Genomic DNA, 56543 nt, shown 5'->3' with positions numbered 1-56543 from the left:
CGCACGTGGTCACGTCCTACATCAATCTCGACGTGCGGCTGGTGGCGGTGGCCGTGTACTGCATCGGCATGGCGCTGTTCACCGTCATCATGGGGAATGGCTTCGCGGCGTTCCCGGTGATCGCGGGTGGCGTCGGCATCCCGGTGCTGGTCGGCGTGTACCACGCCAATCCGGCGGTGATGGCGGCGATCGGCATGTTCAGCGCCTACTGCGGCACCTTGATGACGCCGATGGCGGCCAACTTCAACATCGTACCCGCCGCGCTGCTGGAACTGCCCGACAAGAACGCCGTCGTGAAGATTCAACTGGGCACCGCGTTGCCGCTATTGCTTGCTAATATTGCACTTCTTTATTTTCTAATGAACATGTGACCTGCATGTGAGTTGGAGTAGAGTAGCGCACAAACAAGCGCAGCAATCGGAGCACATGTAGATGAAAAAGATAATATTGTTGACCGGGTTCGAGCCGTTTAACAAGGAGACCATCAATCCCTCGTGGGAAGCGGTACGCGCTCTCGCGGAATGGCATGAAGGCGACTTCGTGGTCCACGCGCGCCAGCTGCCCTGCGTGTTCGGGCAGGCCAGCAAGGTGCTGCACCAGGCGGTGGAAGAGCTACAGCCCAGCATCGTGATCGCGGTCGGGCAGGCCGGTGGCCGGGTCGATCTGTCGGTGGAACGCATCGCCATCAACATCGACGACGCGCCCATCGCCGACAACCAGAAACGCCAGCTGGTCGACCAGCCCATCGTCACCAACGGCCCTGCGGCCTACTTCTCCACGCTGCCGATCAAGGCGATCGTGCATGCGCTGCGCGAGGCGGGGCTGCCGTCGTCGGTATCGCAGTCGGCGGGCACGTATGTGTGCAACCACGTGTTCTATAGCCTGATGCACCAGGCGCACGAATGGGGCACGACGATGCGCGCAGGCTTTATCCACATTCCGTATCTGCCGCAGCAGGCGGCGGCGCATCCGGGCGCGGCCAGCATGAAGCTGGAGGACATGATCGAAGGGCTGCGCATCGCCATCCGCACCACGCTGGCCCACGACGTGGACACGCGCGAGGCGGGCGGTGTGACGCACTAAGCCCCTGGCTTGACGGGGTTGAGGATGTTGAGGAAGGCCCGCACTACCGGCGCGTCGTCCAGCGTGGTGTAGGTGATGTACAAATTCGCCGACGGCGGATTGGTGCGGATCGGCAGGAACACCACGCCCGGCCAGCCGATGCGGCTGGTGGTCTCGGGCAGCAGCGCCACGCCCAGGCCCGCACCCACCATCGCCAGCAGCGTCTGCGGCTCGGAGGCCTCCTGGAATATCGTCGGCTGGAAGCCGGCCTTCACACAGCATTGAATCAGGTAGCGCGGGAAGGATGACTTGTCCAGCGCCAGTGTCAGCATCGGCTCCTCGGCGATGTCGGTCAGCTCGATCGCTTCCTGCTTGGCCAGCGGGTGATGCTCGTTGATGGCCACGCACACGTCCTCGCGGAAGCACAGCTCCTGGCGCAGGTTGTCGTTCCGCAGATCGTCCTCGTCCAGCTTTGGCTCGCGCCAGAAGCCCACGTCGATTTGCTTGGCGCGCAGCGCGTCGTATTGCAGCGTCGGTCCCAGTTCGTGCAGGGTCCAGCTCACGCGCGGGAACTTGGTCTGGAACTCTTCCAGCAAACTCGGTATCGGTCCCCACATCGCCGAGCCGACGATGCCCACCCGCAGCCGTCCCACCTCGCCGCGGTCGATCTGGCGGATGGTGTCGATGGTCATGCGCATCTTGCCCAACAGGTCGGACGCTTCGCTCATCAGCGCCTTGCCCGCCACCGTCAGCTCGAAGGTGCGGGTGGTGCGGGCGAACAGCTTCACGCCCAGTTCATTTTCCAGCTTCATGATCTGCTGGCTCAAAGGCGGCTGCGATATGTGCAGCCGCTCGGCGGCGCGGCTGAAACTCTTTTCTTCTGCGACGGCGAGGAAGTACCTCAGTTGTTTCAGATCGATGGACATGGCGTTCTTTGGGCGATGTGGGACGATGTCAGTGCGCGTGCATGGCCACGGCCAGCGCCGCGCCGCAGCGGGCGTTGTTCTTCACCAGCGCGATGTTGGTGGCCAGGCTGCGGCCCTCGGTCAGCTGCTTGATGCGGCTGAGCAGGAAGGGCGTGACGTTCTTGCCGGTGACGCCTTGCGCATCGGCTTCCTGCAAGGCCTGCGTGGTGATAGCGTCGATCTCCGCCTTCGGCATCGCCTCGCCGGCCGGCACCGGATTGCTGACCACCACGCCGCCCTTGAGACCCAGCTGCCACTTGGTGTGGATGAAGGCTGCCTGCTCGGCCGCCGTGTCGAGCTGGAAGTCGGCGTTGAAGCCGCTCTCGCGCGTGAAGAAAGCGGGGAAGCCGCGCTGGCCCACGCTGACCACCGGCACGCCGTGCGTCTCCAGGTATTCCAGCGTCAGGCCGATGTCGAGGATGGACTTGACGCCGGCGCACACCACCGCCACCGAGGTGCGCGCCAGTTCCTGCAGGTCGGCCGAGATGTCGAAGCTGGTCTCGGCGCCGCGGTGCACGCCGCCGATGCCGCCAGTGACGAACACGGAGATGCCCGCCAGCTCGGCGCAGATCATGGTCGCGGCCACGGTGGTCGCGCCCAGCTTCGATTGCGCCAGGACGTAGGGCAGGTCGCGGCGGCTGACCTTCATGGCGTCGGGCGAGGTGCCCAGCAGTTCCAGCTGCTCTTCCGACAGGCCGATGCAGATCTTGCCGCCGATGATGGCGATGGTGGCCGGCACGGCGCCGCCGTCGCGGATGATCTGTTCCACTTCACGCGCCATCTGCACGTTCTGCGGATACGGCATGCCGTGCGAGATGATGGTCGATTCCAGCGCGACGATCGGTTTGCCGGCGGCGCGGGCGGCCGCCACTTCGGGCGAAAACAGCAGGTATTGGTGCATGGTGTGATTCCTTAAGCCTTGTTGGGGAAGAGCGGCGGGTTGTATTCCGCCGACAGGTCGAAGTCGTGGATCTCGTCGAGGACATCGGCGGCCAGCATCGGCGACACCGTCTCCTGCGATTCGAGCGTCATCGCGGCGACCTTCAGGCCGCGGCGGCAAGCCAGCGTCAGGTCCTGGCTGCCCTGGTACAGCGACCAGCAGACGGCGGCCGAGAAGGCATCGCCGGCGCCGGTCACGTCGACCACGTCCACCTGGTGCGCGGCCAGCCAAACCAGTTCGCCGTCGCGGGTGTGGAACACGCCCTGGCTGCCGCAGGTGACGATGACGTCCTGCGCGCCCTGGGCCTGCACCTCGCGGCAGGCGGCGCGCACGTCGGCTTCGGTCGGCAGCGCGCGGCCGGCGCGGGTTTCCAGCTCGCCGCGATTGAGGATCAGGAGGCGCAGGCCGCGCAGGTCGGCCGGCAGGCGCGCCATCTTCGGCTGCGACACCGCCACGATCACCAGCGGCACGTTGTCGGCGCGGGCGCTGGCCAGCAGCAGGCCGATGCTGTCGGCCGGCAGGTTCAGGTCGACCACCGTCATCGCGGCGGCGGAGCGCTGCGGCTGGCGGCTGGCCAGGTATTCCGGCGAGATGCGGTCGTACAGCGCCATGTCGGCCAGCGCCACCACCAGTTCGCCGGCGTCGTCGAGGATGGCGGTGTAGGTGCCGGTCTGCGTGTCCGGCAGCTTGAGCGTGCCGCGCGTGTCGATGCCGGCGGCTTCGGCGTGGTCCTGCAGGCTGCGGCCGGCGACGTCGTCGCCCAGGGCGGTCAGCAGGGCGGTCGGCAGGTTGAGGCGCGACAGGTTCTCTGCGATGTTGCGGGCCACGCCGCCGAACACTTCCTCGGCGGTGGCGGGATTGGAGGTGCCCAGCTGCATGGTGGCGATGGTGCGCAGCTTGCGGTCCAGGTTGGCGGCGCCGATGCACATCACCGGACGCTTGTCCGGCAGCACGTAGGCGCGGCCCAGCAGGCGCCGTTCGCGGATCAGGCCGGCGATGTGGCCGGCCACGGCGGAGCGCGACAGGCGCAGTTCCACCGCCAGATCCTGCTGGGAGATGAAGGGATTGGCGCGGATCAGCGCATAGAGCTGGTCCTTTTTGGAGGAATCGGTCACGGGCTACTCGCTAAAACATTTGTTCATCATGTTAAACATTTGTTCAAATCAAGTCAATCGCGCACTACGGCTAAGTTTGCCTTGTTTTATAATACCCCCGATTTATATCGCTTTAGTATAAATGCTGAAGAAAAATGGTATTTGCCATACATATGGACGATGATGCATAGTGTCAGCTTCCCCAGCCACAACAGAAAAACAGAGGATAACCATGTCTAATAATTCCCCATTCCAGGCAGCCGACATCATTCGCGCCCGTGTCCCTGCGGGCTTCAAGCCACGCATCGCAATGATTCTGGGTTCCGGCCTGGGCGTGCTGGCGGAACAAATGACCGACGCGGTCACCATCAGTTTCAACGAACTGCCAGGCTTCCCGATCAGCACCGTGCACGGCCACGCCGGCGAACTGGTGATCGGCACCCTGTCGGGCGTGTCGGTGGTGTGCATGAAGGGCCGCGGCCACGTCTACGAAGGCTACGGCCTGGGCGTGATGACCAGCGCCGTGCGCACCATGAAGCTGCTGGGCTGCGAGATGCTGTTCGTGACCAACGCCGCAGGCTCGCTGCGCACCGAAGTCGACGCCGGCTCGCTGGTGGCGCTGACCGACCATATCAACTACCTGCCGGGCACCCCGATGATGGGTCCTAACGACGAACGTTTCGGCCCGCGCTTCTTCAGCATGGCCAACGCCTACGACGCCGACCTGCGCGCGCTGCTGCACACCTCGGCCAAAGAGAAGAACGTCACCCTGCACGACGGCGTGTACATCGCCTACGCCGGCCCGAACTTCGAGACCCCTGCCGAAATCCGCGCCTTCAAGACGCTGGGTGCGGACATGGTCGGCATGTCGGTGGTGCCGGAAGTGGTGTCGGCCCGTCACTGCGGCCTGAAAGTGGTCGGCGTGTCGGCCATCACCAACCTGGCGGAAGGCTTGTCGCCGTTCCCGCTGTCGCACGAGCAGACGCTGAAATACGCGGCCGTCGCGGCAACCTCGCTGATTGAAGTGATCCTGGGCTTCCTGGCCAACGTGGCCAAAACGCCGCAGGCGTAAGATTCCCGAGGGGCGGCCGAATGTCCGCCCCTTCTGCTTTATAGGAGTTCGAAATTATGAAACGCGCATTTATCCTCTTGCTCGATTCGTTTGGTTTGGGCGCCACGCCCGATGCCGCGAAGTACAACGACGTCGGCGCCAACACCTTCGGCCACATCGCCGAGTGGGCCGCCAAAAGCGGCAAGCCGATGTCGCTGCCGACCATGGAAAAACTGGGCCTGGCCGCCGCCGCGCATACCGCCAGCGGCCAATGGGCCGCCGGCTTCGAGCAGCGCGAAGGCTTCACCGCCGCCTACGGCGCCGCGCGCGAACGTTCGACCGGCAAGGACACGCAGTCCGGCCACTGGGAAATCGCCGGCGTGCCGGTGGAATTCGACTGGGGCTACTTCCCAAAAACCGTACCGTCGTTCCCGGCGGAGCTGACCGCCAAGCTGCAGGAACTGGCTGGCGTACCTGGCTTCCTGGGCGACTGCCACGCGTCGGGTACGGAGATCATCAACAAGCACGGCGACGAGCATGTCGCCAGCGGCAAGCCTATCATCTACACCTCCGCCGACTCGGTGCTGCAGATCGCCGCGCACGAGGAATCGTTCGGCCTGGAGCGCCTGTATGAAATCTGCGAGATCGCCTTCAAGCTGGTCGAGCCATACAACATCGGCCGCGTGATCGCGCGTCCGTTCGTGGGCGCCAACGGCAACTACACCCGCACCACCAACCGCCACGACTACGCGGTCGCACCGCCGGCGCCAACGCTGCTGGACCACGTGAAGAACGACGGCGGCGAAGTCATCGCCCTCGGCAAGATCAGCGACATCTTCGCGACCCAGGGCGTTTCGCGCGTGGTCAAGGGCAAGGACAACATGGCGCTGTTCGACGCGCTGCTCAAGGTGGAAGAGGAAGCCGGCGACAAGTCGCTGACGTTCGTGAACTTCGTCGACTTCGACCAGGCCTTCGGCCACCGCCGCGACGTGACCGGCTACTCGAACGCGCTGCACGAGATGGATGCGCGCCTGCCCGAGTTCATCGCCAAGCTGAAAGAGGGCGACCTGGTGGTGATCACCGCCGACCATGGCTGCGATCCGACCTGGCCTGGCTCCGACCACACCCGCGAGCATATCCCGATGATCTTCTTCGGCCCGGGCGTGAAGGCGCAGCAGCTGCCGATCTCCGAAACCTTCTCCGACATCGGCCAGACGCTGGCCCATCACCTCGGCGTTAAACCACTTTCCCACGGAAGCAACCTGTTATGAGCATCGTCACGGATTTCAAGCGCAACGAAGCGGTCCCGCTGGACCTGGGCTGGATTAACCACATCCACATCAACAAGAGCGCGGCCGACCGCCGCGCCGCCAGCCTGGCGAACCGCCGCACGGTGAAGAAGGAATACCAGGCCGCATGGCTGGTCAAGGCCATCGGCCTGATCGACCTGACCACGCTGTCCGGCGACGACACGCCGGGCCGCGTCGAGCGCCTGTGCATGAAGGCCATGCGTCCGCTGCGTTCGGACCTGGTCGAGGCCATGGGCCTGCAGGACTACAAGCTGACCACCGGCGCCGTCTGCGTGTACCACGAGATGATCAAGCCGGCGGTGCAGGTGCTGCAAGGCCGCCTGCCTATCGCTGCGGTATCGACCGGCTTCCCGGCTGGCTTGACCAGCATGGAAACCAAGGTGCGCGAGATCGAATTGTCGGTGGCCGCCGGCGCGACCGAGATCGACATCGTCATCACCCGCCAGCACGTCTTGACGGGCAACTGGCAAGCGCTGTACGACGAGATGCTGGCCTACCGCAAGGCCTGCGGCGAAGCGCACGTCAAGGCGATCCTGGCGACCGGTGAACTGGTCACGCTGGAAAACGTGGCCAAGGCTTCGTGGGTCTGCATGATGGCCGGCGCGGACTTCATCAAGACCTCGACCGGCAAGGAACCGGTCAACGCGACGATCCCGGTATCGCTGACGATGGTGCGCGCGATCCGCGACTACCACGAGCAGACCGGCTTCAAGATCGGCTACAAGCCTGCGGGCGGCGTGGGCACGGCCAAGGCCGCGCTGCAGTACCTGACGCTGATGAAGGAAGAACTGGGCAACGAGTGGCTGGAGCCGCACCTGTTCCGTATCGGCGCATCGAGCCTGCTGACCGACATCGAGCGTCAGCTTGAGCACTATGTGACCGGCAACTACTCCGCCGCACATCGCCACGCGCAACCATAAAGAACACGGACACGTCATGCCATCAATTAAAGAGATCCTGAATACCATGGAATACGGCCCAGCACCGGAAAGCACGAAAGAAGCGCAAGCGTGGCTGGAGCAGCATGGCCGCACCTTCGGCCTGTTCATCGACAACCAGTGGAGCGAGCCGGGCGAACTGTTCGCCTCGACCAATCCAGCCGATGCGGCGAAACTGGCCGACCTGACGCAAGCCACCGGCAGCGACGTCGATCGCGCCGTGGCGGCCGCGCGCGCGGCGCAGCCGGGCTGGCAGGCGCTGGGCGGCCATGGCCGCGCAAAGGTCATGTACTCGCTGGCGCGCCTGATGCAGAAGCACGCTCGCCTGTTCGCCGTTCTGGAGACGCTGGACAACGGCAAGACCATCCGCGAAACCCGCGACGTCGACCTGCCGCTGGTGGCGCGTCACTTCTACTACCACGCCGGCTGGGCGCAACTGCAAGCCGAGGAATTCGCGGACTACCGCGCCGTCGGCGTGGTTGGCCAGATCGTGCCGTGGAATTTCCCGCTGCTGATGCTGTCGTGGAAAATCGCACCGGCCATGGCCGCTGGTAACACAATCGTCTTCAAGCCGGCCGAATTCACGTCGCTGACCGCGATGCTGTTCGCCGAGATCTGCGTGCAGGCCGGCGTGCCTGCCGGCGTGGTGAACATCGTCACCGGCGATGGCCGCGTGGGCGAAGCCATCGTCAACCACCCAGGCATCGACAAGCTGGCCTTCACCGGTTCGACCGAAGTGGGCCGCCTGATCCGCATCGCCACCGCAGGCAGCGGCAAGAAGCTGTCGCTGGAACTGGGCGGCAAGTCGCCGTTCATCGTCTTCGACGACGCCGACCTGGATGCCGCCGTTGAAGGCCTGGTCGATTCGATCTGGTTCAACCAGGGGCAGGTATGCTGCGCGGGTTCGCGCCTGCTGGTGCAGGAATCGGTGCAGGACAAATTCCTGGCCAAGCTGCGCGCCCGCATGGACAAGCTGACCCTCGGTTCGCCGCTGGACAAGTCGATGGACATCGGCGCCCTGGTCGATCCGGTGCAGCGCCAGCGCATCGCCGGCCTGGTGGAATCGGCCCGTGCCGAAGGCTGTGAGGTTTACCAGCCTGCGTGCGAAATCCCGGCCAACGGCTCGTGGTTCCCGCCGACGCTGATCACCGGCGCCTCGACATCCGCCGCCGTGGCGCAAGCCGAGATCTTCGGACCGGTGCTGGTGGCGATGAGCTTCCGCACTCCGCCGGAAGCCGTGCAACTGGCGAACAACACCGTCTACGGCCTGGCCGCCTGCGTCTGGAGCGAGAACATCTCGCTGGCGCTGGACGTCGCGCCGCAGATCAAGGCCGGCGTGGTGTGGATTAACACCGCCAACCAGTTCGACGCCGCTTGCGGCTTCGGCGGCTACCGCGAATCCGGCTTTGGCCGTGAAGGCGGCCGCGAAGGCATGTACGAATACCTGACCGCGAAATCGGAAGATGCGCGTCCAGCGGCGCCTGTCGTTGAAGCCAAGGCCAAGGCGAAAGCCTCAGCACCGGCAGCCGCCGGCGCCTTCGCCATCGACCGTACCGCCAAGCTGTACATCGGCGGCAAGCAGGCCCGCCCTGACGGCGCCTACAGCCGCGCGATCCACGGCGCAGATGGTTCTTTCATCGCCGAAGTCGGCGAAGGCAACCGCAAGGACATCCGGAACGCGGTGGAAGCGGCGCACAAGGCCGGCGGCTGGGCGAAAGCCACGTCGCACAACCGCGCGCAGGTGCTGTACTACATCGCCGAAAACCTGGCCGCACGTGGCGAGGAATTCTCCGCCCGCATCGCCGCGATGACCGGTTCGAAGAACGCGGAAAAAGAAGTGCAGGCTTCGATCGAGCGTCTGTTCTACTATGCGGCATGGGCCGACAAGTATGACGGCCTGGCGCACCAGCCACCTATGCACGGCATCACCGTGGCGCTGAATGAGCCGGTCGGCGTGATCGGCATCGTCTGCCCGAACGAAGCGCCGCTGCTGGGCTTCATCTCGCTGGTGGCGCCGGCTATCGCGCTGGGCAACCGCGTGGTGGTGGTGCCGTCGGAAGCGCATCCGCTATCGGCCACCGACCTGTATCAGGTGCTCGACACGTCGGACCTGCCGGATGGCGTGGTCAACATCGTCACCGGTTCGGCGGATGAACTGGCGCGCACGCTGGCGACGCACTCGGACATCGACGCGGTATGGCGCCATGACGGTTCGGCTGAAGGTTGTGCTGAAGTGGAGCGCCTGTCGGCCGCATCGCTGAAGCGCACCTGGGTCGGCGGCGCGAAAGGGCGCGACTGGTATAGCACCGCGCAATCCGGTGGCCGCGCGGTTCTGGCGCATGCATCGCAAGTCAAGAACGTCTGGATTCCATACGGCGTTTAAATAAACATCCGGTGCTACGGGCGGGTCTGCGGGCCCGCCCTTGTGCTTTCAACACCCAATAATGTAAAGCGGAGAATTCCATGTTCTTACCTCAAGAGATCATTCGCAAGAAGCGCGACGGCGGCGTCCTGACTGCTGAAGAGATCCAGTTCTTCGTTGGCGGCATCACCTCGAACCGCGTCACCGAAGGCCAGATCGCGGCCCTGGCGATGGCGGTCTACTTCAACGACATGACCATGGACGAACGCGTCGCCTTCACGCTGGCGATGCGCGATTCCGGCGAAGTGCTGGACTGGCGCTCGCTGGACCTGCCTGGCCCGGTGGTCGACAAGCACTCGACCGGCGGCGTCGGCGACGTGGTCTCGCTGCTGCTCGGCCCCATGGTCGCGGCATGCGGCGGCTTCGTGCCGATGATCTCCGGCCGTGGCCTGGGCCACACCGGCGGCACGCTGGACAAGTTCGACTCCATCCCCGGCTACACCACCGTGCCGACCAATGAACTGTTCCGCAAAGTGGTCAAGGAAGTCGGCGTCGCCATCATCGGCCAGACCTCTTCGCTGGCACCTTCGGACAAGATCTTCTACGGCGTGCGCGACGTCACCGCCACCGTGGAATCGGTCGCCATGATCACCGGCTCCATCCTGTCGAAGAAGCTGTCGGCTGGCCTGGACGCGCTGGCGATGGACGTTAAAGTGGGCAGCGGCGCCTTCATGCCGACCTATGGCAAATCGGTTGAACTGGCGGACAGCATCGTCAAGGTCGGCAACGGCGCTGGCATGATGACGTCGGCCATCCTGACCGACATGAACGAATCGCTGGCGCCATACGCCGGTAACGCGCTGGAAGTACGCGGCGCGATGGATTACCTGACCGGCAAATCGCGTCCGGCGCGCCTGCACGAAGTGACGATGGCGCTGTGCGCCGAGATGCTGGTGCTGGGCAAACTGGCCGCCACCGAAGAAGAAGCGCGCGCCAAGCTGCAGGCATCGCTGGACAGCGGCGAAGCCGCCGAGCGCTTCTCGCGCATGGTGGTGGCGCTGGGCGGCCCTGCCGACTTGATGGCAAATCCGGACAAGTACCTGGAACGTTCGCCCATCATCGTGCCGGCGCCTGCGCTGGCCTCCGGCTACGCCGCCACCGCCAACTGCCGCGAAATCGGCCTTGCCGTGGTGAGCCTGGGTGGTGGCCGCCGCCGCGCCGCCGATCCGATCGACTTCGCTGTTGGCCTGACCGAGCTGGTTGGCCTGGGCGACAAGATCGAAGCCGGCCAGCCGCTGGCGATGGTGCATGCACGCACGCAGGAAGCAGCCGAGCAGGCGATCCGCGAAATCCAGGCGGCCTACCAGATCGCCGATGCCGCACCGGCCGCGAATCCCGTTATCTACCGCACCATCCGTCCTTGATCCGGGAGCACGCAATGAACAAACAAGAACTGATCGCCGAAGCCGCCGCCGCGCGCCTGAAGGCATACACGCCGTACTCCAACTTCAAGGTCGGGGCGGCGCTGCTGACCAACGACGGCAAGGTTTTCCACGGCTGTAACGTGGAAAACGCTTCCTATGGCCTGTGCAACTGCGCCGAGCGCACCGCCTTCTTCAGCGCTTTCGCGCACGGCTATAAGCAGGGCGATTTCGACCAGCTGGTCGTCATCGGCGAAACCGACGGTCCCATCGCACCGTGCGGCGCATGCCGCCAGGTGATCCTGGAATTGGGTGGCAACGAACTGCCGGTGCTGCTGACCAACCTCAAGGGCGACATCCACGAAACCACGGCGGCCGAACAACTGCCGAACGCCTTCGGCGGCGCCGACTTGAAGAAGAAATAAGCTTGGCCTTCAAGAAGACAATCGATGTGCAGGCCGCCGTCGCGATCGCGGCGGCGGAAGCCATCGCCGCCAAGACGCAGGGCACATTCGGTGTCGGCGGCTTGATGCTCGACCAGCACGGCAACGTGCTGCAGTCGCTGCACAACAACGTCATCAAGCAAGGGCTGATCTTCGACCCGACCGCACACGGCGAGCGCCAGTTGATCGACTGGTACTACGCCGAACGCGCCAAGGGCCGCGATCTGCCGGAGCCGCAGGACATCACCATCGTCACCTCGCTCGATCCGTGCTGCATGTGCAGCGGCGCGATCCTGGCGGGAGGCTTCAACGTCGTGGTGGCCGCGCCGGATAAGAGCGCGGGCATCAACTACGACGCCAGCGCCACCTTCGACGTGTTGCCGGAAGCGCTGCGGCCGCAAGCCGAGGCGACGTTCAGCTACCCGGCCATCCTTGGCTCATCGCTTTACGCGCGCGCCGCGTCGGGTGCAGCGCCGAAGTCCTTCTTCATCGGAAAAACCATCTCCGAACCGACGCAGGCCTTATGCTCATTGGTGTTCGAGGCCACGTCGGGTGAGGTGATGGAGTTGTTCGATACCGACCTGCCGCAACAACAATTGAAATGTCCGCTGACGCTGGCGTCCGATCACGCCATCGTGCGCGCGCTGCGCCAGTTGTACCCGGACGCCTTGGCCTACCGGTGCACGCCGCAGAAGCCGGATGCCGGCCTCGCGCCCTTCCTGCTTCAGGCGATGGCGCGCGACCGCGAACATGGCGGAGCGGGGGATGCGGTGGCCTTGCTGGATTCGTTCGGCAATCTGCTGCTATGCATGCCGGGCCGGATGTCGCGGTCTGGCATCCGCAGCGCCTTCATGGAAACCACGCGCGCATACGCGCAGCTGCGCTACAAGCTGATGGCCGGCGCCACGGCGGCGCAGCAGGAGGAGGTGCGCCAGTATCTCGGCCATCCGAAGGATGGCACCTTCGTCTTCGCCAAAGGGCCGGACAGCAGCGCGATCAGCTTCATGAACCTGGGCGCCTACGGTTCGACGATGGAAGGCCCGCTGCCGCTGAAAAATCCGGCGCAGTTCCAGTACGTCGTGCCGGGCATGCCGGAGGACGAACTGGCCGCGCTGTGCGGCGCCATGCCTCCGCTCTACCGCAACATCATCCGCATCCGCCCCACCCAGGTGGCCGACCAGGATCTGATTTCCGCGCTGGCATGATGACGGATACGTTCTCCCGCCTCATGGCGTTGCTCACCGCGCTGCATGAGATTTCGCCCAACCGGTTTTTCAATCGGCTAAAGCAGGCGGCGAGCCTCGACGAGTTTTACGGTGCTGCGCTGGAGTTGGGCTATGCCGCCAATTCCAAGGAACTCCGCGACACTTATGATGAGCAAGTCCACAGCCTGTCGGAGGACATCCGGCGCGAGGTTGGAAAGCTCGATGCAGTTTTTCGTATCAAGCTGCTCCCAGGTTCTCCTTCGCAAAAGCAGAGTTGGGAGAACTCCGCCTCACGGGATCCCAGCGCACGGTATGCGTTCCGTAGTGACGGGTCATTGGAAATCAGCCTTCTCGACGCGGAGCTTCGGGATGCGATACTCCACGTGAAGCGGGTATGGAGCCACGTCGGCAATTTCGACGGCTCGTGGACCAACTTCAAAATCAAGCTCGATGCGGACCAGGTGGCGGAACTGCGAACCAGGCTGGCGGAAGTGCGCAGGATCAGATCAGGCGCAGCGTTACCGCCTTGAGGGTGGCGGCTGCGCGCGTCGTACATTCCAGTTTGCGAAACACGTTTTCCACATGCGTGCGAACCGTGCTTGGACTGATCGCCAGCGAGCGCGCCACTTCCTTGTTGGTCAGGCCCAGGCTGATGCCTCGGAAGACTTCAGTCTCCCGCTCCGTCAACATGATTTTTTCCTGCGCGCCGTCTGAGGCCGGCGCCGAGCCGCTGCAGATCGCCCGCACTGCTGTGCTGTCGAAGCGGCCGGCATCGGCTTCCGCCTCCAGCAGCGCGCGTGCCGCATCCTGCGTCATCGCCGCGCGCCAGGGCCGCAGCGACTGCAGCGCGATCCATGCCGATGCGGCGGCCACGATCCGTCCCTCGATTGGAATCGACGCTGCCACGCAGGCGCGGAAGGCGCCGCTCCCGTCCAGCCGTTCGGAGGCATAGGAGCCGGCGTCCGCCGCGCCGGCCAGGGCGCCGATGCGTGTGGTGGCGCGGCTGGTCCAGTAGGGCGCCAATCGCAGTTGCTCGCGTGCGGCCGCGGACAGCCGTCCAGCGATGTTCCATACCGAATTGGGCACCGCCGCGCGGCCGATACCATGCACCAGCGCCGCACGGTGGCAACGCTCCGCTGTCTCCATGCCGAGTCCCATCGCGAGCGCCCCGCAACGCGCCGCCTCCGCCACGCGGCGCGAGTAGCCGGTCATCCACGGCAGCTTCAGGTCGATCACGTCGGCCAGCAGTTCCAGCGATACGGTGCCCTGATCGGCCAGCGCGCCGAATGACAGCGACGCCTGCCAGCTCTCGTCGTGATCCAGCACTTCCAGCCAGGATGCGGCTTGCCGCAGCGCGATCGCCGCCAGTGGCGCCGGATATGCCTTGCCGCTTTTGTGCCCGATGATGTCCAGCATGCGCTCCAGGCCTTGCGCGCGGCTGAGCACTTCGATGTCGCTGGCCAGGGCCACCATGTAGACGCTGGCCGGCACGTTGGACCCGGTGCCGTCTGCGGTCGCGAAGATCGAGCGCAGCGCCAGTTCGACATCGGCCGGAACGCGGAGCATCCGGCCGATGTCGCCGGATACCTCGCAATGGATTTCAGACAGTTGGTGGCGGGCGTCCATCACCTGCCTGCCGATCGCGGCATAGGCCGGGTCGCTGGTGTTCTGCGACATCAACAGCGCACGGCCGCCGACATCGTCGCCTATCAGCGCGCTGAAATCCGGCGCATTGGCGGTGCAGCCCGACCAGCGCAGCAGCGCGACCTGCTGCACCGCTTCGCAATCGCGGGCGCCGCAGCCGGAGGCGTGGGCCAGGCGTGCGGCCAGCCACGCGGTGCGCAGTGAATGGTCGGTGGGTTGGCCCATGCTCAAGTCGCCGACGTAGGCCAGCGCGCGCATGGTGTCCGTGATGGAGGCGGGAGTTTCGGGATGCATCGGCTGATTATAGCCATCTTTGCTTCGCGGCCGGCATCGGACATTCGACCGATTACGGCGCGGCGTGGGGTGCGGCATAGTGCGGCTTCCACTTCACCCATCCGAGGACCCAGCATGAAATTTATCTCCACCCTGATCGCGGTCGCCACGCTGGCCACCGCCGGCGCCGGTTACGCCGCCGACCGTCAACTGCACCTGCGCGGCGAAGTGACCGCAGCTGGCGCCAACGAATTGACCATCGTCGACCGCAAGGGCGTCAAGACCACGGTGCAGCTGCCGGAGAAGGCGCAGGTACTGGACGTATCGCGCAGCAGCCAGGCGGCGATCCAGGAAAACAGCTTCCTCGGCATCGCGGCGGCTCCGGCCCCGGATGGCAAGATCCGGGCGACGGGTGTGATGATTTTCCCGGAAGCGGCGCGCGGCATGAACGAGGGCCACTACCCTTGGGACAATATCGAACAGGGCACCATGACCAACGCCACTGTCGCCAAAGTGATCAAGAAATCCAGCAGCACCGAATTGGAAATGCGCTTTGGCGGCAGGTCCCAGCAGGTGATGCTGGACAAAGCCACCATCTACGGGCAGTTCGTTCCGGGTGAGCGCAAACTGCTGGTGGCCGGCGCCAAGGTCATGGTGATCGGCGCGGAGGACGCGGACGGCAAGGTCCACGCCAACGCCGTGCTGGTAGGCCGCGATGGCTTCATACCGCCGCTTTAATCCTCGGGATCATAAGTGCCGATGCTCCAGATGTGCCCCTCCGGGTCGCGGCAGGTGAAGCCGCGGCCGCCGTAGTCCTCGTCCTTGATATCGAGCAGGATCTCGCCGCCGGCCTGCTTCACGCGGTCGTACACCTGGTCGGCGTCGTTGACGACCAGATAGGAGCTCTGCGTGTTGAACTGGCCGATCTCGGAAGGCTGTTTCATCAGCCGCCCGAACTCGGTGTCGAACACCGATCCGAGCATGATCATGCTGTTGCCGAAACCGAGCTGCGCGTGCGCGATGCTGCCGTCTTCGTTCGGCACCACCAGCGTCGCTTCAAAGCCGAAAGTGGTGCACAGCCAGTCGATCGCGGCCGGCGCGTCGCGGTAGCGCATGCATGGTATGACGTTGCAGCGGGTCTGCTTGGGTATGCTGGACATTGTTCTCTCCCTGTCGTGGTCTGGAAAAGATTCGATCACCAATTACACCATTCGTTCGCCGGGCCCACGCGGCCCGGCGGTGCGATAAAGTATATATTGATAACGCTCAGGGGGCGATTACATTTGCTGGAACAAATGGGTGTTGCCCCGGCTGACTTCCAGCTGCTCGCTGAAGTTGCGGATCTTGACCATCTGCCGCCCGCGCAAGTCGCGCGTGACTTCTTCGATGGCGTCGACCCGCACCAGCGTCGAGCGGTGGATGCGCCAGAATTCGTCCGGGTCCAGTTCGTCCACCAGCTCCTTCAGCGTTTTACGGATCAGCACTTCCGCCTGCGCGGTCTGCACCCGCGTGTACTTTTCGTCGGCGCGGAAGAACAGCACTTCGCGCGTGCTGATCATGCGCAGGTTGCTGCCGACCACGGCCTGGATCCAGCGCAGGTAGTCCGGCCTGGTGGCCGGCTTGCTCTGGCTCGACAGCAGCTGGCTCAGTTGCCGCTCGATGTTGGACGGCTGCTGGCCGATCAGCGTCTGCAGCCGCGCGCAGGTGGTCTTCAGGCGCTCGCCGCCGGCCGGCTTGAGCAGGTAGTCGAGCGCGCCCTGTTCGAAGGCCTCGATCGCGTACTGGTCGTAGGCCGTCACGAACACCAGGTGGCAGCGGTTGAACAGCATGCGCGCCGCCTCGATGCCGGACAGGCCGGGCATGCGGATGTCGAGGAAGACGATGTCCGGCTGGTACTGCCCGGCCAGCGCCACGGCCTCGATGCCGTTGGCCGCTTCGGCGATGATCTCCAGCCCCGGCCACGCCTCCTGCAGGCGCGCGCGCAGCTGGCGGCGCATGGGTTCCTCGTCGTCGGCGATCAGCGCGGTGGCGCGGCGCTGGCCGTCCGGTGTGATGTTCATCATGTTGAGCTCCCGGCGAAAATGTCCGGCGCGTACGGGATGCGGATGGTGGCGCGCGTGCCGCCGGTCAGCGGCGCTTCGATCACCAGCTGCGCGCGGTTGCCGTACAGGATGCGCAGGCGCTCCCGCACGTTGGTCAGCCCGAGGCCGTCGCCGGCGTGGAGGTTGAAGCCGATGCCGTCGTCCAGCACATCCACCTGCAGCATGGCGCCGTCGACGCTGGCGCGGATGTCGATGCGGCCGCCCTCGATCTTCGGTTCCAGCCCGTGCTTGATGGCGTTCTCGATCAGGATCTGCAGCATCATCACGGGGAAGGTGGCGCTCAGCATTTCCGGCTGTACGTCGATCGACACCGCCAGCCGCGCGCCCATGCGCGCCTGCATGATGGCCAGGTAGGCGCGCGACATCTCGATCTGCCGGCCCAGCGTCCCGCTGCCCTTGGCGCGCATCTGCGGCAGCGTGGCGCGCAGGTAGTCGATCAGGTTCTGGTGGATGCGCGCGGCCTGCGGCGGATCGGTCTCGATCAGCTGGCCGATCAGCGCGAGCGTGTTGAACAAAAAGTGCGGCTCGACCTGCGCCTGCAGGGCCGCCATGCGCGCCTCGACCACGCGCCGCTCCATGCCTTCCTCGTCGGCGTGGCTGGTGGCTTGACGCGCCGCGATCTCGGCCTTGCGCTTGCCGCCGGCCAGCAACTTCAGGCCCAGCGACAGCCCGATGAAAGCGACGGTCTGCTTGGGCAGGCCGAACGGCGTCAGGCCGAACAGCAGCAACAGCAGCCACACCATCATCAGCTTGCGCCATTCCACCTGCGCCAGCCAGTCGAAGAAACGCCACCACATGCTGGTGGCGGTTTCGCCGATCTCGCGGATGATGTCGAGCAGGCTTTTGGCGTTGTCGTAGCCGGCCTTGGCCAGCCCCCGTTTTTTCATTGCTGGTGCTCCCGGCGACGCTGGCGGCGGCCGCCGATCACGCACACGCCGACCGCGATCTTCAGCAGCATGAAGAAGGCGAACCGCACCAGCGCCAGCGGCAGGATGCTCACGATGAAGGCCAGGATCAGCGCGGCGCCCAGCAGCGCCGGCGGCGACATGCGTTGCACCAGCCGCAGGCCGTAGCGCACGGTCTGCGCGAAGGCGCGGAAGATTTCTTCCATCAGATCCATCACGGCCTGGCTGTTGAATTTGCTCATTTGAGGCTCCATCAAAATCGTTGCGATGGAATCACTGTAGCAAAGCGAAGTGGCGTGCTGTTGCGGATTCCGATCAACTGCGGTTTGAGCGGGATGGCCGGCTATTCCGGAGGATAAGCGGCGGGTAAATCAGTGCTGCGGCGCAACGCTTGTTGCGGCGTTCCAGTCGCTGCGCAGCAGGCCATAGATGACGCTGTCCGAAATTTCACCGTTGACAAACCAGCGCTCGCGCAGCAAGCCTTCGCGCTGGAAATGCAGGCCTTCCAGGATGCGGCCGGAGGCAATGTTGTCGGGATGGATATCGGCTTCGATGCGGTGCAGTTCCAGCGCGCCGAAGCCGTAGGCGATCAGCGCCGCCAGCGCCTCCTGCATGTAGCGCCGGCCCCAGTGCGGCCGCGCCAGCATGTAGCCGATGTCGCAGCGGTGGTTGCGGCGGTCGAAGGCGTACAGCGTGACGGTGCCGATCAGTTCGCCATCCGGCAGCACCATCGCCAGGCGCAGCGCGCTGCCGTCCTGGTAGCCCTTGAGGGTCTGCTCGATGTTGTCGTCGGCCTGGGCGGCGTGCAGCCAGGGGCCGCTGCTCCAGTAGCGCAGCGCGACCGGATCGGAGAACAGGCGGAACAAGGCCTCGGCGTCGCCGGGATCGACGAAGCGCAGGGTCAGGCGGGCGGTGTGTAGCTGGAAGGGCTCGAAACTGGGCATGCTGATCATCTGGTGAGGGCTGTCGATTCCCTTAGCTTAGCGGATTTCGTTGGGCTGTTGGTGATTTTCATAATGCTGACAATTGGAAAATAATGATATGATTAGAACAATAACCATTAATTTTATAACATTCATCCAGGGACCGCTCCATGAACGCTCGCACTTGCATCGCCCTCGCCGCCGCAACCCTGCTGTCGGGAACGGCCTACGCCGCGCCGCTGACCGCCAACCAGATGCTGCAACAATTTAACGTTGTCGTCAGCGGCAACCTGACCTCCACCTCGCACGTCGACGGCCGCAGCTATGTGGGCCTGGACGCCAACGGCGGTGACTACGTGCAGCACGTGAACGACACGCCAGCCTCGGCCTACGCCGGCCTGACCGTGGGCGGCACCCTGAGCGGCAACGTGCACGTGAACGGCCTGGGGCTGGTGACCGGCGGCGACGCCAACGGCATCAACGTCAACAGCGGCGCCTCGTACGTGGGCGGCTCGGCCAGCGGCTCCAGCTTCAACGGCGACGCTTGGGTGGCCGGCACCGCCACCAGCGTCAACTTCAACGGCGGCGCCCATGCGGGCAGCTACGTCAACACCAACCACAACAATGTGATCGCCGCGCCGACCGCCGTGATGAACAGCACGCTGGCGGCGTCGACCTCGACCAACTTCGGCGCGGTGATGACCGGCCTGTCGAGCCAGCTGTCGGCGATGCACGCGACGGACGGCACCAAGGTCACCTACAGCAACAACGACAGCAACGTGCTGCTGAGCGGCAAGGGCGTCAACGGCGTGCTGGTGTTCGACCTGACCAAGGAAGACAGCAAGATCTTCTCGAGCAAGGTGACCGATATCTCGTTCAACCTGACCGGCGCCAGCACGGTGATCTTCAACACCGACGACAGCGACCTGAGCCTGTACGCCAATTTCAACCAGGCGCAGACACTGGGCAGCAAACTGATCTGGAACTTCGCCGGCCATAACAACAGCGTCACCGTCGGCCGCACCTTCGGCGGCCAGGTGCTGGTGGCGGATGGCACGTTCAGCAACGTCGGCGGCGCCAACGTCGAGGGCGGCGTGTTCGCCAAGACGCTGAACCAGTACGGCGAGATCCACCTGCAGAGCTTTACCGGCTCGGTGCCGGCCGCCCCCGTGCCGGAACCGGAAACCTACGCCATGCTGCTGGCCGGCCTGGGCGTGATGGGGGCGATGCTGCGCCGCCGCAAAAAACAGGGCTGAAATATTTTCTGACGGCAATTTTATGGTATCCTTGAAGTAATTTAAATTGCTATCAAGGAACTATTCATGGTCGCCGTCACGAAAACCGCTGTTTCCGCTGTTGTTCTTGCAATCGCTTCCCTGGGTGGCGCGCAGGCTGCCGTGCTGGATCTGGGTCTGCACGGCGCCAATGTGTTCTCCTTCACCGACTTCAAGGCGCCCAGCGCGGACGTGCAGGGCGCCATCATGGCCGGCCGCGATGTCCAGCTGGCCAATTACTCCGTCAATGCCAACAACGTCGACGCTTTCGGCGGCTATTCGCTGATCGCCGGCCGCGACCTGCAATTCACCAGCGGCTCGATCAAGAACGGCGACACCTACGTCGGCGGCAAGGCCAGCCTGACCCAGAGTGTCGACGTGTATTCGAAAATCAAGACCGGCGCCGCGCCTGTCAACATGAACGCGCTGGCCGGCCAGTTGACGGCCACTTCCGGCTCGCTGTCCAAGTTGTCGACCACCGGCAACGCCACCGAGCAGTGGGGCGGCCTGAATATCGCCGGCAGCAAGAAGAGTGTGGAAGTGATCGACATCGACGCCAAGACGCTGTCGAAAGTCTCCTACTTCAACTTCAGCAACCTGAATGCCGGCTCCACGCTGATCCTCAACGTCAGCGGCGACAAGGCCAGCTTCAACGGCGGCTACCAGGGCTTCGAGAACTACAACGTGCTGTTCAACTTCTACCAGGCGACCGACCTGGGCATCCACACCGGCCTGACCGCCAACATCCTGGCGCCGCTGGCCAAAGTGGATGGTGGCAGTGGCGTCATCTACGGCAATGTGATCGTCGATTCGTGGGCGTCGTCGGTGCAGATCAACGCCAGTCACTTCTTCAAGCCGATCAACGTGCAGGGCTACACCTCAGCCGTGCCGGAACCGGAAACCTACGCCATGCTGCTGGCCGGCCTGGGCCTGGTCGGCTTCACGGCGCGCCGTCGCAAGCAGGCGTCGGCACGCTGATCGCCGACAGCACCATGTCGACGATGACCTTCTCGGCATCGTCGAAGTCTTTTTTGGTCAGCTGCTTGCGGTTCAACACCAGCGCCATCTGCGCCGAAAAGTCCGCATAGGACTGCGTCATCGCCCAGATGGCGAACAGCAGGTGGGTCGCGTTGACCGGCGCGATCTTGCCCTCGCTGATCCACTTCTCGAACACCTCGATATCCTTGCGCACCAGCGGCACCACGCGGTTCTGGATCTGCGCGCCGTACAGCTGCGCGCCGCTGATCACCTCCATCGCATACACGCGCGAGGCCCACGGCTGCTCACGCGAGAACTTCAGCTTGGCCTGCACGTAGGTGCGCAGCACGTCGCGCGGATCCTGGTCGCCGGAGGCCAGGTTCTCCATCCGTTCCAGCCAGTCGTCCAGCACCTCGTCCAGCACGCGCTGATACAGCGCCTGCTTGGTGGGGAAGTAGTACATCAGGTTCTGCTTCGACAGGCCGGCGTTCTCCGCCACGGTGGCGATCGAGGTGCCCTCGTAGCCGCATTCGGCGAACACCCGCACCGCCTCGGCGGCGATGTCGGCTTCCAGTTTGTCGCGATTGAGAACGCGCCGTTTGATCTTCGGCGCTGGCTCGGCATTCAGTTTTGCTGTCGGCATGTGAGTCTCAGGAAGGTCAGGAGTTGTGGGTGGTCGGTGTAGGCGACGTTGAAGCGGAACCAGATCGATTCCGGCGCACGCAGCATGAAGAAATCGCACGGCGACAGCAGGATGCCGGATTTGAGCGCCAGGTCGGCGATGATCTTGCCGTTCCATTCGGCGGTTGGCGCCTGGTTCCAGCCGGCGCTGACGAACATGCCGCCGCGCGGCTTGGCCAGCGGCTCCAGCCCCACGCTGCGCAGGCTGTCGATGGCGCGTTCGCGGCCGGCCGCCAGCTGCGCGGCCAGCTTGTCCACCATGCGCTTGTAGGGCCGCGCGGTGATGGCGTGGTAGACGGCGCGCTCGTTTATCTCGGAGGTGGTCAGGCCGGCCAGCATCTTCACCCGCAGCAGCTCGGGGATCAGCGAGGCCGAGGCGCAGATCGAACCCACGCGCAGCACCGGCGACAGCGTCTTGGAGAAGCTGCCGACGCGGATCACGCGCCGCAGGCCGTCCATCGCCGCCAGCGAGGCTTCGCCGCGCGGAGCCAGCTCACGGTAAATGTCGTCCTCCACCAGCCAGAAATCGAACTGCTCGGCCAGCCCAAGCAGGCGGTGCGCCTGCGCCGCGCTGAGCGAGGTGCCCAGCGGGTTTTGCAGCACCGTGTTGACGAACATGAGCTTGGGCTGGGTCTGCGCGGCCTGTTTGGCCAGCGTGTCGAAATCCAGTCCATGCTCGCCGCGCGGTATGCCGACCGGCACACAGCCGTGGTGGCGTATCAGCGACAGCAGGTTGCTGTAGCCGGGATCCTCGACAAACACGGTGTCGCCCGGCTTGGTCAGCGTGCGCAGGACCAGGTCGAAGGCGTGGGTGGCGCCGTGGGTCAGCAGCACCTGTTCCGGCTCGACCGGAAACAGCTCGTCGCTCAGCGTGGAAGACAGCTGCTGCCGCAGCGACGGAAAGCCCAGCGGATGACCGTAGCCGCGCAGGCGGTTGGCCGGGATGCGCATCGCCTGGCGCACGGCGTCGAGGATGGTGTCCTCGCCATACCATTCGGGCGGCAGCCAGCCGGCGCCCACGGCCAGCGCCTCGGAGGTGCCGGAATACAGGTCGGGGGTGAGGGCGTCGATGGCGGTCGGCGTGGCCTGCAGCATGGACGGCAGCAGCGTGGCCGGCACGTCCTGGCGGGCCACGAAATAGCCGGAACCGCGGCGCGACGACAACAGTCCCAGCGTCACCAGCCGGTCATAGGACTCGACAACTGTAAAGGTGCTGATGCCATTACACTTCGCAAATTGCCGCACCGACGGCATTTTCGTTCCTATGCGCAACTCCCTGCGGCCCACCATCGCGCTGATGGCCGCGACGATCTGCTCGACCAGGCTGCCTTTCTTGCTGCGCTCTATGGCGAGCACCGGCCAGCCTGCCGCTTCGGGCGCGCAGCCGGTTTGATCGATCACAGAAATCGCTGGTTCCATCCTTGACTCCATCTGCTGCGGAAAGCAAAACTGTAGTGTTTTTGTTGCCAGTACGGTTGGACAGTTTTGATATTTGTGTATCTGTGCCATAGTTGTTGCGCTGTCTATTATTGCATCATCATTTTGCCAACTGGTAAATTTTTTTACGGTTCGTCAAAAAAATCCGCAAGTCAGTTTTTAGGAGATGTGCATGAACGAGTCCCGACCTGAATCGATGGCGTCCTTCTGGATGCCTTTTACGAACAACCGCGATTTCAAAGCCCATCCGCGCCTGCTGGTCTCGGCGGAAGGCATGTACTACAAGGACGTGGACGGCAACACCATCCTGGACGGCACCGCCGGCCTGTGGTGCGTGCCATGCGGCCACGCACAGCCGAGGATCGTCGCCGCCGTGCGCGAGATGGTGGGCCAGCTCGATTTCGCGCCGACCTTCCAGATGGGCCACCCGGCCGCCTTCGACCTGGCCGAAAAGCTGATGGAGTACACCAACCACAAATTCGGCCAGGTGTTCTACACCAACTCCGGTTCCGAGGCGGTGGACACCGCGCTGAAGATCGCGCTGGCGTACCACAAGGCGCGCGGTGAGGCGAGCCGCACGCGTTTGATCGGCCGTGAGCGCGGCTATCACGGCGTGGGCTTCGGCGGCATCTCGGTGGGCGGCATCGCCGGCAACCGCAAGCCGTACGGCGTGATGCTGCCTGGCGTCGACCACCTGCCGCACACCCACAACCTCGAGAAGAACGCCTACACGCGCGGCGAGCCGGAATACGGCACCGAGCTGGCCGACGAGCTGGAACGCATCGTCGCGCTGCATGACGCGTCGACCATCGCCGCCGTCATCGTCGAACCGGTGGCCGGTTCCACCGGCGTGCTGATACCGCCGAAGGGCTACCTCAAGCGCCTGCGCGACCTGTGCACCAAGCACGGCATCCTGCTGATCTTCGACGAAGTGATCACGGGCTTCGGCCGTTTGACCACGCCGTTCGCTGCCGACTACTTCGACGTCGAGCCGGACCTGATGACCACCGCCAAAGGCCTGACCAACGGCGTGATCCCGATGGGCGCGGTGTTCAGCAAGCAGTTCATCTACGACGCCTTCATGGAAGCGCCGGCCGGCATTGAGCTGTTCCACGGCTACACCTACTCGGGCCACCCCGTGGCCTGCGCCGCCTCGCTGGCGACGCTGGAAGTGTTCAAGGAACAGAAGATCCTCGAACACGCCGCCGGCATGGCTGAATACTGGGCCGACGCGGTGCACTCGCTCAAAGGGCTGCCGCACGTGATCGACATCCGCACCATCGGCCTGATCGCGGGCATCGAGCTGGCGCCCATCGCCGGCAAGCCAGGCGCGCGCGCGTTCGCCGCCTTCAAGCAGGCCTTTGCCGACGGCATCCTGATACGTACCACCGGCGACATCATCGCCCTGTCGCCACCTTTAGTGCTGGAGAAAAAACACATCGACGAACTTTTCGGAAAGCTGACGACGGTACTTAAAAACCTAAACTAACGAGGAGAACACCATGCTGGTAGGCGTCCCAAAAGAGATCAAGAACCAGGAGTCCCGCGTTGGCCTTACCCCGGCCAGCGTGAAGGAACTCGTATTGCGTGGCCATCAAGTACTTGTACAAAAAAACGCCGGCGCAGCCATCGGCTTGAACGATGCGATGTATGAAGGCGCTGGCGCCACCATCATCGAAGCGGCGTCCGAAATCTTCGCCCGCGCCGAGATGATCGTCAAAGTAAAGGAGCCGCAGCCGGAAGAATGCGCGATGCTGCGCAAGGGCCAGATCCTGTACACCTATCTGCATCTGGCGCCGGACCCGGAACAGACCAAGGCGCTGGTGGAATCGGGCGCGGTGTGCATCGCCTACGAAACCATCACCGGCGCCAACGGCGGCTTGCCGCTGCTGGCGCCGATGAGCGAGGTGGCGGGGCGCATGTCGATCCAGGCCGGCGCCGCGCATCTTGAAAAATCCAAGGGCGGCATGGGCCTGTTGCTGGGCGGCGTGCCTGGCGTGGCGCCCGGCCACATCGCCATCATCGGCGCCGGCGTGGTCGGCACCAACGCCTTGCAGATGGCGGTCGGCATTGGCGCGCGCGTGACGATTTTGGACAAGAACATCGACCGCCTGCGCCAGCTGGACCTCATCTACGGCAACCGCATCTCGACCATGTATTCGAACGCGCACTCGATCGAGGAAGCGGTGCTGGACGCGGACCTGGTGATCGGCGGCGTGCTGGTGCCAGGCGCCGCGGCGCCCAAGCTGGTGACCAAGGAAATGATCGCGCGCATGAAGCCGGGCGCGGTGGTGGTGGATGTCGCCATCGACCAGGGCGGATGCTTCGAAACCTCGCACGCCACCACGCACGAAAAGCCGACCTACGTGGTCGACGGCGTGATCCACTACTGCGTGGCCAACATGCCGGGCGCGGTGGCCCGCACGTCGACCTTCGCACTGAATAACGCGACCATCGGCCACGCGCTGGCGCTGGCCGACAAGGGTTGGCAGAAAGCGCTGAAAGCCAATCCGCACCTGAAGAACGGTTTGAATGTCTGTCTCGGCCACGTCACCTATGAAGCGGTGGCGCACGGCCTTGGCTATACCTATGTTGACGCGGACAGCCTGCTGGGCTGATCCCGAAATTTGAAAGAAGATCATGAGCGACCTGGACACCATCACCCACTACATCAACGGCAGTAAAGTCGATACGCAAAGCGGCCGCTATGCGGACGTGTTCAATCCCGCGCTGGGCGAGCCGGTGGCCAGGGTCGCCCTGGGTACGACGGAGGAAGTCGACGCCGCCGTGCGCGCGGCGGAAAAAGCTTTTCCGGCGTGGTCCGCCACGCCGCCGCTGACGCGCGCCCGCGTTCTCTTCAAATACCTGCAACTGTGCCAGCAGCACACCGACGAATTCGCGGCGATGCTGACGCGTGAACACGGCAAGACCTTCGCCGACGCGCAGGGCGAGGTGGCGCGCGGCATCGAGATGGTGGAATTCGCAGTCGGCATTCCGCAACTGCTGAAGGGCGAATTCACCGACCAGATTTCGCGCGGCATCGATGCATGGTCGATGCGCCAGGCGCTGGGTGTGGTGGCCGGCATCACGCCGTTCAACTTCCCGGTGATGGTGCCGATGTGGATGTTCCCCGTCGCTCTCGCATGCGGGAACACCTTTATCCTCAAGCCTTCCGAGCGCGATCCGTCGCCGTCGCTGCTGCATGCGCGGCTGCTGAAGGAAGCCGGTTTGCCGGACGGCGTGTTCAACGTCATCCAGGGCGACAAGGTGACCGTCGACGCGTTGCTGGACCATCCGGTGGTGCAGGCGGTGAGCTTCGTCGGCTCGACGCCGATCGCAGAATACATCTACGCGCGCGGCTGCGCGGCGGGCAAGCGCGTGCAGGCTTTGGGCGGCGCCAAGAACCACATGGTCGTCATGCCGGATGCGGACATGGAGATGACCGTCGATGCGCTGATGGGCGCGGCCTATGGCTCGGCCGGTGAGCGCTGCATGGCGATCTCCGTGGTGGTGGCGGTCGGCGATGCCGGCGACAAGATCATCGACGCACTGGCAAAGCGCACCGCCGCACTGAAAGTGCGCGACGGCATGGCGTCGGATGCGGAAATGGGACCGGTCGTTTCAAGCGCGGCCAAGCAGCGTATAGAGCGCTTGATCGGAGAGGGTGTGGAGCAGGGCGCCAAGTTGGTGGTCGATGGCCGCAATCACGTCGTTGCTGGGCGCGAGAACGGCTTCTTCATCGGCGGCACTTTGTTCGACCACGTCACGCCGGATATGACGATCTACAAGGAAGAGATTTTCGGCCCAGTGCTGTGCATGATGCGCTCGCCGGACGTGGGCAGTGCGGTGGAGCTGATCAACCGTAACGAGTACGGCAACGGCGTGGCGATCTACACGCGCGACGGTGGCGTGGCGCGCGAGTTCGTGCGGCAGATACAGGTCGGCATGGTGGGCGTGAACATACCGCTGCCGGTGCCGATGGCCTTCAACAGTTTCGGCGGATGGAAGCGCAGCCTGTTCGGCGACCATCACGCTTATGGTCCCGAAGGCGTGCGTTTCTACACGCGCCACAAGGCGGTGATGCAGCGCTGGCCGAACACCGCAAGCGCTGGCGCAGAATTTGCATTCCCTCAGATGAAGTAATCGCCACCACGTTAGCCAGGAAATCGTATGATGATCGAATCTCTGAAATACATGCCCCAGCCGAAGGAAGCCAATGCCGCACTGGCGGAACACTTCACCGACCTGGCTCCCGCGCTGAATGCGCGCCAGGCCGCGATCGAAAGCTCGCGCTGCCTGTATTGCTACGATGCGCCGTGCACGCGCATCTGCCCATCCGATATCGATGTCGCCAGTTTTATCCGCAATATCCATGAGGGTAATGTCAACGGCGCGGCCGTCGGCATCCTGAAGCAGAACATCCTGGGCGGCAGTTGCTCGCGCGTTTGCCCGACCGAGATCCTGTGCGAAGACGCCTGCGTGCGCAACCACGATGCCGAAGGCCAGCCGGTGAAGATCGGCCTGCTGCAACGCTACGCCATCGACAACATGACCATTACCGAGCATCCGTTCAAGCGCGCCGCCTCCACCGGCAAGAAGATCGCCGTCGTCGGCGCGGGACCCGCAGGCCTGTCGTGCGCGCACCGCCTGGCGATGCTGGGCAACGACGTGGTGATCTACGAGGCGAAGGAAAAATCCGGCGGCCTGAATGAATACGGCATCGCCAAGTACAAGCTGACCGATAACTTCGCGCAGAAGGAAGTCGACTTCCTGCTGCAAATCGGCGGCATCGAAATCAAGCATGGCCAGACGCTGGGCGGCAACGTGCAGCTGAAGGACCTGCACGCGCAGTACGACGCCGTTTTCCTCGGCCTGGGCCTGGGCGCCAGCAAGCAACTGGGCCTGACCGGCGAGGATGCCCCTGGCCTGCTGGCCGCCGTCGATTACATCGCCGCGCTGCGCCAGGCCGATGACCTGAGCAAGCTGCCGCTGCCCGCGCGCGCCATCGTCATCGGCGCCGGCAATACCGCCATCGACATGGCGGTGCAGATCCAGCGTCTCGGCGCGGAAGAGGTCACGCTAGTGTACCGGCGCGGCTTCGACGCGATGAGCGCCACCGAACACGAACAACACATTGCGAAGGAAAACCAGGTCCGCATGCGCACCTGGGCCCAGCCGCAGCAAGTGCTGCTGGACGAAGCGGGCCGCGTGCGCGGCATGCGCTTCGAGAAAACCGCAATCATCAACGGTCGTCTGGCCGGCACCGGTGAGACTTTCGAGATCGCGGCCGACGCGATCTTCAAAGCCATCGGCCAGGGCATGGACGAAAAGAGCATCAGTGATCCACTGGCGAAAACGCTGAAACGCGACGGCGACAAAATCCACGTCGATGATCAGTTCCGCACAGTCCTGCCGCGTATCTACGCCGGCGGCGACTGTGTGGCGCCCGGACAGGACCTGACCGTGCAGGCGGTACAGCACGGAAAACTGGCGGCACACGCCATTCATCAAGACATCAACGGTATGAAGGAGGCTGCATAATGGCTGACCTGAGCATAGAATTCTGCGGCATCAAGTCCATCAATCCGTTCTGGCTGGCCTCCGCGCCGCCGACCGACAAGGCCTACAACGTGGTACGCGCTTTCGAGGCGGGTTGGGGCGGCGTGGTGTGGAAAACGCTGGGCGAGGATCCGGCCGCCGTCAACGTGTCGTCGCGCTACTCCGCGCACTACGGCAAGAACCGCGAAGTCATCGGTTTCAATAACATCGAATTGATCACCGACCGCTCGCTGGAAATCAACCTGCAAGAGATCACGCAGGTGAAGAAGGACTGGCCGGACCGGGTCATCATCGTTTCGCTGATGCTGCCGTGCGAAGAAAAACTGTGGGCCGACATCCTGCCGAAAGTGGAAGCCACCGGCGCCGACGGCATCGAACTCAATTTCGGCTGCCCGCACGGCATGCCGGAGCGCGGCATGGGCGCGGCCGTGGGCCAGGTTCCCGAATACGTGGAGATGGTCACGCGCTGGTGCAAGACGCACTCCAAGCTGCCGGTCATCGTCAAGCTCACGCCCAACATCACCGACGTGCGCGCACCGGCGCGCGCGGCCAAGGCGGGCGGCGCGGACGCGGTTTCGCTGATCAATACCATCAACTCGATCACGCACCTGGACCTGGACCAGATGGTGGCCTTCCCGATCGTGGGCGGCGCCAGCACCCATGGCGGCTACTGCGGTTCGGCGGTCAAGCCGATCGCGCTGAACATGGTGGCCGAGATCGCGCGTGATCCGCAGACCAAAGGCTTGCCGATTTCCGGCATCGGCGGCATCGGCAACTGGCGCGACGCGGCGGAGTTCATGGCGCTGGGTTCGGGCTGCGTGCAGGTCTGCACCGCCGCCATGCTGCACGGCTTCCGCATCGTCGAAGAAATGAAGGACGGCCTTTCGCGCTGGATGGACGAGAAGGGCTACAAGAGCATCAGCGAATTCGTCGGCAAGGCGGTGCCGAATACGACGGACTGGAAGTACCTGAACATGAACTATCAGGTGATCGCGCAGATCAACCAGGACGACTGCATCAAGTGCGGCCGCTGTTATGTGGCCTGCGAGGATACGTCGCACCAGTCGATCGCACAGCTGATCGACGCGGCCACCGGCACGCGCACGTATGAGGTGATCAAGGAGGAGTGCGTGGGCTGCAACCTGTGCGAAATCACCTGTCCGGTGCAGGGCTGCATCACGATGGTGCCGCAGGAGACAGGCAAGCCATACATGAACTGGACGCAGGACCCGCGCAACCCGCGCGCGGAGAACATCAAGGCGGCGGAAACAGTATAAATGGTATAAATGCGCGGTATAGGTACGGAACTTGCAGCGATAGAAGGATACATAACCCTTTGGAGAAAGCCCCGTGAGCAAAGAACTCCCTGGCAGCACGCAACTCTGGAACGAAGACCTGGCCCCGACAACGGCGGCGCAACGTACATGGCGCTGGTATCACTTCGCCGCGCTGTGGGTCGGCATGGTGATGTGCATACCGGCCTACACGCTGTCCGCCAGTTTGATTGAAGGGGGCATGTCCGGTTATCAGGCCGTGCTCACGGTGTTCCTTGCGAACGCTATTGTTTTGCTGCCGATGCTGTTGATCGGCCATGCCGGCACCAAGTACGGCATTCCGTATGCGGTGCTGGCCCGTTCGTCGTTCGGTACCGCCGGCGCGCGCTTGCCGGCGCTGATGCGCGCCATCGTCGCCTGCGGCTGGTATGGCATCCAGACCTGGTTCGGCGGGCAGATGATCTACACGCTGCTCGGCGTGATGATGGGCGGCGAAATCGGCGGCGCAAAGATCGCGGGCCTCGGCATCAACGGCGCGCAGCTGCTGTGCTTCCTGGCTTTCTGGGGCGTGCAGTTCTGGTACATCGTGCACGGCATGGACGCGATCCGCAAACTGGAAACCTACACCGCACCGCTGAAGATCCTGATCTGCTTCGTGCTGCTGGGATGGGTCTACAACAAGGCCGGCGGCTTCGGCGACCTGCTGTCGGCACCTTCGCAGTTTGTCGAAGGCGGCAAGAAGGCCGGCCAGTTCTGGTCCACTTTCTGGCCTTCGCTGACGGCGATGGTCGGCTTCTGGGCCACGCTGGCGCTGAACATTCCCGACTTTACCCGCTTCGCCAAATCGCAGCGCGACCAGGTGCTGGGCCAATCTGTCGGCCTGCCGGTGCCTATGGGGCTGCTGGCGATGATGGCGGTGATCGTCACCTCGGCCACGGTGGTTTTGTACGGCAAGGCGATCTGGGATCCGGTTGACCTTTCCAGCCGCATGACCGGCGCAGCCGTGCTGGTCGCGCTGTTGATCCTGTTGATCGACACTGTCTCCGTTAACCTGGCCGCGAACCTGGTCGGCCCGGCCTACGATTTTTCGTCGCTGGCGCCGAAGCAGATTTCGTACAAGGTGGGCGGCTACATCACCGCCGCCATCGCGATCCTGATGATGCCCTGGAAAATACTGGAATCCACTCAGGGCTATATCTTCACCTGGTTGATCGGCTACTCGGCGCTGCTGGGTCCCATCGCCGGCATCCTGATCGTCGACTACTACCTGGTGCGCAAGACCGAGCTGAATGTCGGCGAACTGTATCGCGAGGACGGCCAGTACTCATATGGCAACGGCTGGAACACGGCCGCGCTGGTGGCCTTCGTGGCCGGCGTGCTGCCGAATATTCCGGGCTTCCTCAACGCCGCATTCCCCGCGTCCTTCCAGGATGTGGCTTCCGGTTTTAAAACCATCTACACCTACGCATGGTTTGTGGGAATCGCTGTTTCCGCGCTGGTGTATGGAGTTATGATGAAGGGCAAAGCGGTGCCCGCGGTGCGGGCCGCCCATCCCTAAAAGAGATTCTTGGAGACGTCTATGACAACTATCATCCGTGGCGGCACCGTCGTCAACGCCGACCGCGCTTTTCGCGCCGATGTGCTGTGCTACGGCGACAAGATCGTCGCGGTCGGCGAGAACCTCGACGCGCCGCATTCGGCCAAGGTGATCGACGCCAGCGGCCAGTACGTGATGCCGGGCGGGATAGACACGCACACTCACATGAACTTGCCGTTCATGGGTACCGTGACGCAGGATGACTTCTACACCGGCACCGCCGCCGGCCTGGCCGGCGGCACCACCACCATCATGGACTTCGTGATACCGGCGCCGAAGCAGAACCTGATCGAGGCTTATCACCAGTGGCGCGGCTGGGCGCAAAAGGCGGCCGGCGACTACACCTTCCACGTCGCGATCACCTGGTGGGACGAGACGGTGCACCGCGACATGGGCATATTGGTGCGCGACCACGGCGTCAACAGCTTCAAGCACTTCATGGCGTACAAGAACGCCATCATGGCCGACGACGAGACGCTGGTGAAGAGCTTCCGCCGCTCGCTGGAACTGGGCGCGATTCCGACCGTGCACGCGGAGAACGGCGAGCTGGTTTATCAGCTGCAGCAGGACCTGCTGAAGAAGGGCATGACCGGACCGAGTTCGCATCCGCTGTCGCGCCCACCGGCGGTGGAGGCGGAAGCGGCCAACCGCGCCATCGCGATTGCCAATGTGCTCAACACGCCGGTGTACATCGTCCACGTCTCCTGCGCCGAATCGCTGGATGCCATCACCCGCGCGCGCGCCAACGGGCAGCGCGTGTACGGCGAGGCGCTGGCCGGCCACCTGGTCATCGACGACAGCGTGTACCAGAGCGAAGACCTGGATTACGCGGCTGGCCACGTGATGAGCCCTCCGTTCCGCAGCAAGCATCACCAGGCCGCGTTGTGGCATGGCCTGCAAGGCGGCAACCTGCACACCACCGCGACCGACCACTGCACCTTCTGCGCGGAGCAGAAGGCGGCGGGCAGGGATGACTTCACCAAGATCCCCAACGGCTGCGGCGGCGTCGAGGACCGCATGTCGGTGGTGTGGGACGCGGGCGTCAACACCGGTTTGCTGACGCCGTCGGAATTCGTCAAGGTGACGTCGACCAACGCGGCACAGATTTTCAATATGTATCCACGCAAGGGCGTGATCGCCGTCGGCGCCGATGCCGACATCGTCGTCTGGGATCCGGAAGGCAGCCGCACCATATCGTCGCTGACGCAGTTTGCCAAGGGTGGTTTTAACGTATTCGAAGGCCGCACCGTGCGCGGCATCCCGAGCACCACGCTGGCCGCTGGCAACGTGGTGTTCCATCGCGGTGTGCTGATGGCGGAGGAAGGCGCGGGCCGCCACATCGATCGCCCGGCGTTCAAGTCCACGTCCGCACGCTAATCAAGAGGAGCAGGGTAATGAGCGAAATGCGCATCAATGGTGACCGCCTGTGGGCGGCGCTGATGGAACTGGCACAGATAGGCGCCACCGCCAAGGGCGGCGTCAAGCGCCTGGCCCTGACGGACCTGGACAAGCAGGGCCGCGACCTGGTGGTCGGCTGGGGCAAGGCCGCCGGCATGTCGGTCACGGTCGACCAGATCGGCAATGTCTTCATGCGCCGCGACGGCACCAACAACACGCTGCCGCCGGTGATGACCGGCAGTCATATCGACACGCAGCCAACCGGCGGTAAGTTCGACGGCAACTATGGCGTGCTGGCTGGCCTGGAGGTCGTACGCACGCTGAACGATTTGAAGATCAAGACCGAGGCACCGATCGAAGTCGCCTTCTGGACCAACGAGGAAGGCTCGCGCTTCGTGCCGGTGATGATGGGCTCCGGCGTGTTCTGCGGCGCCTTCAGCCTGGAGACGGCATACGCCGCCAAGGACACCGAGGGCAAGACCGTCGGCGAAGAACTGGCGCGCATCGGTTACAAGGGCACGCAGGTGCCGGGCGATCATCCCATCGGCGCCTACTTCGAGACCCATATCGAACAAGGCCCGGTGCTGGAGGATGCCGACAAGGTGATCGGCGTGGTGCCTGCGGTGATGGGTCTGTCCTGGTACGACTGCGTGGTGAGCGGCATGGAAGCCCACGCCGGCCCAACGCCCATGGGCCTGCGCAAGGACGCGCTGCAGGTGGCCACCAAGATCATGCAGGAGGTTGTGGCCATCGCCAACCGCTATCCGCCATATGGACGCGGCACGGTGGGCATGGTGCAGGTGTTCCCGAACAGCCGCAACGTGATACCGGGCGAAGTCAAATTCAGCATCGACCTGCGCAACGTGAACGATGAGCTGCTCAACACCATGCACGAGGAAATGCTGGCCTTTATCGACAAGACCCGCAGCGAAACCGGCTTGAAGATTTCGATCGAGCGTGTGTCGTACTATCCTCCGTGCCCGTTCCATCCGGAGTGCGTGGACGCGGTGCGCAACGCCACCGCCAAGCTGGGATATTCGACCATGGACGTGGTCTCCGGCGCGGGCCACGATGCGATCTACGCGGCGCGCCTGGCTCCTGCCGGCATGATCTTCGTGCCTTGCAAGGATGGCATCAGCCACAATGAAATCGAGGACGCCAAGTCCGAGCACCTGGAGGCGGGCTGCAACGTTCTGTTGCATGCGATGCTGGAGCGTGCCCGTATTGTTTGACCGTCGCGGGGCCGGGGAGCATACTGGCTAAAGTCACGCTCTCCCGGCTTCCAACATGATAGAACCACCCCAATCCCAGGCGGCGGCGCTGGAGACAGGCTGCCCTGCGGTCACGCTGGAAAGCATCTCCGATGCGGTTCTGGTGCTGGACCGCAGCTGGAACATCCGCTACATGAACGGCAACGCGGAGCGCCTGCTGCAAGTGCGTCGCGCGGAGGTGATGGGCCGGAACGTGTGGCAGGTCTTCCCGGAAGCGGTCGACGGCCCTTACCACCGCGCCTACCAGCAGGCGGTGGAGACCAACAGCCCCGTGGCGTTCGAGGAGCATTATGTGCCGCTCGACCTGTGGACCGAGATCCGCGCCTATCCATCGGAAGCTGGCCTGACCATCTACTTCCGCGACATCAGCGAGCGCAAGGCCGCCGAGGCTCGGATCCACAGCATGGCCTTTTACGACCAGCTCACCGGCCTGCCGAACCGTCAGTTGCTGCTCGACCGCGCCGGCCACGCGCTCTCGCTGGGCCATTTGGGCGCGATGCTGTTCATCGACCTGGATAACTTCAAGACCATCAACGACACACGCGGGCATGACAAAGGAGACATGCTGTTGCAGATGGTCGCGGCCCGCCTGCGCGCCGAGGTGCGCGGCTGCGATACGGTGGCGCGCTTCGGCGGCGACGAGTTCATCGTGCTGCTGGAGGACCTGGGCGCCACGGAGAACGATGCCGCCACGGCGGCGCAGGAGATCGCGCTCAAGATCGTCCATGCGTTCAGCGAGCCGTTCGCGATCGACGGCATGGACCACCACAGCACGCCCAGCATCGGTATCACGGTGTTCAGCGGCGGCAACGTGGACGAGGTGTTGAAGCGCGCCGACTTGGCCATGTACCAGGCCAAGGCGGCGGGACGCAATACCGTCTCGTTCTTCGATCCGGCGATGCAGGCAAGGGTCAGCGCACGGGCTGCGCTGGAGGCGGACCTGCGGCGCGCGCTGGGCAACGGCGAATTCGTGCTGCACTACCAGCCCTTGATGTGCATGGATGGCGCCATGGCCGGCGCGGAGGCGCTGGTGCGCTGGAGCCATCCGCAGCGCGGAATGGTGTCGCCCGCCGATTTCATACCGGTGGCGGAGGAGTCGAACCTGATCCTGCCGTTGGGGCGCTGGGTGATGCGCGAGGCTTGCCAGCGGCTGGCGGCATGGGCCGGCGATGCGCGCACGGCGGGGCTGGAGATGGCGGTCAATGTCAGTGCATCGCAGTTTCACCGGCCGGACTTCGTCGAGCATGTGCTGGAGACGCTGGCGCAAACCGGCGCGCGCGCCGACAGGCTGCGGCTCGAATTGACGGAAAGCCTGCTGCTAAAGGATGTCGGCGGTACGGTCGAGAAGATGCAGCGGCTGCGCGCCGCCGGCGTCAGCTTCGCGCTGGACGATTTCGGTACCGGTTATTCGTCGCTGTCGTATCTGCACCGGCTGCCGCTGGATCAGCTGAAGATAGACCGTTCATTCATCTGGGGCGCAGCAAAAGAGGACAGCGGCGCCGCCATCGTCCGCATCATCGTCTCGCTGGGCAGGGCCCTGAACATGTCGGTGTTGGCCGAGGGTGTGGAGACGCAGGCGCAGCTCGACTTTGTGATTGCGGAGGGATGCCAGTATTATCAAGGCTATTTGTTCAGCAAGCCGCTGCCCGAACCCGAGCTGTTGGCGCTGATCGCAAACCTGTAAATCGATGCATTCAGATCCGCAGCAAGCCTACCTCGATGGAAACCACCACATGGCCGCCGGCGATTTCGCCGTTGCGGAGGACTGCTACCTGCAGGCGCTGGTGCTGGAGCCCATGCACGGCGCGGCACGCGCCAACCTCGGATACCTGAAGGAGCGGCAGGGCGCGCTCACGGAGGCCGAATTCCATTATCGGATGGCGCTGGCGCTGATGCCCGATCATGCGCAGCTCCACCAGAATCTCGGCGTGCTGCTGTTGAAGGCGAAGCGCTTCGATGAAGCCGAAGCGGCGGCACGCGCGGCGGTGGAGTTGGCGCCGGACTCGCCGGCGGCATGGAGCCAGCTGGGCGTACTACTCGCCTGCGTCAAGCGTGAGCGGGAGGCCGAGGGATGCTACCGCTGTGCGCTGGAGCTGGACCCGAACCATGCGCGGGCGCGCTTCAACCTGGCCTACGTGCTGCTGCGCCAGGGCCGGTTTGAAGAAGGCTGGCCGTTGCTGGAGGCGCGCTGGCAGTTCGACTCTTTCGCACATACCTTCGCCTGTCCGCGCTGGGAGGGCGAGGCGTTGCTGGGCAAGGCCATCGTGATCGTGCTGGAGGCGGGGCAGGGCGACATGATCCACTTCTGCCGCTACGCCTCGAAGCTGAAGGAGCGCGGCGCGGCGCGGGTCGCCGTGATATGCCATGCAGGGTTGAAGCGCTTGTTCGCCACGCTGGCTGGCGTTGATGAGGTATATGGTCTGGATGATGCGGTGCCGGCCGATGGCTGGGACTATTGGACGCATCCGATGCGCCTGCCCGCCGTGTGCGGTCCGGTGGCGGTTCCCTATCTTGCGGCGGAGCCGGAACTGGCGCGGCATTGGGCCGCACAGCTGCCCGCACAAGGCTTGCGCGTCGGCCTTGCATGGAAGGGGAATCCGGATTTCGAGAACGACGCGGACCGTTCGCTGCCGTCGTTGCAGGTGCTGGCGCCGTTGGCTGCGGCGCCGGGAGCACATTTCGTCAGCCTGCAAAAAGGGTTTGGCGAGGACGAGGCGCTGGCACCTCCCGCCGGCATGGCGCTGCAGGCAATCGGCCCGCAGCTGCGCGACTTCGCCGATACGGCGGCCGCCATTGCCAATCTCGATCTGGTCATCAGCGTGGACACGGCGGTGGCGCATTTGGCCGGCGCGATGGGCAAGCCATGCTGGCTGCTGCTGCCCGACTATCGCTGCGACTGGCGCTGGATGACGGAACGCGGCGACACGCCCTGGTATCCGTCCATGCGTCTGTTCCGCCAGCCCGAGGGCGGCGGCTGGGGGCCGGTGATCGCCGAAGTGGCCGCCGCGCTGGCCGAGCTTTGCCGGCGCATGCCGGCGGCCAGCGATCAGGCGTAGCTGCGCAGGAAGTCCAACAACACCCGGGCGGCGATATCGGCGTCGTCCGCCGTCATCGTCTCCAGCGGATTGTGGCTGATGCCGCCGTTGCCGCAGCGCGTGAACAGCATGGCGACGTCGGTGATGGCGGCCATCGCCATCGCATCGTGGCCGGCGCCGGACAGCAGGTCGAAGCGCGGCAAACCCGCACGCTCGATGGCGGCGCCGAACTGCCGCATCAAACGTGGCGCACATGGCGCGGCCGAGGCATCGACGATCTGCTGCCAGCTTGCCTCCACCTGGCGTCGCCCGCAAATGTCCGTGATACCGTCTAACACATCCTTCACCGCCGCCAGCCGCACCGCATCGTCGGCGGCGCGGATATCGAGCGACAGCTTGCACGCGCCGGGAATCACGTTGACCGAACCGCCAGGCACCTGCAACTGCCCGACCGTGCCGACCAGCGATACACCCTGGGCACAGCGCCGCTCGACCAGCAGCACGATCTCCGCCGCCGCTGCCGCTGCATCCCTGCGCATCGTCATCGGCGTGGTGCCCGCGTGGCTGGCCAGGCCGGTCAGCTCGACCAGGTAGCGCGAGCTGCCGGCAATCGCAGTCACCACGCCCAGCGGCAGGTCGCGCTCCAGCAGCACCGGGCCTTGTTCGATATGGACTTCCACGAAGCCCAGCAGTTGCGCAGGATCGCGGGCGATGGCGGGAATGCGCGCCACGTCATGGCCGGCGGCCAGCAGCGCGTCGCGCATCGTGACGCCGTCGGCGTCGGTCTGGTCCAGCAGCGACTGGTCGAAGCGGCCCGTGACCGCGTTACTGCCCAGGAAAGTGCTCTTGAACCGCACGCCTTCCTCCTCCGCGAAACCGACGATCTCGAAATGGAAGGGCAGCTTTTCGCCGCGCTGATGCAGGTGGCGCACGATAGCAATCGGCAGCAGGATGCCAAGACGGCCGTCGTACTTGCCGCCATTGCGCACGGTGTCGTAGTGCGAGCCGGTCATCAGCGTTTTCGCGCCCGGCGCGTCCGAGCGGTAGACGCCGACGACATTGCCGACGGCGTCGATGTGCGCGTCCATGCCGGCTTCGCGCATCCAGTCCAGCAGCTGTGCTGCGGTCTTGCGGTGCGCGGGCGTCATGTAGGCGCAGGTCAGGTCGAAGTCCGCGTTGGCGCTGTTGTCGGTGTCGCTCCATGCGGCGATAGTCTCGCACCACTGCATGACGGCGGGGCCGAAGTCCAGCGTCACGCCCAGCAGGTCGTTCAGGCGCAGTTCGGCGATGCGCTTAATCTGGCGCAGGCACTCGGCGATTTCGTCGGCGCGCTGGTTCTTCAGCCGGCGCGTGAAGGTGGCGATGATGGCGCGCCGCGTCAGCCCCTGTCCGTCCGGGCCTTTGACGGCGAGGATGAAGGGAAAGCCGAATTTGGCGTTGTAGTCCGCGTTCAGCTGGTGCAGCACGGCGAATTCCTCGGCGCTGCACAGGTGGAGGCCGGACTTGGCTTGCTCGTTGGTGGATTCGGCCGTCAACTCGCCGGCGACGGCGGCCTTGCCGGCCAGCTCGGGGTGGGCGCGGATCAGGCCCAGTTGCTCATCCAGCGTGGCGGCGCTGACGACCGCCTGCAAGGCCAGCTTGAGCGCGGTGGCGTTGGCGAAGGGCCGCTGCGCCGCCGCCCGTTCCGGTATCCACGGCGAGTGCTCGTAGATGCCGCGCAGGCGATCGGTGAAGGTGGCGGCGTCGCAGCCATTTAATTCGGAAAGTGTAGTCATGGCGCTTAGTGTAACCGCGACTGCACCATGCAGTTATATGCGGTATCCATTAAGGTTTATTATTTGCCGAGTGCCTTGGCCGCCGTCGAGACCTGCTCGCGCAGCCATTTGTGCTCCGGCGCCTGGTGCACGCGCTCATGCCACAACTGGTAGAACCGCATCGCCGGGAACTTGACCGGCACCGTGTACGTCTTCAATGGCATGTTGCGTTCATAGTAGCGCACGAACTGGCGGCCGGTGGTCAGCACCAGGTCCGTCTGCGTCAGCATGTAGGGGATCAGGCCGAAGTAGGCCGATTCCACGGCGACGTTGCGCTGCAAGCCCTGGCGCTCCAGGAAGTCGTCGATGACGCCGTGGTAGCCGGGCAGGATCTGCGTCGGCGCCACGTGGGGCAGGGACAGGTAGTCGTTCAGCGTCATGTCCTCGCTGCCGGTGCGCAGCGCGTACGGACAGTCGGAACGCATCACGCAAATGATCGGGTCTTCGAACAGCTTGGACATGTGCAGGTGCTCGGGCGGCTCGTCCCAGTTGGCGATGACCAGGTCCATGTCGCCGTCAGACAGCAGTCGCACGTAGTCCACGCCGGGGCCCAGGCTGTGGATCTTCACGCGGCTGTTGGGTGATCCGCGCCGCAGCATCGCCACAAGGTTGGGCAGGAACTGGCTGTCCAGGTAGTCCGGCGCGGCGATGTGGAAGGTGCGCGCTTCGTTCTGCGGCACGAAGGGCGTCTTCTTCAGGAACAGGTTCTCGGTTTCGTCGAGGATGCGCTTGGCCGGCACCAGCAGGCTTTCGCCGTGCTGGGTCGGCACCATGCCGCGCGCACCGCGCACCAGCAGCGGATCGCCGGTCAGCTCGCGCAGCTTGCGCAGCGAGGCGGAGATCGAGGGCTGCGGCTGATTCAGTTTGAGGGCGACGCGTGAGACGTTCTTCTCAACCAGCAGCAGGTAGAGGATGCGGATCAAATGCAGATCCAGGTGTTGCGGCAGGGCGGCCATGTGAGGATTTCTGTTATACGGAATCGGATATGTTTAATATACTCTAATGTTCATGTGGTCGGCGCCAAATCCGTTTATCTTCTGTAAATTAGCCACACTCTTTACCCTGAAAGCACCCATGGAATTATTCGCCTATCTGATCCCGTACGGCCTTGAGTGGCTGAACCTGATCGTGCGCTGGCTGCACGTCATCACCGGCATCGCCTGGATTGGCGCCTCGTTCTACTTCGTCTGGCTGGATAACTCGATCCGCCCGCCCGCTTCAGGTTCGGAGCTGGCGAAGAAGGGCGTGTCCGGCGAACTGTGGGCGGTGCACGGCGGCGGTTTCTACAATCCGCAAAAATACCTGGTGGCGCCGGCCGAACTGCCGAAGGAGCTGCACTGGTTTAAATGGGAGGCTTACACCACTTGGCTGTCCGGCATCGCGCTGCTGACCATCGCCTACTACTTCAACGCGCAGGCGATGATGATCGATAAGTCGGTGGCCGATATCGGCAGCTGGCAGGCGGTCGGCATCGGCGTCGGCACGCTGGTCGTCGGCTGGACCGTGTACGACCTGCTGTGCCGCTCCCCGCTGGGCAAGCGCGATATGTGGTTCGGCGTGGTGGTGTTCGCGCTGATCGTCGGCGCCGCGTATGGCCTCACGCATGTGCTGAGCGGCCGCGCCGCCTACATCCATGTCGGCGCGCTGATCGGCACCATCATGGTCGGCAATGTGCTGATGCTGATTATTCCCGGCCAGCGCAAGATGGTGGAGGCCATGTCGGCCGGCCGCCTGCCGGATCCTGTGCACGGGCAGAAGGCCAAGCAGCGCAGCGTCCACAATAACTACTTCACGCTGCCGGTGCTGTTCATCATGATCAGCAACCACTACGCGATGACCTACCGGAACGACCACGCCTGGCTGGTGCTGGCCTTCATCATGGCGGCAGGTGTATTCATTCGCCACTTCTTCAACCTGCGCCACAAGGGCCGGGTGGAATGGCGTTATCCGGCCCTCGGCGTGGCGCTGCTGGTCGGCGTGGCGGTGGCGATCGTGCCGCCGCGTCCCGTGGCGACGGCGGCTGCTGCCGATCCGGCGGCGCAATTCGCCAAGGTGAAGACCGTGATCGACCAGCGCTGCGTGGCTTGCCATTCGGCCCATCCTTCGCAGCCCGGCTTTGCGACGGCGCCTGCCGGCGTGATGCTGGACAGCGCGGAACAGGTGCGCCAGAACGCGGAAAAAATCTATAAGCAATCGGTGCAGCTCAAAGCTATGCCGCTTGCGAACCTGACCAATATGACGGATGCCGAACGGGCGCAGATCGCGGCCTGGTTCGAGTCCGGCGCAAAATAAGAGAACAGCCATGACGACGAACAAGGAACAACTGGCGCAGTGGATCGACGCGCACTTCGATGAGGAAGTCGGCGTACTGCAGCAGCTGCTGCGCGTGCCGACCGATACCCCGCCCGGCAACAACGCGCCGCATGCCGACATGGTGGCCGACCTGGTCAAGGCCTACGGATGGACCGCCGAGAAGCACGCCGTGCCTGCACAGGTGGTGCAGGACTACGGCATGGAGACCATCACCAACCTGATCGTGCGCCGCCCGTATCGCGCGGGTGGCCCGACGGTGGCGCTCAACGCCCACGGCGACGTGGTGCCTCCGGGCGACAACTGGACCTATCCGCCGTATGGCGGCGTGGTGGAAAACGGCTACATCTATGGCCGCGCCGCCGCCGTCTCCAAGTGCGACTTCGCCACCTACATCTTCGCCACGCGCGCGCTGGAGGCGCTGGGCGTGCCGCTCAAGGGCGGGCTGGAACTGCACTTCACCTACGACGAGGAATTCGGCGGCCTGCTGGGCCCCGGCTGGCTGCTGGAACAGAAACTGACCAAGCCGGACTTCGTCATCGCGGCGGGCTTCAGCTACAACATCGTTACCGCGCACAACGCCTGCCTGCAGCTGGAGATTACGGTGCACGGCAAGTCCGGCCACGGCGCGATGCCGGAAACCGGCCACGATGCATTGCAAGCAGCCACCCGCATCCTGAACGCGATCTACGACCAGCTGCCGGAGCTGAAGAAGGTCAAATCCAAAATCCCCGGCATCGATTCGCCGACCATGCTGGTGGGCCGCATCGACGGCGGCACCAACACCAACGTGGTGCCGGGCAAAGTGGTGCTGAAGATGGACCGCCGCATGATCCCGGAAGAAGATCCGGTGGTGGTGGAAGCCCAGGTCCGCGCGCTGATTGAAAAGGCGGTCGAAGGCCAGCCTGGCATCCGCATCGAGATCAAGCGCCTGCTGCTGTCGCACGCGCTGCGCGAGCAGCCGGGCACGGAGAAGCTGGTGGCGAGCCTGCAGCAGAACGCGCAAACCTTCATTGGCGAGAAGATCCCGGCGCAAGGCACGCCGCTGTACGCGGATGCGCGCCTGTACGGCGAGCATGGCATTCCGGCGGTGCTGTACGGCGCCGGCCCGCGCACCGTCCCCGAGTCGAACGCCAAGAAGGCCGATGAGCGCCTGCTGCTGGAAGACCTGCGCAAGGCGACCAAGGTGGTAGCATGCACGCTTTTGGATTTCCTTGGAGAGTGAGATGTTTGAGAAGAAGATGATGGCCGGCTGGGGCGATATGGACTTCAACAGCCATATGCGCAACACGGCCTTCCTGGACAAGGCGGGCGATGTGCGCATGTTGTTCTTGTCGGAGAACGGCTTCCCGATGAGTGAGTTCATGCGCCTGAATATCGGCCCGGTGGTGATGAAGGACGAAATCGCCTACTTCAAGGAAGTGATGCTGCTCGAAGAGATCACCGTCACGCTGGGCGTGGCCGGGCTGTCGGCGGACGGCAGCCGCTGGTCGCTCAGCACCGACATCATCCGCGCCGACGGCAAGCTGGCCGCGCGCGTGACCAGCACCGGCGGCTGGCTCGATCTGGTGGCCCGCAAGCTGATCGCCCCACCTGCCAACCTGCTGGCCACCTGGCAGTCGCTGGGCAAGACGGCGGACTTCCAGGAACTCAACACCAGCATCAAGTAAGGCTATTTGGCCTCGTAGAACTTGCGGTAGAACTGCGCCGTCACGCCGCGCGCAGCCATGCGCCTGGCGGCGTCGGACAATATCGGCGCCAGCGCCGCGTTGTCCTTCCTCAGATAGATGTACAGCGGCAGGTCCTCCAGCGAAGCGCTGCTGTGGCCCTGCGCCAGCAGCGGCTTGGCGTCGGCGCTGATGCCGCCGTCGTCGAACACACAGGCGTCGTCGCGCGCCGCCAGCACCATCTGCAAACAGGCGGTTTCGCTCTGCACGTCGTGCGGCTGGATCGCCGGTTGCAGAGCCTCCAGCCGCTGCTGGTACAGATAGATGCCGCGCTTGTAGCTGACCGTCCTGGCGTTCTTCGCCAGCGATTCCCAACTGGTGATGTCCTTGTCGGTGCGGGTGAAGATGCGCGTGCGCGAGACGATGAACGGTTCGTCGAGCCGCGCATAGTCCGGATGCTTCTGGATGTAGCCTTTGACGCGGCCTACCTCGCCGTCGATATTGCCGGCTGCGAGCATCGCCTCGGAACGGCGGCCCGGCAGGCTTTGAAGCGCGCAGCGTCGCCCGCTGATGGTGCACAGCTGCTGAAGGTAGGCGCTGGCATACAGGAACAGTGGCGAGTTCTCTTCATGGGTAGTGCCGAACACCAGCTCCTTGCCGGCCTGCGCGTGCGTGTTCCCTGCAACGGCCAGCGTTGCGGCGATCAGGATGGTGGACTGGAGGCGGAACATGGCTCCATCATAGCCGATGCAAGCCGTCACGCGGCAGTGGCGGATTGTCGTATGATATGGCCATTATTGACTAAACGGCCATCCTGTGCACCGATACGATTTGATCAGCTGTCATGACTGCGGCGTGCTGCATCGCCGCCGTCCGGTGCTGCCGCGCGAGAAGGCGCGCTGCGTGCGCTGCCGGTCCATCCTCTATCGCGGCATCCACTCGGACGTCAACCGCATGGCGGCCATCACCTTGGGCGCCATCTTCACCTTCCTGATCGCCCAGTTCTGTCCCATCGTTGAACTGGCCATCGGCGGCTACACCTCCAGCGCCACCTTGTCCGGCGCGATACGCGTGTTGTGGACGGAGCAGATGCAGGTGGTGGCGGTGATCGTATTCCTGTTCACCGTGCTGCTGCCGGCGGTGGAGCTGGGCGCGCTGCTGTACGTAACGCTGGCGTTGCGCAGCGGCGTGCGGCCGCACGGCTTCGACCATCTGCTGCGCGCGGTCGCCGCTGCGCGCCGCTGGGGGATGACGGAAGTGCTGATGATCGGCATCCTGATCACCATCGTCAAGATGACCAGCCTGGCGCAGGTGGTGGTGCAACCGGGCCTGTTCGCCTTCGGCGCGTTGACGCTGATGCTGGCCATCGTCACCTCGTTCGATCCGCAGATGCTATGGAATATCGGCGAGCACCTGCCGGGGCCACGCCGTCCCGCGCAGGCGGAGTTCCGCTACACGCCGCATGCCCGCCTGGCCGCCTGCCACAGTTGCGGCCTGGTGGCGCAGCACCAGGCGGCCACGCACCAGCATTGCGCGCGCTGCGGTGCCGCGCTGCACCGTCGCCGTCCCGACAGCGTGGGCCGCACCTGGGCCTTCCTGCTGGCGGCCACCATCCTCTATATCCCCGCCAACCTGCTGCCGGTGATGTACACGCACTCGCTGTTCGGCAAGGAGGACGATACCATCATCAGCGGCGTGGTCTACTTCTGGACCAGCGGTTCGCCGGCGCTGGCGGCGATCATCTTCATCGCCAGCATCGTGGTGCCTGTGCTGAAACTGGCGGCGCTGTCGCTGCTGGCGTTGACGGCGCAACGGCGCTCGCGCTGGCGCCCCCTGCAGCGCACGATGCTGTACCGGATCGTGGAGTTTGTCGGCCGCTGGTCGATGCTCGATATTTTTGTGATTACCCTGACGGTCGCGCTGGTGCGCTTCCAGACGCTGGCCACGATCACCGCCGGTCCCGGCGCGCTGGCGTTTTGCGCGGTGGTGGTGCTGACGATGCTGGCGTCGATGCAGTTCGACCCGCGCCTGATCTGGGATCCGATCGATTCAAATGGAGAGAACCATGCCTGAAAACGAAAGCGGCGTGCCGCCGCTGCCCGAGCCGAAAGTGGAGAAGGCCAATCGCTGGCTGCCTTCGCTGGTGTGGCTGATCCCTTTGCTGGCTGCGCTAATCGGCCTGGCGCTGGTGGCCAAGTCGGTGATGGACCAGGGCCCGGCGGTGACGGTGAGCTTCCGCAGCGCGGACGGGCTGGAGCCGGGCAAGACCAAGGTCAAATACAAGGACGTGGACATAGGCCTGGTGCGCACGATCACGCTGTCGCGCGACCTGTCCAAGGTGCTGGTCCTGATCGACATGAGCAAGGAGGCCAAGCGCTTCACCGCCGCCGATACGCGCTTCTGGGTGGTGCGGCCGCGCGTGGGCGCGAGTGGCGTTTCCGGTCTGAGCACCTTGCTGTCGGGCGCCTACATCGGCGTCGATGCGGGCAAGTCGGAGGAGACGAAGGAAGAATTCACCGGATTGGAGAAACCGCCGCAGGTGGCGGGCGATGAAAAGGGCACCAAGTTCACGCTGCATGGCGAGAGCCTCGGCTCCATCGATGTCGGCTCGCCGATTTTCTACCGCCGCATACAGGTCGGCCAGGTGGTTGGCTTCGATCTGGACGAGAAGGGACGCGGCGTGAAAATGACTGTGTTCGTCAGCGCTCCTTATGACCAGTACGTCGGCAAGAATACACGCTGGTGGCATGCCAGCGGTGTCGACGTGCGGCTCGATTCGAACGGCTTCAAGGTCAACACGCAATCGCTGGCGGCCATGCTGGTGGGCGGCATCGCCTTCGAAACCATGAGCGGCCAGAAGCCGGACCAGCAGGCCGCTCCCGGCACCGACTTCCCGCTGGCCTCCGACCAGGCCAACGCGCTGCGCGAGCCGGACGGCGTACCGATCACCACGGTGCTGTACTTCGACCAGTCGCTGCGCGGCCTCTCGCCCGGGGCGCCGGTGGACTTCCGCGGCATCGTGCTGGGCGAGGTGCGCTCGGTCGGCGTCGATTTCGATCCGGTGAAGAAGACCTTCCGCATGCCGGTGACGGTGGACATGTATCCGGCGCGCCTGGGCCGCAGCTTCCAGCAATCCGTCGCCAGCGACCAGGATCGCAACGCCGGGCCGATGGTGCTGGAGCGCCTGGTCGCGCGTGGCCTGCGCGGCCAGCTGCGCACGGGGAACCTGTTGACCGGCCAATTGTATGTGGCGCTGGACTTCTTCCCGAACGCGCCGCAGGCCAAGCTGGATGTGGCGCAGTATCCGCTGGAGGTACCGACGGTGCCGAATAGCCTGGACGAGCTCCAGACGCAGATCGCCAGCATCGCGCGCAAGCTGGATCAGGTGCCGTTCGGCGAGATCGGCAACAACCTGCGCGACACGCTGAAGAGCGCCAACGTGCTGTTCAAGCAGCTCGATGCGCAGGTGGTGCCGGAGATGAAGGACACGCTGGGCGCGGCGCGCAAGACCTTCGGCGAAGCGAACCAGCTGCTGCAAAAGGATTCGCCGGTGCAGTCGGATCTGCACGAAGCCTTGCAGCAGCTGACGCAAACGCTGCAATCGCTGAACGCGCTGTCGGATTATCTGGAGCGGCATCCCGAATCGCTGTTGCGCGGGAAGACGAGCAAGCAGGATACCAAGGGAGAACCGAAATGATGCGCTATCAAACCGCGCTGGCCATGGTGGCCGGGCTGCTGCTGGCCGGCTGCGCCGCCGCGCCGCCCGAGCACTTCTACAGCCTCAGTAACGGCATGGGCGTGCCGGCGCCAGCGGCCGCGCCGCCTGGCTACTACATCGAGCTGCCGGCCGTGACGGTGCCGCAGCAGGTGGCGCGTTATCAGCTGGTGGTCAGCAACGAAGCGGGGCGCGTGGATTTGCTGGAGCATGAGCGCTGGTCGGCGATGCCGGCGTCAGAGATCGGCCAGGCGCTGTCGCTGGCGATCACGGGCGAGCTGGGGACGGTGGACGTTTTCCGCACATCGACGGCGGACGGCGCGCCGGTCTACCGCATCAGCACCAATGTGCAGCGCTTTGAATCCGCTCCTGGGCAGTACGCGCTGATCGACGCGGTGTGGAGCGTGCGGCTGGTCGGCAGCGCCAAGGTGCTGACCTGCCGCAGCGTCGCCAACGAGCCGGTCGGCGGCGGCTACGACGCGCTGGTGGCCGGCCACCGCCGCGCCGTCGCCCGCATCGCCGCAGACATCTCCAAAGCCGTCCGCACGCTGGCCTCCGGCGCCGGCACCGGCTGCTGAATTTGTTTTAATCCGGATCAAAGTGCATCGTTTTGACAGCTTGATCTCTTTCAGCTGTGGCATATATTGAGTGGATGCCGCATCGAGAATGGGAGGCTGGTATGTGTGAAAAGGTTCAACTGTCGATGGCTGGTGGGCTTCAAGTGGTTAGATTACCTCGTGGTTGCCAGTTTGAGGGTAGCGAAGTCTATATCCATCGAGATGCCGTATCCGGTGACGTTATCTTATCGAGCAAGCCACCGCTGTCCTGGGCTGATTTCTTTGCGGAAGACGTGTCGAAAGTCGTCCCTGCGGATTTCATGGGGGCGGCAGACCGTCAACAAGGAAAGCAGGAGCGCGATCCATTTGTGGGTATGGATGTATGAGCATCTATATGCTGGACACTAATATCGCCAGCTATGTTATCCGGGGCGCTCATCCGCTGGTAGCTCAGCGATTGCAGAGCGTTCCGCGCGCTAATGTGACCGTTTCAGTGATGACCGAGGCCGAACTGCATTATGGAGTCGCCAAACGTGGAGGGGCGGTCGGCCTGAAGACACGGGTCGATAAGTTTCTGAGGCTGGTGCGAGTATTGCCGTGGACTAGTGATATCGTATCTTCATATGCGGAATTGCGTGTGCTTCGCGAAGCTGCCGGCGTCACGCTGGCGCCGATGGATATGCTAATCGCTGCCCACGCGAGGGCAATCGGCGCCACGCTCGTCTCCAGCGACGCCACCTTCAGCCTTCATCCATCAGGGTTGATACTCGAAGACTGGAGTAAATGAGCTAGTCCGCCGCCAGCATGGCTTGCTTGATTTGTTCGCGCAGCCATACGCCGGCGGGGTCGTGGTCGATGTTGGCGTGCCAGTACAGGTAGATGTCCAGCGATGGCATTTGCAAAGGGAAGGGCAGGATCTGGTTGCCGAACTGCTGGTTGACCACGCGCGCCAGGCGCTCGGGCATCGTCAGCGCCAGGTCGGTCTGGCTCACCGCGCGGCAGGCGGCGAAGTAGTGCTGGCAGCGCAGCCGCACGCGCCGCTGCAGTCCCATCCGGCTCAGTTCAAAATCCTCCAGCCCCGGCCCGCGCCGGCGCGAGCTGGTTTGGATGTGCTCCAGTGTCAGGTACCTGTCCAGGTCCAGCGCGCCGCGCACCAGCGGATGGTCGCGCCGCACCAGCACCACCGTGCTGTCGGTGGCCAGCAGCGTGCGGCGGATGTCGTTCGACAGCGGCAGCAGGATGTCGATGGCCGCGTCCAGCGTGCCGGCCGCCAGCTCGCTTTCCAGTTCGCGCCGGCCCACCTGGAGGGTGTTCAGGCCTACCGTCGGTGCATCCTGCGCCACGCGCGCCATCAGCGGCGGCAGCACACTCGCCTCCAGCACGTCGCGCAGCGCCAGCGAGAAGGTGCGCTCGCTGGTGGCGGCGTCGAAATGCCCGGCGCCGTTCAGCGTCACTTCAAACCCGCGCAGCGATTGCCGCACGCCGTCGATGATGGAGCGGGACAGCGGCGTCGGCACCATCACGTGGCCCTGGCGTTCGAACAGCGGATCCTCAAACAGCACGCGCAGCCGGTTCAGCGCGTGGCTGATGGCGGGCTGCGTCAGGTTCATCTTCAGGCTGGCGCGCGTGATGCTGCCTTCCGCGTAAATCGCCTCGAAGACGATGAACAGATTGAGATCGACCTTGGATATATGCATGAGGTTTATTCGGCCAAATTAAAACTATTCATTTGATGAATTATAGGCCGGGCGTTAAGCTGGTGCCTGTTTTGATCTGGAGCCGCGAGCAAATGGGACAAATTTATCTGGTGCGCCACGGGCAGGCCTCGTTCGGCAGCGCCAATTACGATCAGCTGTCGACGCTGGGATACGAGCAGGCGCGCTTGCTGGGGCAGTGGTATGCCAACAGCCGCCAGTCCTTCCAGCGCGTGGTGGTGGGCGGCATGGCGCGCCATCGCCAGACCGCCGACAGCTGCCTGGCCGAGCTGCCCAAGGGGCAGCTGGCCGATACCGAATGGATCACCGATCCCGGCTTCGCTGAATTCGACCACCATGAGGTGCTGCGGCGCCACTGCCCGGAGGCCAGCGACGCGGCGGCGTTCCAGCAGCTGCTGGCGCAGCACGAGGAGCCGCAGCGCGCGCTGGAGCATCTGTTCCGCGCCGCGATGCAGCGCTGGATGAGCGGCTGGCACGACGACGAGTACACCGAGACGTGGCCGGAATTCCGCCGCCGCTGCGTGGCCGCGCTGGAGCGGCTCGACACCGACAGCAGCAAGCAGGCCACCATCGTGTTCACCTCCGGCGGTGTGATCGCCACGCTGATGCAGCACCTGCTTGGCCTGCAGGACTACCAGGTGATGGAGTTGAGCTGGACGCTGGCCAATTGCGCCGTGACCAAGCTGCTGCAGCGCCCCGGCCAGTTCACGCTCAGTTACCTCAACAACTACTCGCACCTGGAATGGCTGGGGCAACCCGGCGCCGTCACCTACCGATAAGGATCTGATCATGGATTTCGAATACAGCCCGAAAGTAAAGCAACTCCAGGCCCGACTGACGGCCTTCATGGACGAGCATATCTATCCGAACGAAGCGCGCTTCCATGCCGAGATCGACGCCAACCGCGCCGCCGGCGACGCGTGGGTACCGACCAAGGTGATGGAGGAGCTCAAGCTCAAGGCGCGCGAGGCGGGGCTGTGGAATCTGTTCCTGCCCGATTCGAAGCACGGCGCCGGCCTGACCAACCTGGAATACGCGCCGCTGTGCGAGATCATGGGCCGCGCCGTGTGGGCGCCGGAAGTGTTCAACTGCTCGGCGCCGGACACCGGCAACATGGAGGTGCTGACCCGCTACGGCACCGAAGCCCAGCAGCGCAAGTGGCTGGAGCCGCTGCTCGATGGCCGCATCCGTTCCTGCTTCGCGATGACCGAGCCGGCGGTGGCCTCGTCGGACGCCACCAACATCGCCAGCTCCATCGTGCGCGACAGCGACGAGTACGTGATCAATGGCCGCAAGTGGTGGTCCTCCGGCGGCAACGACCCGCGCTGCAAGGTCTTCATCTTCATGGGCAAGAGCGATCCCGATAACCCCAACCGCCACATCCAGCAGTCGATGATACTGGTGCCGCGCGATGCGCCCGGCGTGACGGTGCTGCGCCACCTGCCGGTGTTCGGCTTCGACGACGCGCCGCACGGCCACGCCGAGATCCTGTTCGAGAACGTGCGCGTGCCGGCCTCCAACCTGCTGCTGGGCGAGGGCCGTGGTTTCGAGATTGCCCAGGGCCGGCTCGGGCCGGGCCGCATCCACCACTGCATGCGTTTGATCGGCCTGGCTGAGCGCGCGCTGGAGCAGATGTGCAAGCGCAGCTTGAGCCGCGTCGCTTTCGGCAAGCCGGTGGCCGAGCAGGGCGTGACGCTGGAGCGCATCGCCGAGTCCCGCATCATGATCGACCAGGCGCGCCTGCTGGTGCTCAACGCGGCCTACATGATGGACACGGTCGGCAACAAGTTGGCGGCCAAGGAGATCGCCATGATCAAGGTGGCCGCGCCGACGATGGCGTGCAAGGTGATCGATTGGGCGATCCAGGTGCAGGGCGGCGGCGGCATGGCCGATCCTTTCCTTGCCTCGGCCTATGCCGGCGCGCGTTCGTTGCGGCTGGCCGACGGTCCGGACGAGGTCCATCGCAGCCAGATCGGCAAGATGGAACTGGCGCGCTACAAGGCGCCGCGCGCGGCCAAATAGGGCAATCCGCGCCCGGCTAGCGGGCTGTATGCACGTACAGTATAATTCTGGCATGACGCATACCGCCCAACATGGCTTTATCCTGACCCGCCACTGGCGGGACGCGGCCAATGGGACGGAGATTGAATTCTGGCTGGCGACAGACGACGGCCCGAAAAAGATCCGCCTGACCGCGCAAACTTCGGTGGCCTTCGCCGAGGCGAAGCAGCGCCCTGCCATCGAGGCGCTGCTGGACGCCAATGCCGGCATCGAACTGCGCGAGCTGGAACTGAAGACCTTCCAGCAGGAGCCGGTCATCGGCGTTTATGCCTCGCGCTACAAGCAGTTGACGGCGCTGGAGCGCACCTTGCGCGAACACGGCATCAAGATGTTCGAGGCCGACATCCGCCCGCCCGAGCGTTACCTGATGGAGCGCTTCATCACCGCCGCCGTGCAGTTCGAAGGCGGACGCGCTGAAGGCGCCGCCGTCATCCACAACTGCAAGCTCAAGCCCGCACCCGAGTACCGCCCCAAGCTGAAGATGGTGTCGCTCGATATCGAGACCAGCGCCTTCGAGGACTTGTATTCGATCGCGCTGGAAGGCTGCGGCCAGCGCCAGGTCTACATGCTGGGCGAGCCGCAGGCCTCATCGCAGCAGATCGACTTCGACCTGGAATACTGCGCCACGCCGCGCCAGCTGATCGAAAAACTCAACGCCTGGTTCGCGCGCCACGATCCCGATGTGCTGGTCGGCTGGAACGTGGTGCAGTTCGACCTGCGCGTGCTGCAGAAGAACGCGGACAAGCACAAGATCCCGCTGGCGCTGGGCCGCGAGGGCAAGACCATCGAATGGCGCGAGCATCCGGGCAAGCAGGGCTACATGTTCGCGCCGGTGGTCGGCCGCATCGTCCTCGATGGCATCGATGCGCTCAAGGCGGCGTCGTGGACCTTCCCGTCCTTCAGCCTGGAGAACGTGTCGCAGGCCATGCTGGGCGAGGGCAAGGACATCGGCGACGTCTACGACAAGATGGCGGAAATCGAACGCCGCTTCCGCGAAGACAAGCCGGCGCTGGCGCACTACAACCTGAAGGACTGCGAACTGGTCACGCGCATCTTCGACAAGGCCAACCTGCTGGCCTTCATGATCGAACGCGCCACCGTGACAGGTTTGCAGGCCGACCACCTGGGCGGATCGATCGCCGCCTTTGGCCACCACTACCTGCCGCGCATGCACCGCGAAGGCTATGTCGCGCCCAGCGTCGGCGACATCTCCGGCGGCGCCTCGCCGGGCGGCTTCGTCATGGAGTCCAAGCCCGGCCTGTACGACTCGGTCGTGGTGCTCGATTATAAAAGCCTGTACCCGTCGATCATCCGTACCTTCCTGGTCGATCCGGTCGGGCTGGTCGAAGGCGAAATCGCCGGCGACCAGTCGACGGTGGTGGAGGGCGTCAACGGCACGGTGTTCTCGCGCACGCGCCACTGCCTGCCGGAGATCACCACGCAAATCTGGAAGCAGCGCGATGCCGCCAAGCGCGCGAAGAACGAGCCGCTGTCGCAGGCGCTGAAGCTGTTGATGAACTCCTTCTGCGGCGTGCTCGGTGCGACCGAATGCCGTTTCTTCAATCCCCGCCTGGTCTCCTCGGTCACGCTGCGCGGCCACCAGATGATGAAGCAGACCCGCGAGCTGGTGGAGGCCGAAGGCTACGACGTGATCTACGGCGACACTGATTCCATCTTCATCTGGCTGAAAAGGGAGTACGAGAACGGCGAGGCGCTGGCCATCGGCGAAGGCCTGGCCGCCAGGATCAACCACTGGTGGCGCACCATGCTGATGGAAAAACACGGCCTGGAATGCCACCTCGAAATCGAATTCGACACGCACTACCAGAAGTTCTTCATGCCCACCATCCGCGGCACGGAGATGGGCAGCAAGAAGCGCTACGCCGGGCTGACCATCAACGCCAGGGGCGAGGAGGAGGTCATCTATCGCGGCCTGGAAGTGGCGCGCAGCGACTGGACGCCGCTGGCGCAGCAGTTCCAGCAAGGCCTGTTCAAGCGCATCTTCAAGGACGAGCCGTATCAGGAGTTCGTGCGCGACTATGCGCGCAAGACGCTGTCCGGCGATTACGACGAGCTGCTGGTGTACCGCAAGCGCCTGCGCCACCGGCTGGACGAATACAAGGTCAACGTGCCGCCGCAAGTGCGCGCCGCACGCTTGGCGGACGAGTACAATCAGGCGCACCGCCGCCCGCTGCGCTACCAGAACGGCGGCTGGATCAGCTACGTGATGACCACCAGCGGCCCCGAGCCGACCGAAGCGACGCGCTCGAATATCGACTACGAACATTACCTGACCAAGCAGCTGCAGCCGATCGCCGATTCGATCCTGCTGCCGATGCACGACAGTTTCACCAGCCTGACCACGGCGCAAGCCAGCCTTTTTTAAAACGGTTAAACGGAGACAGCATGAGCGATTTCAAGAAACTGCACGACGGAAGCAAGCTGCTACACCTGCCCAACGCCTGGGACGCCGGCAGCGCCAGGCTGTTCGAAAGCCTGGGCGCGCCGGCCATCGCCACCACCAGCGCCGGCGTGGCCTGGGCCGCCGGCTATGCCGACAGTAACAACATGCCGGTCGACGTGGCGGTCAATGTCGCCGCCAGCATCGCGCGCGTGCTGACGGTGCCGCTGTCGGTGGACTTTGAAAGCGGCTATTCGGACGACGCCAGCACGGTCGCGCAGAACGTGCTGCGGCTGATCGGTGTCGGCGTGGCCGGCATCAACCTGGAGGACGGCGGCGGCACGCCGCAGCTGCTGGCCGGGAAAATCGCCGCCATCAAGAAGCTGGCGGCGCAGTCGGGCAAGGACATCTTCATCAACACCCGCACCGACGTGTACCTCAAGGGCCTGGCGCCGGAAGGCGAGCGCGTGGCCGAAGTGTTGAAGCGCGCGGCGCTGTACAAGGAGGCCGGCGCGGACAGCCTGTTCGTGCCGGGCATCTGCAAGGTCGACGAGATCAAGGCGGTGGTGGCCGGTGCCGGCTTGCCGGTCAACGTGATGGACTGGCCGGGCGTGCCGTCCGCCGATGACCTGCACAAGCTGGGCGTGCGCCGCCTGAGCGCGGGCTCCGGCATTCCGCAAGCCTTGTGGGCGGTCGCCGCCGACATGGGCCGGGACTTCCTGGCCACCGGCAGCGCCGGTCCGCTGATCGAAAAAGCCATGCCGTACGGCGAGCTGCAAAAGCTGTTTATCGGCGCGCGCTAGCGCATGGCAAGGCGGGGCCGGCTGTAGCAAAAAACAAACATTTTGCCGCCGCCGGCGATACGCGCAAACGGCGGTGTTTTTTCTTGTCCGTCCGGCCAAATTTGTTTGACGTTTAAATTAATCCCTCATAGGAGAGCGCCGGCTTTCAGCCCGCTGGTTGACTCTCGGTTACAACTTTCCAGTAGGAATTGCGGCTAATCGTTGAGAAACTTGGTTACAATTTCCTTACAATTTTGTAATGTGTTGTCTTTGACATACAGGTTCGCCGCTCACAGAATCGGCCTCACACCGGCTTGGCAACGTGCTACCGCGCGCGGCCTGAACGTCGGTGTGGCGTTAGCGGTATCCCTCTAACCTGTGTGCAAAGGAAAACCTATGACTTTGAATAAAGCAATGATGGCGCTGGTGCTGTCCCTGGCCGGCGGTGCGGCGATGGCCGCGCCGCATTCCGCGACGGTTGATTTCTCCAAGGGCGAGGAGGGCTGGTGGGGCATGCAGCCCATCGACGGTAACGGTGGCTCGGGCATCGATACCAGCATGGGCCATGGCGCGCCGGCCCTGCGCACTGTGATCGAGAACTTCGGCGTGACCTGGGGGACCAGCAACAACCAGGCCTTCCTTGGCGACTACACCAGGTCGCCGAGCGTGACGCTCGGCCTGGACATATCGGCGCAGCAGATCTTCTTCTTCAACCGTGAAGTGTCGCGCAATGTGATCGTCGAGCTGCGCGACTACGACAACACCCCTTCCGGCCTGCCGTACACCAGCGTGTTTTACAACCTCGGCAGCATCGACTCGACCAAGGGCTGGCAGCATTTGTCGGTGACTATCGGTGATACGAAATCGACGCTGTTGCCTGCCGGCTGGGGCGGCTACGGCGGCCCCGATGCACAGGGGCCGACGCTGCCTGCTGGCCGTACCTTCGCCAGCGTGCTGGCCAGCGTCGATGAGGTCGTGTTCACGACCTTGCAGCCAGGTTTTGTCTACGGCTACACCAACTTCGACGTCGCGATCGATAACGTCTCGATCACCGCCGTGCCCGAGCCATCGACCTACGGCATGCTGATCGGCGGCCTGGGATTGGTCGGCTGGATGGCGCGCCGCAAAGCGCGGCCGATGGCATAAGCCTGCTGGACGACATCGGAGAGTGGGGCCCCGCCCTCCGATAAGGAGTTGGCCGCGCGCCTGGGCGTCAGCGAACGGATGCTGTAGCGGCGCCTCAAGGCAGAAGGCTTGTCCCAGGCGCCGGCCCTGCACTGCCACAGTGGCAGCGTGGCAGTGCCACGTGCCGGGCTGGCGGTCCGCCAGCTGCGCCTAAGTCCTTGTTTTGAATCAATTCCCGTTGTCCTTGTCATTTGGCACAGAACGTGCGTCAAGAGAAGGGAGGAGTTAATTCAACAAGGAGTGACAACATGAGTGCCAACGTAGGAAAGATAGACCGCACCATCCGCATCGTTTGCGGCCTGGGCCTGGTGGCAGGAACACTGTCGGGCGTCATCGGCGCTTGGGGCTGGCTGGGTTTGGTCCCGCTGGCGACCGGGCTGTTCGGGTTTTGCCCGGCGTATCTGCCGTTCGGCGTCAATACCTGTTCGCTGAAGAAATAGGGGGAACTTCGCATGAGCATCGATACCAACGGCTATCGCGCGCTGACCAATTCCATCTCGCAGCAGCTGGCGACCTTGCGCGCGGACCTTCCGGACGTGATGAAAGGCTTCGGCGACCTGGCCCGCGCGGCGACCCGCGACGGCGCGCTGGACAAGAAAACCAAGGAGCTCATCGCGCTGGCGCTGGGGATCGCTGCCCGTTGCGACGCCTGCATCGGCTTTCATGTGCTGGCCCTGGTCAAGCTGGGCGTCACCAAGGCCGAGCTGGAGGAAACGCTGGGCATGGCGATCTACATGGGCGGCGGCCCGTCCGCCATGTACGCGGCCAATGCGCTGGCCGCCTATGAGGAGTTTTCCGCCGCGCCCTGAATGGCGGCGCGGCGCGCTGGGCTGGCTGGTCAGTCCAGCGTCCAGACATAGGTCAGGCTGGTCCAGGTGGCCTCGGTGATGGCTTCGCCGGTGGTCGTCTTGAACTTGCACTGCGACAGCGATTTGCGCGCAGCCTTGTCCAGCTCGTTCGAGCCGCTCGACTTCTGCACCTTCGACTCGATCACCCGGCCATCGGTTCCCACCAACAGCGCCAGCTGCACGGAGCCGTTCTCGCCGCGTCGATAGGCGTTGGGCGGGTACTCCGGCGTGGCGCAGGCGCGCGTATCCATCACCACGGCGGGACGCGCCGCCTGGCTGGCGCTGGCGGCGGCCGGCGCGCTTGCCCGGCTCGCTTCGGCCACGGCCTTGGTCTCGCTACGCGCGG

At 64.3% G+C, this 56543-nt stretch carries 54 protein-coding genes (1 of these 54 running past the window's edge); 38 read left to right on the top strand and 16 right to left on the bottom strand.

Annotated elements, in window-relative coordinates:
- Both GTP90_RS12385 and pcp read left to right on the top strand, forming a co-directional pair.
- Positions 1-371: the final stretch of a DUF979 domain-containing protein gene (locus tag GTP90_RS12385; RefSeq protein WP_161083826.1), read on the top strand. The gene continues 586 nt to the left of window position 1, outside the view; only the last 371 of its 957 coding nucleotides appear in the window; the start codon falls outside the window, past its left edge; it ends in the stop codon at positions 369-371.
- Between the two features lie 61 nt (positions 372-432).
- The gene (gene pcp, locus GTP90_RS12380; RefSeq protein ID WP_161083825.1) at positions 433-1083 is read left to right on the top strand and encodes a pyroglutamyl-peptidase I; all 651 of its coding nucleotides are present in this window, start codon (positions 433-435) and stop codon (positions 1081-1083) included.
- Here the strand turns inward: pcp and GTP90_RS12375 are convergent.
- From GTP90_RS12375 to GTP90_RS12365, 3 genes are read right to left on the bottom strand one after another with little or no spacing between them, the layout of a single operon-like run.
- The gene (locus GTP90_RS12375) at positions 1080-1988 is read right to left on the bottom strand and encodes a LysR family transcriptional regulator (RefSeq protein ID WP_161083824.1); all 909 of its coding nucleotides are present in this window, start codon (positions 1986-1988) and stop codon (positions 1080-1082) included. The genes pcp and GTP90_RS12375 overlap by 4 nt on opposite strands.
- A gap of 28 nt (positions 1989-2016) precedes the next feature.
- Positions 2017-2928, bottom strand: a complete 912-nt coding sequence (locus GTP90_RS12370; protein ID WP_161083823.1) for a pseudouridine-5'-phosphate glycosidase — start codon at positions 2926-2928, stop codon at positions 2017-2019.
- A gap of 11 nt (positions 2929-2939) precedes the next feature.
- Entirely contained in the window at positions 2940-4082 is a 1143-nt protein-coding gene (locus GTP90_RS12365) for a carbohydrate kinase (protein ID WP_161083822.1), read from the bottom strand.
- Positions 4083-4293: 211 nt separating this feature from the next.
- Between GTP90_RS12365 and xapA the strand changes: the two genes are divergently transcribed.
- From xapA to GTP90_RS12325, 8 genes are all read left to right on the top strand, one after another.
- Entirely contained in the window at positions 4294-5133 is an 840-nt protein-coding gene (gene xapA / locus GTP90_RS12360) for a xanthosine phosphorylase (protein WP_026335059.1), read from the top strand.
- Positions 5134-5189: 56 nt separating this feature from the next.
- A complete protein-coding gene (locus GTP90_RS12355) occupies positions 5190-6383 on the top strand; it encodes a phosphopentomutase (RefSeq protein WP_161083821.1) in 1194 nt (397 codons plus the stop codon).
- On the top strand, positions 6380-7342 hold the full coding sequence (gene deoC / locus GTP90_RS12350; RefSeq protein WP_161083820.1) for a deoxyribose-phosphate aldolase: 963 nt from the start codon (positions 6380-6382) through the stop codon (positions 7340-7342). The genes GTP90_RS12355 and deoC overlap by 4 nt, the downstream gene beginning before the upstream one ends.
- Before the next feature lie 16 nt (positions 7343-7358).
- A complete protein-coding gene (locus tag GTP90_RS12345; RefSeq protein ID WP_371875048.1) occupies positions 7359-9743 on the top strand; it encodes an aldehyde dehydrogenase family protein in 2385 nt (794 codons plus the stop codon).
- Positions 9744-9823: 80 nt separating this feature from the next.
- Positions 9824-11146, top strand: coding sequence for a thymidine phosphorylase (gene deoA, locus GTP90_RS12340; RefSeq protein WP_161083819.1), 1323 nt, complete (start codon positions 9824-9826; stop codon positions 11144-11146).
- Positions 11147-11160: 14 nt separating this feature from the next.
- Entirely contained in the window at positions 11161-11568 is a 408-nt protein-coding gene (locus GTP90_RS12335) for a cytidine deaminase (protein WP_161083818.1), read from the top strand.
- A 2-nt stretch (positions 11569-11570) separates the two neighbouring features.
- On the top strand, positions 11571-12791 hold the full coding sequence (locus GTP90_RS12330; protein ID WP_161083817.1) for a nucleoside deaminase: 1221 nt from the start codon (positions 11571-11573) through the stop codon (positions 12789-12791).
- The gene (locus GTP90_RS12325; protein ID WP_161083816.1) at positions 12788-13321 is read left to right on the top strand and encodes a hypothetical protein; all 534 of its coding nucleotides are present in this window, start codon (positions 12788-12790) and stop codon (positions 13319-13321) included. The genes GTP90_RS12330 and GTP90_RS12325 overlap by 4 nt, the downstream gene beginning before the upstream one ends.
- Here the strand turns inward: GTP90_RS12325 and GTP90_RS12320 are convergent.
- Positions 13293-14729: an HD domain-containing phosphohydrolase gene (locus tag GTP90_RS12320; RefSeq protein ID WP_161083815.1), complete on the bottom strand. Its 1437-nt coding sequence runs from the start codon at positions 14727-14729 to the stop codon at positions 13293-13295. The two genes, GTP90_RS12325 and GTP90_RS12320, sit on opposite strands and share 29 nt — an antisense overlap.
- Before the next feature lie 114 nt (positions 14730-14843).
- Between GTP90_RS12320 and GTP90_RS12315 the strand changes: the two genes are divergently transcribed.
- Positions 14844-15446: a hypothetical protein gene (locus tag GTP90_RS12315; RefSeq protein ID WP_161083814.1), complete on the top strand. Its 603-nt coding sequence runs from the start codon at positions 14844-14846 to the stop codon at positions 15444-15446.
- On the opposite strand, the gene GTP90_RS12310 is transcribed toward GTP90_RS12315, so the two are convergent.
- From GTP90_RS12310 to GTP90_RS12290, 5 genes are all read right to left on the bottom strand, one after another.
- Positions 15443-15868 (bottom strand): VOC family protein, encoded by a 426-nt coding sequence (locus GTP90_RS12310; protein ID WP_161083813.1) that lies wholly within the window; start codon positions 15866-15868, stop codon positions 15443-15445. The two genes, GTP90_RS12315 and GTP90_RS12310, sit on opposite strands and share 4 nt — an antisense overlap.
- A 117-nt stretch (positions 15869-15985) precedes the next feature.
- On the bottom strand, positions 15986-16768 hold the full coding sequence (locus GTP90_RS12305; protein WP_161083863.1) for a LytR/AlgR family response regulator transcription factor: 783 nt from the start codon (positions 16766-16768) through the stop codon (positions 15986-15988).
- Entirely contained in the window at positions 16768-17697 is a 930-nt protein-coding gene (locus GTP90_RS12300) for a sensor histidine kinase (RefSeq protein WP_161083812.1), read from the bottom strand. The genes GTP90_RS12305 and GTP90_RS12300 overlap by 1 nt, the downstream gene beginning before the upstream one ends.
- Positions 17694-17957, bottom strand: coding sequence for a hypothetical protein (locus tag GTP90_RS12295; RefSeq protein ID WP_161083811.1), 264 nt, complete (start codon positions 17955-17957; stop codon positions 17694-17696). The genes GTP90_RS12300 and GTP90_RS12295 overlap by 4 nt, the downstream gene beginning before the upstream one ends.
- Positions 17958-18086: 129 nt before the next feature.
- A complete protein-coding gene (locus GTP90_RS12290; RefSeq protein WP_161083810.1) occupies positions 18087-18659 on the bottom strand; it encodes a GNAT family N-acetyltransferase in 573 nt (190 codons plus the stop codon).
- A gap of 149 nt (positions 18660-18808) precedes the next feature.
- On the opposite strand from GTP90_RS12290, the gene GTP90_RS12285 reads away from it, so the two are divergent.
- Positions 18809-19894 (top strand): collagen-binding domain-containing protein, encoded by a 1086-nt coding sequence (locus GTP90_RS12285; RefSeq protein ID WP_254451839.1) that lies wholly within the window; start codon positions 18809-18811, stop codon positions 19892-19894.
- A gap of 66 nt (positions 19895-19960) precedes the next feature.
- Positions 19961-20890 carry a choice-of-anchor A family protein gene (locus tag GTP90_RS12280; RefSeq protein WP_175048067.1) on the top strand — a complete coding sequence of 310 codons (930 nt, stop codon included), beginning with the start codon at positions 19961-19963 and terminating at the stop codon, positions 20888-20890.
- On the opposite strand, the gene GTP90_RS12275 is transcribed toward GTP90_RS12280, so the two are convergent.
- Together GTP90_RS12275 and GTP90_RS12270 are read right to left on the bottom strand one after the other, a co-directional pair.
- The gene (locus GTP90_RS12275; RefSeq protein ID WP_161083809.1) at positions 20853-21533 is read right to left on the bottom strand and encodes a TetR/AcrR family transcriptional regulator; all 681 of its coding nucleotides are present in this window, start codon (positions 21531-21533) and stop codon (positions 20853-20855) included. The two genes, GTP90_RS12280 and GTP90_RS12275, sit on opposite strands and share 38 nt — an antisense overlap.
- Positions 21515-22990, bottom strand: a complete 1476-nt coding sequence (locus GTP90_RS12270) for an aminotransferase-like domain-containing protein (RefSeq protein WP_161083808.1) — start codon at positions 22988-22990, stop codon at positions 21515-21517. Before GTP90_RS12270 ends, GTP90_RS12275 begins: the two co-directional genes overlap by 19 nt.
- A 190-nt stretch (positions 22991-23180) precedes the next feature.
- On the opposite strand from GTP90_RS12270, the gene aptA reads away from it, so the two are divergent.
- The 10 genes from aptA (at position 23181) to GTP90_RS12220 (ending at position 37163) form a co-directional block, all read left to right on the top strand.
- A complete protein-coding gene (gene aptA, locus GTP90_RS12265; RefSeq protein ID WP_161083807.1) occupies positions 23181-24497 on the top strand; it encodes an omega-aminotransferase AptA in 1317 nt (438 codons plus the stop codon).
- Positions 24498-24510: 13 nt separating this feature from the next.
- Positions 24511-25626, top strand: coding sequence for an alanine dehydrogenase (gene ald / locus GTP90_RS12260; protein ID WP_161083806.1), 1116 nt, complete (start codon positions 24511-24513; stop codon positions 25624-25626).
- Between the two features lie 22 nt (positions 25627-25648).
- Complete coding sequence (locus tag GTP90_RS12255; protein ID WP_161083805.1) at positions 25649-27151, top strand: CoA-acylating methylmalonate-semialdehyde dehydrogenase; 1503 nt, start codon at positions 25649-25651, stop codon at positions 27149-27151.
- A 27-nt stretch (positions 27152-27178) separates the two neighbouring features.
- Positions 27179-28549, top strand: coding sequence for an NAD(P)-dependent oxidoreductase (locus GTP90_RS12250; protein ID WP_161083804.1), 1371 nt, complete (start codon positions 27179-27181; stop codon positions 28547-28549).
- On the top strand, positions 28549-29844 hold the full coding sequence (preA, locus tag GTP90_RS12245; protein WP_161083803.1) for an NAD-dependent dihydropyrimidine dehydrogenase subunit PreA: 1296 nt from the start codon (positions 28549-28551) through the stop codon (positions 29842-29844). The genes GTP90_RS12250 and preA overlap by 1 nt, the downstream gene beginning before the upstream one ends.
- Positions 29845-29917: 73 nt before the next feature.
- Complete coding sequence (locus GTP90_RS12240) at positions 29918-31399, top strand: NCS1 family nucleobase:cation symporter-1 (protein ID WP_161083802.1); 1482 nt, start codon at positions 29918-29920, stop codon at positions 31397-31399.
- A gap of 21 nt (positions 31400-31420) precedes the next feature.
- Entirely contained in the window at positions 31421-32815 is a 1395-nt protein-coding gene (gene hydA, locus GTP90_RS12235) for a dihydropyrimidinase (RefSeq protein ID WP_161083801.1), read from the top strand.
- A gap of 17 nt (positions 32816-32832) precedes the next feature.
- Positions 32833-34068, top strand: coding sequence for a Zn-dependent hydrolase (locus tag GTP90_RS12230; protein WP_161083800.1), 1236 nt, complete (start codon positions 32833-32835; stop codon positions 34066-34068).
- Between the two features lie 55 nt (positions 34069-34123).
- Positions 34124-35791, top strand: coding sequence for a putative bifunctional diguanylate cyclase/phosphodiesterase (locus GTP90_RS12225; RefSeq protein WP_161083799.1), 1668 nt, complete (start codon positions 34124-34126; stop codon positions 35789-35791).
- A 4-nt stretch (positions 35792-35795) separates the two neighbouring features.
- A complete protein-coding gene (locus tag GTP90_RS12220) occupies positions 35796-37163 on the top strand; it encodes a tetratricopeptide repeat protein (protein ID WP_161083798.1) in 1368 nt (455 codons plus the stop codon).
- On the opposite strand, the gene GTP90_RS12215 is transcribed toward GTP90_RS12220, so the two are convergent.
- Together GTP90_RS12215 and GTP90_RS12210 are read right to left on the bottom strand one after the other, a co-directional pair.
- The gene (locus GTP90_RS12215; RefSeq protein WP_161083797.1) at positions 37154-38917 is read right to left on the bottom strand and encodes an allantoate amidohydrolase; all 1764 of its coding nucleotides are present in this window, start codon (positions 38915-38917) and stop codon (positions 37154-37156) included. The two genes, GTP90_RS12220 and GTP90_RS12215, sit on opposite strands and share 10 nt — an antisense overlap.
- 59 nt (positions 38918-38976) lie before the next feature.
- Positions 38977-39912: a LysR substrate-binding domain-containing protein gene (locus tag GTP90_RS12210; protein ID WP_161083796.1), complete on the bottom strand. Its 936-nt coding sequence runs from the start codon at positions 39910-39912 to the stop codon at positions 38977-38979.
- Positions 39913-40030: 118 nt separating this feature from the next.
- Between GTP90_RS12210 and GTP90_RS12205 the strand changes: the two genes are divergently transcribed.
- Genes GTP90_RS12205 through GTP90_RS12195 form a run of 3 tightly spaced genes read left to right on the top strand, consistent with a single transcriptional unit; the run spans position 40031 to position 42936 of the window.
- Positions 40031-41248 carry a urate hydroxylase PuuD gene (locus GTP90_RS12205; RefSeq protein WP_161083795.1) on the top strand — a complete coding sequence of 406 codons (1218 nt, stop codon included), beginning with the start codon at positions 40031-40033 and terminating at the stop codon, positions 41246-41248.
- A 10-nt stretch (positions 41249-41258) separates the two neighbouring features.
- Complete coding sequence (locus tag GTP90_RS12200; protein WP_161083794.1) at positions 41259-42491, top strand: M20/M25/M40 family metallo-hydrolase; 1233 nt, start codon at positions 41259-41261, stop codon at positions 42489-42491.
- Between the two features lies 1 nt (position 42492).
- On the top strand, positions 42493-42936 hold the full coding sequence (locus GTP90_RS12195) for a thioesterase family protein (RefSeq protein WP_161083793.1): 444 nt from the start codon (positions 42493-42495) through the stop codon (positions 42934-42936).
- Between the two features lie 2 nt (positions 42937-42938).
- Here the strand turns inward: GTP90_RS12195 and GTP90_RS12190 are convergent, their stop codons facing one another.
- On the bottom strand, positions 42939-43664 hold the full coding sequence (locus tag GTP90_RS12190; RefSeq protein ID WP_161083792.1) for a substrate-binding periplasmic protein: 726 nt from the start codon (positions 43662-43664) through the stop codon (positions 42939-42941).
- Positions 43665-43749: 85 nt separating this feature from the next.
- Between GTP90_RS12190 and GTP90_RS12185 the strand changes: the two genes are divergently transcribed.
- The 5 genes from GTP90_RS12185 (at position 43750) to GTP90_RS12165 (ending at position 47992) form a co-directional block, all read left to right on the top strand.
- Positions 43750-45006, top strand: a complete 1257-nt coding sequence (locus GTP90_RS12185; RefSeq protein WP_161083791.1) for a paraquat-inducible protein A — start codon at positions 43750-43752, stop codon at positions 45004-45006.
- On the top strand, positions 44999-46630 hold the full coding sequence (locus tag GTP90_RS12180; RefSeq protein WP_161083790.1) for a PqiB family protein: 1632 nt from the start codon (positions 44999-45001) through the stop codon (positions 46628-46630). The genes GTP90_RS12185 and GTP90_RS12180 overlap by 8 nt, the downstream gene beginning before the upstream one ends.
- Entirely contained in the window at positions 46627-47226 is a 600-nt protein-coding gene (locus tag GTP90_RS12175) for a PqiC family protein (protein WP_161083789.1), read from the top strand. Before GTP90_RS12180 ends, GTP90_RS12175 begins: the two co-directional genes overlap by 4 nt.
- Before the next feature lie 101 nt (positions 47227-47327).
- Positions 47328-47591, top strand: coding sequence for an antitoxin (locus GTP90_RS12170; RefSeq protein WP_161083788.1), 264 nt, complete (start codon positions 47328-47330; stop codon positions 47589-47591).
- Complete coding sequence (locus GTP90_RS12165) at positions 47588-47992, top strand: type II toxin-antitoxin system VapC family toxin (RefSeq protein WP_161083787.1); 405 nt, start codon at positions 47588-47590, stop codon at positions 47990-47992. Before GTP90_RS12170 ends, GTP90_RS12165 begins: the two co-directional genes overlap by 4 nt.
- 1 nt (position 47993) lies before the next feature.
- Here GTP90_RS12165 and GTP90_RS12160 read toward each other — a convergent pair whose 3' ends face one another.
- Positions 47994-48902: a LysR family transcriptional regulator gene (locus GTP90_RS12160; protein ID WP_161083786.1), complete on the bottom strand. Its 909-nt coding sequence runs from the start codon at positions 48900-48902 to the stop codon at positions 47994-47996.
- Positions 48903-48994: 92 nt separating this feature from the next.
- Between GTP90_RS12160 and GTP90_RS12155 the strand changes: the two genes are divergently transcribed.
- From GTP90_RS12155 to GTP90_RS12125, 7 genes are all read left to right on the top strand, one after another.
- Positions 48995-49699 carry a histidine phosphatase family protein gene (locus tag GTP90_RS12155; RefSeq protein ID WP_161083785.1) on the top strand — a complete coding sequence of 235 codons (705 nt, stop codon included), beginning with the start codon at positions 48995-48997 and terminating at the stop codon, positions 49697-49699.
- Between the two features lie 10 nt (positions 49700-49709).
- Positions 49710-50942 carry an acyl-CoA dehydrogenase family protein gene (locus GTP90_RS12150; protein WP_161083784.1) on the top strand — a complete coding sequence of 411 codons (1233 nt, stop codon included), beginning with the start codon at positions 49710-49712 and terminating at the stop codon, positions 50940-50942.
- A gap of 52 nt (positions 50943-50994) precedes the next feature.
- Positions 50995-53367 carry a DNA polymerase II gene (locus GTP90_RS12145; RefSeq protein WP_161083783.1) on the top strand — a complete coding sequence of 791 codons (2373 nt, stop codon included), beginning with the start codon at positions 50995-50997 and terminating at the stop codon, positions 53365-53367.
- A 20-nt stretch (positions 53368-53387) separates the two neighbouring features.
- The gene (locus tag GTP90_RS12140) at positions 53388-54185 is read left to right on the top strand and encodes an isocitrate lyase/PEP mutase family protein (RefSeq protein ID WP_161083782.1); all 798 of its coding nucleotides are present in this window, start codon (positions 53388-53390) and stop codon (positions 54183-54185) included.
- A 375-nt stretch (positions 54186-54560) separates the two neighbouring features.
- Positions 54561-55310, top strand: coding sequence for a PEP-CTERM sorting domain-containing protein (locus GTP90_RS12135; RefSeq protein WP_161083781.1), 750 nt, complete (start codon positions 54561-54563; stop codon positions 55308-55310).
- Positions 55311-55597: 287 nt separating this feature from the next.
- The gene (locus GTP90_RS12130) at positions 55598-55789 is read left to right on the top strand and encodes a YgaP family membrane protein (protein WP_161083780.1); all 192 of its coding nucleotides are present in this window, start codon (positions 55598-55600) and stop codon (positions 55787-55789) included.
- Between the two features lie 12 nt (positions 55790-55801).
- The gene (locus GTP90_RS12125) at positions 55802-56158 is read left to right on the top strand and encodes a carboxymuconolactone decarboxylase family protein (protein WP_161083779.1); all 357 of its coding nucleotides are present in this window, start codon (positions 55802-55804) and stop codon (positions 56156-56158) included.
- A 29-nt stretch (positions 56159-56187) separates the two neighbouring features.
- Here the strand turns inward: GTP90_RS12125 and GTP90_RS12120 are convergent.
- Positions 56188-56543: energy transducer TonB (locus tag GTP90_RS12120; RefSeq protein ID WP_254451838.1), on the bottom strand; the 356-nt coding region annotated here is incomplete at its 5' end.

The sequence above is a fragment of the Duganella vulcania genome (genome assembly GCF_009857655.1).
Classification (GTDB): Bacteria; Pseudomonadota; Gammaproteobacteria; order Burkholderiales; family Burkholderiaceae_D; genus Rugamonas; species Rugamonas vulcania.
This window is presented reverse-complemented; position numbering and strand designations above follow the sequence as displayed.

Bases quoted from the DNA above. Each gene is read 5' to 3' on its own strand.
- GTP90_RS12315 (WP_161083814.1), top strand. From the start codon at position 14,844: ATGAAATTTATCTCCACCCTGATCGCGGTCGCCACGCTGGCCACCGCC.
- ald (WP_161083806.1), top strand. From the start codon at position 24,511: ATGCTGGTAGGCGTCCCAAAAGAGATCAAGAACCAGGAGTCCCGCGTT.
- GTP90_RS12325 (WP_161083816.1), top strand. From the start codon at position 12,788: ATGATGACGGATACGTTCTCCCGCCTCATGGCGTTGCTCACCGCGCTG.
- GTP90_RS12255 (WP_161083805.1), top strand. From the start codon at position 25,649: ATGAGCGACCTGGACACCATCACCCACTACATCAACGGCAGTAAAGTC.
- GTP90_RS12355 (WP_161083821.1), top strand. From the start codon at position 5,190: ATGAAACGCGCATTTATCCTCTTGCTCGATTCGTTTGGTTTGGGCGCC.
- GTP90_RS12215 (WP_161083797.1), bottom strand. From the start codon at position 38,917: ATGACTACACTTTCCGAATTAAATGGCTGCGACGCCGCCACCTTCACC.
- GTP90_RS12145 (WP_161083783.1), top strand. From the start codon at position 50,995: ATGACGCATACCGCCCAACATGGCTTTATCCTGACCCGCCACTGGCGG.
- GTP90_RS12195 (WP_161083793.1), top strand. From the start codon at position 42,493: ATGTTTGAGAAGAAGATGATGGCCGGCTGGGGCGATATGGACTTCAAC.
- GTP90_RS12200 (WP_161083794.1), top strand. From the start codon at position 41,259: ATGACGACGAACAAGGAACAACTGGCGCAGTGGATCGACGCGCACTTC.
- GTP90_RS12135 (WP_161083781.1), top strand. From the start codon at position 54,561: ATGACTTTGAATAAAGCAATGATGGCGCTGGTGCTGTCCCTGGCCGGC.
- GTP90_RS12180 (WP_161083790.1), top strand. From the start codon at position 44,999: ATGCCTGAAAACGAAAGCGGCGTGCCGCCGCTGCCCGAGCCGAAAGTG.
- GTP90_RS12160 (WP_161083786.1), bottom strand. From the start codon at position 48,902: ATGCATATATCCAAGGTCGATCTCAATCTGTTCATCGTCTTCGAGGCG.
- deoA (WP_161083819.1), top strand. From the start codon at position 9,824: ATGTTCTTACCTCAAGAGATCATTCGCAAGAAGCGCGACGGCGGCGTC.
- GTP90_RS12285 (WP_254451839.1), top strand. From the start codon at position 18,809: ATGAACGCTCGCACTTGCATCGCCCTCGCCGCCGCAACCCTGCTGTCG.
- GTP90_RS12375 (WP_161083824.1), bottom strand. From the start codon at position 1,988: ATGTCCATCGATCTGAAACAACTGAGGTACTTCCTCGCCGTCGCAGAA.
- hydA (WP_161083801.1), top strand. From the start codon at position 31,421: ATGACAACTATCATCCGTGGCGGCACCGTCGTCAACGCCGACCGCGCT.
- GTP90_RS12125 (WP_161083779.1), top strand. From the start codon at position 55,802: ATGAGCATCGATACCAACGGCTATCGCGCGCTGACCAATTCCATCTCG.
- GTP90_RS12150 (WP_161083784.1), top strand. From the start codon at position 49,710: ATGGATTTCGAATACAGCCCGAAAGTAAAGCAACTCCAGGCCCGACTG.
- GTP90_RS12275 (WP_161083809.1), bottom strand. From the start codon at position 21,533: ATGCCGACAGCAAAACTGAATGCCGAGCCAGCGCCGAAGATCAAACGG.
- aptA (WP_161083807.1), top strand. From the start codon at position 23,181: ATGAACGAGTCCCGACCTGAATCGATGGCGTCCTTCTGGATGCCTTTT.
- GTP90_RS12130 (WP_161083780.1), top strand. From the start codon at position 55,598: ATGAGTGCCAACGTAGGAAAGATAGACCGCACCATCCGCATCGTTTGC.
- GTP90_RS12205 (WP_161083795.1), top strand. From the start codon at position 40,031: ATGGAATTATTCGCCTATCTGATCCCGTACGGCCTTGAGTGGCTGAAC.
- GTP90_RS12175 (WP_161083789.1), top strand. From the start codon at position 46,627: ATGATGCGCTATCAAACCGCGCTGGCCATGGTGGCCGGGCTGCTGCTG.
- GTP90_RS12335 (WP_161083818.1), top strand. From the start codon at position 11,161: ATGAACAAACAAGAACTGATCGCCGAAGCCGCCGCCGCGCGCCTGAAG.
- GTP90_RS12210 (WP_161083796.1), bottom strand. From the start codon at position 39,912: ATGGCCGCCCTGCCGCAACACCTGGATCTGCATTTGATCCGCATCCTC.
- GTP90_RS12155 (WP_161083785.1), top strand. From the start codon at position 48,995: ATGGGACAAATTTATCTGGTGCGCCACGGGCAGGCCTCGTTCGGCAGC.
- GTP90_RS12220 (WP_161083798.1), top strand. From the start codon at position 35,796: ATGCATTCAGATCCGCAGCAAGCCTACCTCGATGGAAACCACCACATG.
- GTP90_RS12345 (WP_371875048.1), top strand. From the start codon at position 7,359: ATGCCATCAATTAAAGAGATCCTGAATACCATGGAATACGGCCCAGCA.
- GTP90_RS12165 (WP_161083787.1), top strand. From the start codon at position 47,588: ATGAGCATCTATATGCTGGACACTAATATCGCCAGCTATGTTATCCGG.
- GTP90_RS12140 (WP_161083782.1), top strand. From the start codon at position 53,388: ATGAGCGATTTCAAGAAACTGCACGACGGAAGCAAGCTGCTACACCTG.
- preA (WP_161083803.1), top strand. From the start codon at position 28,549: ATGGCTGACCTGAGCATAGAATTCTGCGGCATCAAGTCCATCAATCCG.
- GTP90_RS12190 (WP_161083792.1), bottom strand. From the start codon at position 43,664: ATGTTCCGCCTCCAGTCCACCATCCTGATCGCCGCAACGCTGGCCGTT.
- GTP90_RS12280 (WP_175048067.1), top strand. From the start codon at position 19,961: ATGGTCGCCGTCACGAAAACCGCTGTTTCCGCTGTTGTTCTTGCAATC.
- deoC (WP_161083820.1), top strand. From the start codon at position 6,380: ATGAGCATCGTCACGGATTTCAAGCGCAACGAAGCGGTCCCGCTGGAC.
- GTP90_RS12290 (WP_161083810.1), bottom strand. From the start codon at position 18,659: ATGCCCAGTTTCGAGCCCTTCCAGCTACACACCGCCCGCCTGACCCTG.
- GTP90_RS12250 (WP_161083804.1), top strand. From the start codon at position 27,179: ATGATGATCGAATCTCTGAAATACATGCCCCAGCCGAAGGAAGCCAAT.
- xapA (WP_026335059.1), top strand. From the start codon at position 4,294: ATGTCTAATAATTCCCCATTCCAGGCAGCCGACATCATTCGCGCCCGT.
- GTP90_RS12295 (WP_161083811.1), bottom strand. From the start codon at position 17,957: ATGAGCAAATTCAACAGCCAGGCCGTGATGGATCTGATGGAAGAAATC.
- GTP90_RS12370 (WP_161083823.1), bottom strand. From the start codon at position 2,928: ATGCACCAATACCTGCTGTTTTCGCCCGAAGTGGCGGCCGCCCGCGCC.
- GTP90_RS12305 (WP_161083863.1), bottom strand. From the start codon at position 16,768: ATGAACATCACACCGGACGGCCAGCGCCGCGCCACCGCGCTGATCGCC.
- GTP90_RS12300 (WP_161083812.1), bottom strand. From the start codon at position 17,697: ATGAAAAAACGGGGGCTGGCCAAGGCCGGCTACGACAACGCCAAAAGC.
- GTP90_RS12310 (WP_161083813.1), bottom strand. From the start codon at position 15,868: ATGTCCAGCATACCCAAGCAGACCCGCTGCAACGTCATACCATGCATG.
- GTP90_RS12230 (WP_161083800.1), top strand. From the start codon at position 32,833: ATGAGCGAAATGCGCATCAATGGTGACCGCCTGTGGGCGGCGCTGATG.
- GTP90_RS12170 (WP_161083788.1), top strand. From the start codon at position 47,328: ATGTGTGAAAAGGTTCAACTGTCGATGGCTGGTGGGCTTCAAGTGGTT.
- GTP90_RS12225 (WP_161083799.1), top strand. From the start codon at position 34,124: ATGATAGAACCACCCCAATCCCAGGCGGCGGCGCTGGAGACAGGCTGC.
- GTP90_RS12270 (WP_161083808.1), bottom strand. From the start codon at position 22,990: ATGGAACCAGCGATTTCTGTGATCGATCAAACCGGCTGCGCGCCCGAA.
- pcp (WP_161083825.1), top strand. From the start codon at position 433: ATGAAAAAGATAATATTGTTGACCGGGTTCGAGCCGTTTAACAAGGAG.
- GTP90_RS12320 (WP_161083815.1), bottom strand. From the start codon at position 14,729: ATGCATCCCGAAACTCCCGCCTCCATCACGGACACCATGCGCGCGCTG.